This window comes from Streptomyces angustmyceticus, assembly GCF_040701845.1.
Lineage (GTDB): Bacteria > Actinomycetota > Actinomycetes > Streptomycetales > Streptomycetaceae > Streptomyces > Streptomyces angustmyceticus_A.
In genome coordinates this window covers 1-56863 of record NZ_JBFBHQ010000016.1, presented here as the reverse complement: position 1 = coordinate 56863, position 56863 = coordinate 1, and the positions used below count along the sequence as shown (strand labels likewise).

Below are 56863 nucleotides of genomic sequence, written 5' to 3'. Positions count from 1 at the left end.
CCAGCTCAAGCGCGAGCTGCTGGAACTCAAGCGCGCGGTGGCCCCCTTGGACCGGCCGATGCAGGAACTGGCGACCCAGCCGATGGCCCAGGTCGAGCCCCGCATCAAGACGTACTTCCGGGACGTCGCCGACCACCTCGACCGGGTCACCGAGCAGATCACCGCCTTCGACGAACTGCTCAACTCCATACTCCAGGCCCACCTCGCCCAGGTCACCGTCGCCCAGAACGAGGACATGCGCCGGATCAGTGCCTGGGTCGCGATCCTGGCGGTGCCGACCATGATCTGCGGGGTGTACGGCATGAATTTCGACCATATGCCGGAAAAGCACTGGGTGTTCGGCTATCCGCTGGTCATGGCCGTGATAGTGGGCCTCTGCTGGGTGATCCACCGCGGCTTCAAGCGCAACGGCTGGCTCTGACGCCGGTCCGGCGGGGCCGACCGGGGCAGCAGGGCGGACGGGTCCGGGACGCGGACTCCCGGGGCCCCGGGTGCCGGCGCGGGTGACGTAAAGAGAAAGTTGCGGAAGGTCATGGCGTGTTAAAGGCATTGTGCCGACGCGCCGGATAGACATGCCCTGACCAGTTCCCCGGCGGACGGACGGCACGGCGCCGGGCGCTTCCGCGCGCCCCCCGCACCGGCCGCGGTCCCCGCCGGTTCTGTGAGGAGAGCACTTTGCGGTACGGACAAGCACTGCGCGACGAGATCGCCGCCGAGGGGACGACGCCGCTGATCGGCGTGCACGACATGTACTCGGCCTCCCTCGCCGCCCCGCACTACAACGGCTTCTTCGTCTCCGGCTTCGGCTTCGCCGCGTCCCACTACGGGCTACCCGACATCGGGTTCATCGCCTGGCCCGACATGGTCGCCTTCGCGGAGCGGCTGCGCGGCGCGTTCCCGCACCACCATCTGCTGGTGGACATCGACGACGGCTACGGCGACCCCGAGGTCGCCTGCCATGTGGTGCGGCGCCTGGAACGCGCCGGCGCGACCGGGGTGATCCTGGAGGACCAGAAGCGGCCGCGCCGCTGCGGCCACGCGGACGGCAAGCTGCTGCTGCCGCTGGAGGAGTACCTGGAGAAGCTGGAGACGGTGCTGGCCGCCCGCAGCGACCTGCTCGTCGTGGCCCGTACCGACGCCACGGAGGAGGACGACATCCTGCGGCGGGCCACGGCGCTGGCCGCCACCGAAGCGGACGTGGTGCTCGTCGACGGGGTGCGCAGCGTCGAGCGGATCCGCCGGATCCGCACGGTCCTCGGGGACAAGCCGCTGCTGTTCAACCAGATCGCGGGCGGGAAGTCCCCGCGGCTCTCCCTGACCGAACTGACCGCGCTGGGCGTCGACGCGGCCATCTACAGCACCCCCTGCCTGTTCGCCGCGCACCGGGCGATGGAGACCGCGCTGGCCGAGCTGAAGTACGCGGACGGGCGGCTGCCCGCCACCGGGGACGGCGGCGGCGAGATCGGGGTCAAGGAGGCCACCGACCTGCTGGCCAGGAACCTCGGCCGGCACCACCCCGCACGCGAGGCCGTCCCGGTGTGACCCGCGGGGCGGGCACCGGGGTCCGTCCCGGTGCCCGCCGCTCCCCTGCGCGGCGGCGTTCCCCGCGCAGGGTTAGCCTGAGGTCGGCGATGATCTCGGGAGCGTGATGGACGAGCGAGGCCGCGGAGCGGCGCCCTGGCAGGGGCAGGGACCGGTGATCGGCGTGGTGGCCGCGGGCGGCGCGATCGGCGCCACGGCCCGTTACGGCGCCGCGCTCCTGTGGCCCACGGCGAGCGGCGCGTTCCCCTGGACGACCCTCGCCGTCAACGCCGTCGGCTGTGCGCTGATGGGCGTCCTGATGGTGGTGATCACCGAGGTCCGGGCGGCCCACCGGCTGGTGCGCCCCTTCCTCGGCACCGGCGTCCTCGGCGGTTTCACCACCTTCTCCACCTACGCCGTCGACATCCAGCGGCTGGTCGCCGGCGGCCGGGCGGCCGCGGCCCTGGCGTATCTCGCGGGCACTGTGCTCGTCGCGCTCGCGGCCGTATGGGGCGCGGTGACCGGCACCCGAGCACTTCTCGAACTGAGGCGGCGGACGGCATGACGGACGGCACGGCACACCCGGGCGGCTCCCCGGCGCTACGGCTCACGGTCCTCGTCGGCGAAGAGGACGTCTGGCACCACAAACCGCTCTACGCCGAGATCGTGCACCGCGCCTGCCACGCGGGCCTGGCCGGGGCCAGCGTCTTCCGCGGCATCGAGGGCTTCGGCGCCTCGTCCCTCATCCACACCCAGCGCCTGCTGTCGCTGAGCGAGGAGCTGCCGGTGGCGGTCGTCGTCGTCGACACCGAGGAGCGGGTGCGGGCCTTCCTGCCGCGGCTGGCGGAACTCCTCGCGGACGGCGGGCTGGTGACCCTCGACCCGTGCGAGACGGTCTCCTTCCGGCGGACGGACGGGGACGGCCGCGGGGCGGGCGGAGGCGGATGAACTGGCTGCTGGTGGTGGCCGGCGCCATGGTCGGGGCGCCGCTGCGCTTCCTCACCGACCGCTATGTGCAGTCCCGGCACGACACGGTCTTCCCCTGGGGCACCTTCACCGTCAACGTCGCCGGCTCGCTGGTCCTCGGCCTGCTGACCGGCGCCGCCGCTGCCGGGGCCGCCTCCTCGCACCTCCAGTTGCTGATCGGCACGGGGCTGTGCGGCGCCCTGACGACGTATTCGACCTTCTCCTACGAGACGCTGCGGCTGGCCGCCGACCGGGCCCGGGAGGGCGCGGCGGCCAACGTCGTGGTGACCGTGGCGGCCGGACTGGCGGCGGCGTTCGCCGGGGTGGCCGCCGGGCAGGCGCTCTGGGGCTGACCCCGGGCCGGACACACGAAAGCGGTGGGGCTCCGGGAGGAGCCCCACCGCACGGGCGGCGCAGGAGGTGCGAGGGCTGGTGGGGTACGAGTGCCGGCCGCCAGGTCCCGGCTCTCGACAGCCCCGGCCGTCCGGATCCGACCACCGTCAGCACGGTCCGATCCGCCGGCCACCGCCGAACTTCGCTACGTCACGAGGACGCCGGGTCCGTCAGGACGCCTTGCCGAAGTGGACGCCCGCCAGGCCGTTGGCCCAGAGCTGGTCCACCTTGGCGCTCTCGTTCGCGTCCGGCTGGGCGTTCTGGCAGGACGTGCCGGGGCCGCCGCCGGACATCAGCTCGCTGCACGGGCCCTCGTAGTGGTCCGGCAGGCCCAGCACATGGCCGGTCTCGTGCGCGGCCACGCGGGTGGAGTTGTACTCCTGGTTCTGCTGGTAGTCCAGGAAGACGTAGCCCTTCCCGTGACCGTCGGTGCTGGCGTACGAGCCGCGGGCGTCGTTGCCCTCGCGGTACTGGAAGTCGCCGCCGCTGCCCGCCTGCAGCTTCACGTTCGACACGGCGCCGTTCCAGATCGACGCGCTCTGGGCTATCTGGTCCGCGAACGTCGGGGCCGCGCTGGCGTCGTAGGTGATGGTCACCGACGCGGCGTCCGGGTGGGCCTTCATCTTGGCCTTGGCCGACTTCAGCACGGCCTCGAAGAACGCCTTGGTGTCGGCCTTCTCGGCCGCCGAGCCGTTGTAGGCCGCGATGGAGGCGGGGGTGCTGTGGGAGGAGTTGGTGGGGGAGGGGGAAGCTGCCGAAACCGGCGCCGCGGCTGCGAGCGCGGCGACGAGGCCCAGACCGAGCGCCGCCGACAGCGCCGTCTTGGGAGATCTCATGTGGGGGCTCCTTTATGTCCGAGGGCCGTACGGTCGCCGTGTGGGGCGGCGACCGGGGCCCTGCGGATTTCTTGGTGCCGTTGAGTCTGGACGGAGTTCACCCGGAAGACAGAGATGCCAAGTGGCGATAGCACCGGCCAATACCCCGGAAAAAAGAGCCTGTTCCGACGGGTTTGAGAGTCTGGTGTGACGTGTGCCGACGTCGTTATGCTCCGGACGTGGAGCTCGAGGTAAGGCATCTTCGCGCATTGTGCGCCATCGCGGACTCCGGCAGCGTACGCAAGGCGGCCCGGCAGCTCGGCATGACCCAGCCTTCCCTGACGACGCAGCTCCACCGCATCGAGAAAGCCCTGGGCGGCCAGCTCTTCTTCCGCGAACCGACCGGCAGCCGGCCCACGCCCCTGGGGCATACGGTCCTGTGCCGGGCCCGGCCGATAGTGGCCGAAATGCGGGCACTTATTGACGAGGTTGCCGCTGCTCCGCACCGCGACCGGGCCGCGCGGCTGCACATCGGCAGCACCAACAGCCCCGCCGTCGCCGGGTGGCTGCGCCGGCTGCGGGTGCGACTGCCGGACACCGACACCACGATAAGAACCGATGTGTCCGCCAACGCGCTGCTCCACATGGTCGCGACCGGACAGCTCGACGCCGCCTTCGTCCACGAGGTCGAGGGTGCGCCCCTACGGGTCCCCGAGGGCCTCGTCGAGCACGAACTCATCGCCAGGGAGCCGCAGTTCATCGCCGTGGCCGACACCCACCCCGCGGCCGCCCGGACCGTCATCCGGGTGGCCGACCTCGCCGACGACCAGTGGATGGTCGACCCGACCGTGGACGGCGAATGGGCCGGGCTGCGCCGCATCTGGGCCGCCGCCGGCATCAACCCCCGTGTCGTGCACGGCGACTACCTCACCACCGTGGACCTCGTCACGGCCGGCGAGGTGGTCACCCCCTGCCAGCCGACCGCCCGCCCCCGGCACGGCATGGCGATCCGCCCCCTGTACGGCGACCCGCTGGCCGTCCGCCTCCTCATGGCCTGCCGCCAGGAAGGCACCCCCGCGGCCTCCGCCGACGACCTCTTCGCCGACCTGACCGCCTCGTACATGGAGACCGCCTGGGCGAGCGAGGCCTACCGGACCTGGCTCGTCCAGCACAACGGGCCGCTGCCGGTGGGGGGTTGAGTCGAGCGCTCGCTCAGGCGCGCCGAGAGACGGCAGGAGCCGCCGGGAGGCGCCGTCGCCCGGGGCACCCGTTCACCGGCCGGTCCTCTCCACCAACCGTGTGAAAGCCGCCGTCCCGGCTCGTCGGGAGCGGCCGGGCGTGAGGTGATGGCCGAGAGTTGGGGGTGCCCGAGAGCCGGTGCGGCCGAGCCCTGGAGACCCGTGTGGACAGCAGTTACTCCCTGGTCCTGCTTCTGCTGTTCCTGTGGTGCCTGTGCGCGCGGCGGATGGAGCGCTTCGAGCTGACCGCGCCGGCCGCCTTCGTGCTGCTGGGGCTCCTGCTGGGCGAGGGCACCGGTGTGCTCGACCTCGCGCTGCCGCACGAGACGGTCAAGGTGCTCGCGGAGATCACCCTGGTCTGGGTGCTCTTCACCGATGCCGCCCGGCTCTCCTTCCGGGCCCTGCGCCCGGAGCTCGGCCTCTATGTGCGGCTGCTGGGGATCGGGCTGCCGCTGTGCGTGGGCCTGGGGGCGCTGCTGGCGGCCGTCCTGCTCCCCGGTGTCTCGGGGTGGGCCGCGCTCTACGTCGGGGCCGCGCTCGCGCCGACGGACGCCGCGCTCGGCGCCACGATGATGGTCAACCCCGTGGTGCCCGCGAGGATCCGCCGGCTCATCAACGTGGAGAGCGGCCTCAACGACGGCATCGCCACCCCGCTGGTGGTGCTCGCCCTGGCCGGGGTGAGCGCGGCCGAGCACACCGGCCCGCCGGACGCCGCCGGCCACGCCCTGGGACAGCTCGCCCTCGGTGCGGCGTACGGGGCGGTCGTCGGGCTGGCCGCCGGCTGGCTGCTGCGCACCGCGCTCCGCGGCGGCTGGGCGACCGAGGACTTCGCCGGCGCGGGTGTCCTGGCCCTGGCGCTCCTCGGCTACACCTCCGCGCTCGCGCTCGGCGGCAACGGCTTCGTCGCGGCCTTCGTCGCCGGCCTCGCCTTCGGATCGGCGCACGGGGCGCCGCAGCGGGTGCTGCTGTACGTCGAGCAGTCCGCCTCGCTGGTCTCCGTGCTGGTGTGGCTGGTCTTCGGCGCCCTGCTGCTCCCGGAGGCGTTCGACCACCTCACCTGGCAGGCCGGGGTCTACGCGGTGCTGAGCCTCACCGTGATCCGCATGGTGCCGGTGGCGCTGTGCCTGCTCGGGAGCGGTCTGGACGCCAAGACGGTGCTGTTCGTGGGCTGGTTCGGGCCCCGCGGGCTGGCCTCGATCATCTTCGGGCTGCTGGCGGTCGAGGAGCTCACGCCCGCCGACACCCGCCCGCTGGTCCCGGTGGTCGCGCTCACCGTGCTGCTCAGCGTCCTCGCCCACGGCCTGACCTCCCTACCGCTGGCGAACCGCTACGGGAAGGCGGCGGCGGCCCGGGGCATCGGCCCGGCCGGCGCGGCGGCCGGTGAGCTCCCCGTCCGGGGCATGGCCGCCGGCGGCCTGGGCCACGGCCGCCGGCGGGGCGGCCGGACCGCCGCTCCGTGAGGGCCGTCGAGGCGGCGCCGCGGCTCCGGGCCCGATGGTGGCGGGGCGCCCCCACACGGCCAGGGCCGCACCGCGGAGCTGCGCCGTACGACGCCGGGCCGCTTCCGGCCGCACACAGAAGACCGCACCCGCTCCGTCACGGACGCCCTGTGGGGCGGCGTGCGGACCGGGTGCGGACCGTGGGCGAGGCGACCCGTGAAAGTGCGGGTCGGTCCGCCCGGGTAAGGCTCAAGCCTTCTTGGTCTCCCAGAAGATCCGGTCGATCTCGGCGATGAGCTCCAGCGCCTTCTCGCCCGTCTTCGGGTCGTTGGAACCCTTGGCGGCGCTGAGCGCCTTGAGGGTGTCGTTCACCAGCTGGTGGAGCTGGGGGTACTTCTCGAAGTGCGGGGGCTTGAAGTAGTCGCTCCACAGCACCGAGACGTGGTGCTTGGCCAGCTCGGCGCGCTGCTCCTTGATCAGGACGGCGCGAGTGCGGAAGTCCGCGTCCTCGTTGGCCTGGTACTTCTCCTGGACGGCCTTGACCGACTCGGCCTCGATGCGGGCCTGGGCCGGGTCGTACACGCCGCAGGGCAGGTCGCAGTGGGCGCTGACCTTCACCTTGGGGGCGAACAGGCGCGAAAGCATGTTCAGTCCTTCCTCGTGATCGTCTTCTCAGGTGCGAGATTACTCGGTGCGGGAAGGCTTTTCTTGGTCGGCCCGGGGGTCTTAGGGCAAAAGTCCGGTGCCGCGGTGGGGCTGAGGGAGGATGGGCCGGTGAGCGAAGCGAGATGGGGGTGCCCCCGGACGGAGTCTGGGGGAGGGTCGGACCGGGGCTGGGCCGGGAGGTACGGGATGCCGGAGCGGGTGCACGAGCGCGGGCCGGAGCGGGGCGGGGACGCGGAGCCCGGGCCGGGGCGGAGCGGGCTCCTGCGCGCGTTCGGGCTGGCCGAGGTCTACAACCCGTCGATGGTGCCGACGCTGCGGCCCGGCGACCAGCTGGTGGTGCAGTACGGGGCGGCGGTGCGGCCCGGTGACGTCGTCGTGCTGCGGCACCCGTTCCGGCAGGATCTGCTGATCGTCAAGCGGGCCGTGCGGCGGCGCGACGGCGGCTGGTGGGTCCAGGGGGACAATCCGTTCGTCGAGAACGACAGCCGGGAATTCGGGGTGGTTCCCGACGAACTGGTCATCGCCCGCGCCTGGGTGCGGGTGCGGCCGCCGCGGGGGATTCAGCGCTCGGTGGCCGGCGTGCTGTCCTGGGCGGTGTCGGCGGTCCGGCCGGTGCGGGCCGAGCGCTCGCTCTCCAGGCGCTTGCGGGCGCGGTAGGCGGCGACGTTGGCGCGGGTGGCGCAGCGGTCGGAGCAGTAGCGCCGGGAGCGGTTGGTCGAGGTGTCCAGGTAGGCGTTGCGGCAGGGGCGGGCCTCGCAGATGCCCAGCCGGTCCACGCCCAGCTCGGTGAGGTGGAAGGCCAGGCCCATACCGGCGGTCGCGGCGAAGCTCGCGGTGGCGTTGGCGGCGTGGTCGGCGATGTGCATGTGCCAGTCGGGGCGGCCGTCCTCGTCCCGGTACTCGTGGCCGGAGATCTGCGGGCTGACCGGGAACTCCATCATCAGGGCGTTGAGGAGGTCCACGGCCAGCACCTCGTCGCCGCCGTCGGCGGCCTCGAAGACGGCGCGCAGCCGGGTGCGGACCGCGCGCAGCCGGGTGACGTCGCTGTCGGTCGCGCGCCGGGCGACCTGCTGGGCGGGGCCGAAGAGTTCGCGTACCGCCTCGACCGTGGTGAGGCTGTCGCTGCCGCGCTCGGGCTGCTCGGTGTTGACCAGTCGCACGGCATAGTCCGAGTAATAGGCCAGTTCCACTTGTAGTCCTTACGGGCGGGGGCTAAGGTGCGGAGTGCTGAACGAAGTAATGGGTGTTCTTCGTACGAGGGTATTACGTCATGGAGGGGAAGCGATGACCGAGACCGTCGTCGGCGCCGGTTGGCAGGCCTGGCAGGACAGTTGGGACCGCCAGCAGGAGTGGTACCTGCCCGACCGCGAGGAGCGGTTCCGGGTGATGCTGGACATGGTCGAGGCGCTGGTGGGCCCCGCGCCCCGGGTGCTGGACCTCGCCTGCGGCACGGGCAGTATCTCCGACCGGCTGCTCAAGCGGTTCCCCGAGGCCGAGAGTGTGGGCGTCGATCTGGATCCCGCGCTGCTGGCCATCGCGGAAGGGTACTTCGCCGGCGAGCGCCGGGTCCGCTTCGTACGAGCCGATCTCAAGGATCCGCGGTGGACCGACAAGCTGCCGCACGACTCGTACGACGCCGTGCTCACCGCCACCGCGCTCCACTGGCTGCACACCGAGGAGCTCCGCGGGCTGTACGGGCAGCTCGGCACCCTGGTGCGGGACGGCGGGGTCTTCATGAACGCCGACCACATGCCCGAGCCGGCCACCCCGCGGATCAACGCCGCCGAGCGGGCCTTCCGGCACCGGCGGATGGACGAGGCGAAGGCGGCCGGCGCCGTCGACTGGGCCGAGTGGTGGCAGCTGGCGGCCGCCGACCCGCGGCTGGCCGGGCCGACCGCCGAGCGCTTCGAGATCTACGGCGAGCACGCGGACGGCGACACCCCCTCGGCGGCCTGGCACGCGGCGGTCCTGCGCGAATCGGGATTCGGCGAGGCGCGGCCGGTCTGGGCCTCGCCCACGGACGGGCTGGTGCTGGGCCTGAAGTAGTAGGGGCCCGCCGCACCGTCCGGGGACGGCGGAGGACCGCGGCGGGGCCTCCTCCCGGGGGAGCGGGTCCCGCCGCGGTCCACGGATCCGGCCACGGCCACGGCCGCGGGCGCGGCCCGCGGCACCCCGGCAGGCGCCGGGGCCACCGCGTCCGGCGCCCCGGCGCAGCGCCCTACAGCACCTTCGACAGGAACGACTTCGTCCGCTCGTGCTGCGGGTTGCCGAGCACCTCGCGCGGGTGGCCCGATTCGACGACCACGCCGTCGTCCATGAAGACCAGCGAGTCGCCGACCTCACGGGCGAAGCCCATCTCATGGGTCACGACGACCATCGTCATACCGTCCGCCGCCAGGTCCTTCATGACGTCCAGGACGTCACCGACCAGCTCCGGGTCCAGCGCCGAGGTCGGCTCGTCGAAGAGCATCAGCTTGGGCTCCATCGCCAGCGCACGGGCGATGGCGACGCGCTGCTGCTGGCCGCCGGAGAGCTGCGAGGGGTAGTTCCCGGCCTTGTCGGACAGTCCGACGCGGTCCAGGAGCTTGACCGCCCGCGCCCGCGCCGCGGACTTCGACTCGCCCTTGACCTGGATCGGCGCCTCCATGATGTTCTCCACCGCGGTCATGTGCGGGAAGAGGTTGAAGCGCTGGAAGACCATGCCGATGTCGCGGCGGCGGGCGGCGACCTCCCTGTCGCGCAGCTCGTAGAGCTTGCCGTGGTGCTCGCGGTAGCCGACCAGTTCGCCGTCGACGGACAGCCGTCCCGCGTTCACCTTCTCCAGGTGGTTGATGCAGCGCAGGAACGTCGACTTGCCGGAGCCGGACGGGCCGATCAGGCAGAAGACCTCCCGGGGCGCGACCTCCAGGTCGATGCCCTTGAGGATGTGGGCCGCGCCGAAGGACTTGTGGACGCCCTCGGCCAGCACCATCGGGGCGCCGCTGGTGCCCGCGGCCTTGCTCGTCGTCGTCTTGCTGGTCATGCCGCACCTCCGGCGGAGCGGTTGAAGCCGCCGGACAGCCTCGCCTTGGCGCGCTGGAGCGGAGTGAGCGGGAGCTGCCGGCTGGAGCCGCGGGCGTAGTAGCGCTCCAGGTAGTACTGGCCGATGCTCAGCACCGTGGTGGCGATCAGGTACCAGGCGGCGGCGAGGATCAGCATCTCCACGACGACGCCCGAGTCCCGGCCGACGTTCTGGGCGGCCTGGAGGAGGTCGTAGTACTGGACGGCGATGACCAGCGAGGAGGTCTTCAGCATGTTGATGACCTCGTTGCCGGTCGGCGGCACGATCACCCGCATCGCCTGCGGCACGATGATCCGGCGCAGCGTCTTGGCGTGGCTCATGCCCAGCGCGTGCGCCGCCTCGGTCTGGCCCTCGTCGACGGCGTTGAGGCCGGCCCGGCAGATCTCCGCCATGTACGCCGCCTCGTTGAGCCCGAGGCCCAGCAGCGCGCACAGGAACGGGGTCATGAAGTCCGACCACTCGTCCTTGTAGATCGGCATGATGTCGATGTACTGGAAGACCAGGCCCAGGTTGAACCAGAGGAACAGCTGGACGTAGACCGGCGTCCCGCGGAAGAACCAGACGTAGAACCACGCGACCGTCGAGGTGACCGGGTTCTTGGACTGGCGCATCACGGCCAGGATCACGCCGCCCACGATGCCGATGATCATCGAGAGCACGGTGATCAGCAGGGTGTTGCGCAGGCCCTTGAGGATGTCCGCGTTGAACATGTACTGGGGGATGGCGTCCCAGTTGACGTTCCCGGCGGCGAAGGCCCGGCCGAGCAGGGCGATCAGTCCGAGGACGATGATCGCCGCCACCCACCGGCCGTAATGGCGGACCGGGATGGCTTTGATCGGCTCGGGCTGGGGCGGCGGAGCGTCCGCCGGCGGCTGGGCCGACTTGTCGACGTCAACTGACACGGGTGTTGCCTTTCAGCATTCGGCGGGAGGTGCGCGGAGCGGAGGGGCGGGTTCGCGGCGGGTCAGGAGCCGCCGTTGAGCTGCACCTTCTTGACCGCGGCGTCCTTGACGTCCCACTTGTCCAGGACCTTGGCGTACGAGCCGTTCTTGATCGCGAGTTCCACCGCGTCCCGGAGCGCGTCACGCAGCTGCTCCTGGCCCTTGGGGACCGCGATGCCGTACGGGGCCGCCTTGAGCGGCGCGCCGCCGACCATCTGGAAATCCTTGCCGTGACCGGAGACCTTCACCGCGTAGGCCGCGACCGGGTAGTCGCTGGAGACGGCGTCCACGCCGGCGGTGCGCAGCCGGGTCTGGGCCTCGGAGTCGTTGTCGAACGCCTCGATGGAGATCGGCTGCTCGCCGTTCTTCTCACAGGCCTTCGACTTGTCCTTGGCGAGGTCGTGCGAGACCGTGCCGCGCTGCACCGCGAGCTTCTTGCCGCACAGCGTCTCCCAGCCGTCGATGCCCTTGGTCTTGCCCTTCTGGGTGTAGAGCGAGACGCCGACGTTGAGGTAGTCGATGAAGTCGACTCCCTGGCCGATCTTCTTGCCGGTGTTGCTGTCGATGCCCTCCTGGCGCTCCTTGGTGTCCGTCATCGCCGACATCGCGATGTCGTAGCGCTTGGACTTCAGGCCGCCCATGAGGGTGTCGAAGGTGGCGTTGTTGAAGTTGAGCTTGATGCCCAACGCCTTGCTCATCGCCGCCGCGAGATCCGGGTCGATGCCGACGACCGCGCCGTTGGAGCGGAACTCCACCGGCTTGTAGGTGATGTCCGAGCCGACCTGGAGCATGGCCTTCTCCTGGACGTCCTTGGGCAGCTTCTTGAACAGCGGCGCGTTGACGTCGCGGTTCTTCTTCGCCTCGCGCTTGGCGATGGCGGCGTCCGTCTGGTCGCCGCAGGCGCTGAGCAGCAGCAGCGAGGCGGCGACCGCGGCCGCCGCGGCCACGGCTGTGCGAGACCTGCCGACGGCCGTGCGACGGGTGGTGCGTGCGGTCATGCTGATCCTCCTGCGGATGGAGAAGCCGACGTGACGAAGGGCCGGGGGCACACCGCCGAACGTCGCGACCTCGGTTGGTGACGGAATCCTGCCATCCGGGCTCCGGTATTCGGACTGTCGTAATGGTCAAAATCGGATAACGGACGGAGAAGGCGAGGTGGCGCCCTTCTGCGGCAAGGGGAGCCCTCGCTTCCGCCGATCCCGGTGCTTCCCGGCCCGATCCGGGCGTCTCGGAATCCGGACCGTGGGGGGATCGCCCTTCTGAGTCTTTTGTGCATTTCACGGTTATTGTCGGATCTCTGAACTCGAGGGTAAGCAATCTGACTCGTCGGGGCCCGCGCCCGTCGGGTAGAAAGGTGCGTTACACCCCTCATCCGGGGCTCAGGGCGCGTGTGCGGCGCGCCCGGCGTCCGTACCTCCCCGCGCGCGGCGGCCATCCGCCGTGCACGGCGCGGACGCGGTGCCCGCCCACCCCTCAACCAGGGAGTGGCCACCCTCAGCAGATTTACGAATAAAAGGGGTAAGACAAGTGGCAGCGGAGATCGTCAATCCTCGCAGCGACAGCAATACCGGCACGGGCACGGGCAGTGCGCCCGACGATGCCTTCGACCCGGCTTTCGCGCTGCATCGCGGCGGCAAGATGGCCATCGAGGCGACCGTGCCGGTCCGCGACAAGGACGACCTGTCCCTCGCGTACACACCGGGCGTCGCCAAGGTGTGCAGCGCCATCGCCGAGCAGCCCGAGCTCGTTCACGACTACACATGGAAGTCCCAGGTCGTCGCCGTCGTCACGGACGGCACGGCGGTGCTGGGCCTGGGCGACATCGGCCCGGAGGCCTCCCTCCCCGTGATGGAGGGCAAGGCCATTCTCTTCAAGCAGTTCGGCGGCGTCGACGCGGTGCCGATCGCGCTCGCCACCACCGACACCGACGAGATCATCGAGACCGTCGTCCGCCTGGCACCGTCCTTCGGCGGCGTCAATCTGGAGGACATCTCGGCGCCCCGGTGCTTCGAGATCGAGCGCCGGCTCCAGGAGGCCCTGGACATCCCGGTCTTCCACGACGACCAGCACGGCACCGCCGTGGTCACGCTGGCCGCGCTGCGGAACGCCGCCAAGCTCACCGACCGTTCGCTGGGGCAGCTGCGGGCGGTCATCTCGGGCGCCGGTGCGGCCGGTGTCGCGATCGCCAAGATCCTCATCGAGGCGGGCATCGGGGACGTCGCGGTGTGCGACCGCAAGGGCATCGTCTCCACCGACCGCTCCGACCTCACGGACGTCAAGCGCGAGGTGGCCGGCTTCACGAACAAGGGCGGGCTGACCGGTTCGCTTCAGGACGCGCTGGACGGCGCCGATGTCTTCATCGGTGTCTCCGGCGGCACGGTGCCGGAGGAGGCGGTGGCGAAGATGGCGAAGGACTCGCTGATCTTCGCGATGGCCAACCCGACCCCGGAGATCCACCCGGAGATCGCGCACAAGTACGCGGCCGTGGTCGCCACCGGGCGCAGCGACTACCCGAACCAGATCAACAACGTGCTGGCCTTCCCGGGCATCTTCGCCGGTGCCATGCAGGTGCGGGCCAGCCGGATCACGGAGGGCATGAAGCTCGCCGCCGCCGAGGCGCTGGCCGCCGTCGTCGCCGAGGAACTCAGCGCCGACCGGGTCATCCCCTCGCCGTTCGACGAGCGGGTCGCGCCGGCCGTGACCGCCGCCGTCGCGGCCGCCGCCCGCGCCGAGGGCGTGGCGCGCCGCTGACCGCGCCGCCACCGGACACGCACGGGCCGGGCCCGCACCCCACACGGGTGCGGGCCCGGCCCGTTGCGGTGGCGGCGCGGTGCGTGTCACACCCCTGCGCGGTACCGCAGCGCCCGGCCGCGGCCTACGTTTAGATCATGTTTGCTGCCTACGCCGCCCGCATCGACCGTGACCAGCCGCTGAACGGCCTCGAATTGGGGGAGCGCCCGGCCCCCGACGTACGCCCCGGCTGGACGACCGTCCACGTCAAGGCCGCCTCCCTCAACCACCACGACCTGTGGTCGCTGCGCGGGGTGGGCATCACCGACGACAGCCTGCCGATGATCCTCGGCTGCGACGCCGCCGGAGTGGACGCGGACGGCAACGAGGTCGTCCTGCACTCCGTCATCGGGCAGACCGGGCACGGCGTCGGCCCCGGGGAGAAGCCCTCCATCCTCACCGAGCGCTACCAGGGCACCTTCGCCGAGCAGGTCACCGTCCCCGCCTGGAACGTGCTGCCCAAGCCGAAGGAACTGTCCTTCGAGGAGGCGGCCTGCCTGCCGACGGCCTGGCTGACCGCCTACCGGATGCTGTTCACCAACGCGGGCGTACGGCCCGGGGACAGCGTGCTGGTGCAGGGCGCCGGTGGTGGCGTCGCGACCGCCGCCATCGTGCTGGGCGCCGCCGCGGGCCTGCGGGTCTTCGCCACCAGCCGGGACGAGGCCAAGCGCAAGCGTGCGCTGGAGCTGGGCGCCGAGGCGGTGTTCGCGTCCGGCGAGCGGCTGCCGCGGCGGGTGGACGCGGTGATCGAGACGGTCGGCGCCGCCACCTGGTCGCACTCCGTCAAGTCGCTGCGCCCCGGCGGCACTCTGGTCATCTCGGGCGCCACCAGCGGCTACACCCCGAAGAGCGGGGAGCTCAACCGGATCTTCTTCCTGGAGCTGAAGATCGTCGGCTCCACGATGGGCAGCAAGGAGGAGCTGGCGTCGCTGCTCAGCTTCTGCGCGGCCAAGGGCATCCGGCCGGTCATCGATTCGACGCTGCCGCTGGACCGGGCGCGCGAGGGCTTCACGAAGATGGCCGAGGGCGAGCTGTTCGGCAAGATCGTGCTGACGGTGTGACACCTGCCGCGGGGCCGGTGGTGTCCCGTGTGGCGCGGATGAGACGAGGAGGAGCCGGCGCGTGCGGATCCTGCGGGCCCAGGGGCGCCGTGCCGCGCCGTGGAGCAACGGCGGCGGGGTGACCCGGGAGGTCGCCGTCGAGCCGCCGGGCGCCGGCTGGGAGACCTTCGCCTGGCGCGTCAGCCTGGCGGACGTCATCCGGGACGGGCCGTACTCGCCGCTGCCCGGCGTCCGGCGGATCCTCACCGTCGTCGAGGGCGCCGGGCTGGAGCTGACCGTGGACGGCGTCCCGCGGCTCCTCCCGGGGCGCCACCGCCCGTTCGCCTTCCCCGGCGGCGCCGCCACCGGCTCCAGGCTGCTGGACGGCCCCGTCGTCAACCTCAATGTGATGCTCCGGGAGGGGCGGGCGGCGGCGACGGTGGAGGTGGCGCGGGGGAGCCGTGTGGTGTGGCCGGCCGGCGGCGGCGCGGGCGACGGTGGCACCGACGGGCCGGACGAGGTCCTGGTGGTGGCGGTCGAGGGCCCCACCCTGATCACGGCACCCGGCGCGGACGAGGCGCGGTTGGCGCGGTTCGACGCGGCGCTGCTGACGGCGCGGGACGCGGCCGCCGCCGGGCTGCGGACGGACGGCACCGCGGTGGTGATCGCTCTGTTCACGGCCGGTCCCGCGCGTCCTTGACCGGCCCCGCGCGTCCTTGACCGGCCCCGCACGTCCTTGACCGGTCCCGCGCGTCCTTGAGGGCGCCGCCCTGGGGCGGTGCCCGCCTGGCCGGGGAGCCGCGAGTGCTCCACCGCGGGGCGCGAGCCGCATCTCACGAGCCGGAGCACGGGACGGGGCTGCCGGACCTCCATATGTCAATGATGGTTGACGCGCCGTGGGTGTCAACGTAAATTGACACCATGACCGAAGCAACGGACCTCGCCGAGCGGGCCGGTGACCGGGACCCCAGGGTCGGGCTCCGCGCCGTGGCCGCGCTCCGCCGGCTGCTGGAGCAGCTCGAAGCCGTGCAGGTGCGCAGCGCCCGCGCGAAGGGCTGGTCGTGGCAGGAGATCGCGGCGGAGCTGGGTGTCAGCCGGCAGGCGGTGCACAAGAAGCACGGGAGGCGCTGATGTTCGAGAAGTTCACGGCCGGGGCGCGTGCGGTGGTGCGCGGGGCGGTGGAGCAGGCGGAGCGCGCGGGCAGCGGCACGGTCGGCGAACCGGAGCTGCTCCTCGCGCTGTTGGACCGTACGGACACCCCGGCCGCCGCGGTGCTCCGCGCGCTCGGTGTCCACGAGCGGCGGGCGTCGGTGGCGGAAGCCCTCGCGACGGTGCGCCGGCGCGGCGGGGTGTCCACGGCCGACGCGGCGGCGCTGGCCGGGCTCGGGATCGATGTCGACGCGATCGTGGCACGGGTCGAGCGGCAGCACGGGGTGGGTGCGCTGGCCGCCGACGGTCGGGGCGGGCGCCGCAAGCGGCTGCGCCGGCCGTTCTCCGCGGAGGCGAAGTCCGTGCTGGAGCGCGCTCTGCGGATCGCGGTCGGCCGCAAAGAGCGGTACCTCGGCGACGAGCATCTGCTGATGGCGCTGGCCGCCGGGCGCGGACCGGCCTCCGCGGTGCTCGCCGATCACGGGGTGACCCATGGCGCGGTGGTGCGGGTACTGGAGGAGTCCCGGGAGCGGCGCGCCGGTTGAGGCGGCGGGGGCGGTGCGGTGCCGCGGCCGTCGGACGGGTCGGGAGGGCCCGGGGCGGGCCGGTTCGGGAAGGTGCGCCCCCGGGGTCGTCCGGCGGCGCGCGGTCATGGGCGGGACGCGCTACGGGTAGCCGACCTTCACCCTGCCGATGCCCAGGGTGCTGTGCCGGGGCAGGTAGCCGGCCTCGAACACCGCGCCCACGACGGGGTGGAGGAGCTGCGCCAGCCGTTCGGCGCGGGAGTGGCCCAGGGCGCGCCACGGGCCGGCCGCCAGCCGGTCCGTGGTCCGCTCGATCGCCTCGCGTTCCGTGCGGGCGCGTTCGGTCGCGGTGCCGTCCGGGGCGATCCAGCCGCGGGCGGCGAGGCGGTGCCGGGCGTCGCTCCACTCCTGCGGGCTCCAGCCGCGCCCCGCGAAGTCGGCGGCCGGTGCGGCCCCGACCGCGGCGAACGACACCAGGGCCTCGCACGGATCGAGCCCGCAGGTCAGCAGCGCCGCCAGATGGCCGTCGCCGCGGTGTTCGCGGAGCACCGTCGCGGCCTGCCAGAGCACCAGATGCGGGGCGTCCGGCCACGGCAGATCGCGGTTGGCGGCGGCCAGTGGCCGGGCGGCCGGGCCGGCGTTCTCGGCGGCCTGGCGGGCGAGCCGGGCCGCCTCGGCGAGCTGCGCGGCACTCAGCCGGCCGCCGGTCAGGGCGGTCAGCGCACGGTCCATGGCCAGCAGCCGCGCGTCCAGGACCTTGGCCGGGTCCGCGACGGTCCAGATCCGCGGGAGGTGGCGGGCGACCATCCGCGGGCTGAAGCTGTAGTACGTCGCGGCCACCAGCTCAGGGCCCGCGGCACCCAGCGGCGCCGTGCGCCAGGCGAAGTAGCTGGGCCAGCGGGAGGACACGTCATGGCCGAGGTCGGCGGCGACCTGGCGGGCTTCGGGGGCGAAGTACAGCGTGGCGTGCAGCGGCTCCAGCAGGTGCCACATCCGGCGGGCGACCGAAAGGTATTCCGACATCGCTTTACCTCATGGCCTTCACGATGCGTGCGCAGACGAGGAGGGCGGGACCGTGGTCCGGAACACGGCCGTCGGCCCGCGGCGCCGGGCGGCCGGGGCTCCCCGGAGGCCGGTGCCGGGCGAAAAGCCGTGCGAAGTAGTCACTTCCCCGATTACGCCGCGTGAATCCAGGTCGCAGATGGCAACTGTCGGTAACCGTAGGTCGGTGGGGCGGAGGCCGTATCCGGTCGCGGCGGCCGGCACGCACCGGCTCCCCGGTGCACCGGATATTCGATCGAGTCCGGGCGGCCCCCGTGCATAGGGTGACCCGGCCGACGGCCCACGGGGGGTCGATGCGCCTGTGGAGAGGAAGCGCCGCATGTCGTACCACGGATGGGCCGACGAGGGGTTCGGGGCCTTCGCGGACGAGTTCGCCCGCAACTTCGCCGAACGCGGTGAACTCGGCGCCGCGGCCGCCGTGTTCGTGGACGGCCGTCAGGTCGTCGACCTGTGGGGCGGCATCGCGGACGACCGGACCGGGCGGGAGTGGGCGCAGGACACCGTCCTTCCCGTCATGTCCCTCAGCAAGGCCGTCGTCAGCATCCTTGCCCATCTGCTCGCGCAGGAAGGGGAGGTGGACCTCGACGCCCCGGTGGCCGACTGCTGGCCGGAGTTCGGGCGGCACGGCAAGGAGCGGATCACCACCCGGATGGTGCTCGCCCACACCGCCGGAATCCCGCTCGTCGAGCGGCAGTTGGCGTTCGAGGAGCTGACCGCCTGGACACCGGTGATCCGCGCCCTGGAGGAGCAGCGGCCGCTCTGGGAGCCCGGCACCGCGTTCGAGTACCACGCCCATGCCTTCGGCTTCCTCGTCGGCGAGGTGATCCGGCGCCGCACCGGCCGTACGCCCGGCGCCCGCTTCCGTGAGGTCATCGGCGATCCGCTGGGGCTGCGCACCTGGATCGGCGTGCCGCCGCAGGAGGTGCCGGGGATGGCGCGGCTCGTCGAGGCGGCGGACCGGCCGCCGTTGCCGAGCGCCGACCTGCTGCCGATGCGGGCCCTGACGATGAACGGGGTCCTGCCCTTCCCCGGACTGGACGACCCGCACGGCTACCACTCCGCCGCCCTGCTGACCGCCGAATTCCCCGGCGCGGGCGGAGTCTCGTCGGCGCGCGCCCTGGCGGCCCTGTACGCGGCGGTCGCCACCGGTGTGGACGGCCGGCCGCGGCTGCTGTCCCGGGACACCGTCACCGACGCCGTCCGGCAGCTGTCGGGCGGGCCCTCCTGGTCCGGCTTCCCGGACCTCGGCGCGCGCTGGGGCAGCGGCTTCCTCCTCGACTCGGCGTTCCGCCGGCTGCTCGGGCCGCGCTCCTTCGCCCACAGCGGTGCGGGAGGCCAGTTCGCCTTCGGTGACGACGAGTTCGGTGTCGGGTTCGCCTACACCGCCAACCGGATGGGCGGCCGCGGCGACCAGCGGGCCGAGCGGCTCATCGGGGCCCTGCGCACCTGCGTCGGGGCGCCGGAGGTGGCGGGGGCCGGGAGCTGAGCCGGCGGAGGGGCGGGCGCGTCCCCGGGGGCGCGCCCGCCCTGCGCAGCGTGCCGGCGCGGCCGGCGGCCAGGGTGTCGGCACGCCGTGCGCGGCGCCCGCCCGGCCCTTCCGTCCGCCGCGCGCGGCCGCCCCCTCAGCCCTCCCGGCCCCCGTCGGCCCCGTACTGCTCCGGGTGGCGCAGCAGGGCGCCGATGTGGGCGGAGGCCGTGGACAGCCGCCGGCGGGACTCCGCCAGTTGTTCGGCCGTGACGCCGTGATCGCGGGCGGCGTCCCTCAGGTCGTCGCGGAAGCGGTCCAGCAGCCGGTCGAAGTCACGGGCCGGATCGTCGCCCGCCGCATCCCGTGCCCACTCCGGGGCCGGTGGAGCCGCGGCCGCCGGGCCCGCCCCGGGGCTCTCCCCGCCACCCTCCTCGGCCGGGTCGACGCGCTCGACCGTCACCCGGGTCCCGTCGTCTTCCCGGTCCCGCCCGGTACCTTCCGCAGTGCCGCCCCGCCCGGCGGCGGACGGGCCGCCGGTGAAGCGCCCGACCTCGCGGGACACCTCGGACAGCGCCTCGCGCACCGCCCCCGACCAGTCGCCGGCCCGCACCGCCCCCTGGGTCTGCTCCTGTACGCGCCTGATGACCCGCTGGACCTCCTCGCGCGCGAACACCTGGGCGTCCCTGGCCTGCTTACGGGCCCGCTGGGCGTCCTGCCGGGCACGGCGGCTCTCCTCCTTGGCCCGCCGGGCCTGCTCCTTCCACTCCTCCCTGGCGCGGCGGAACTCCTCCTTCGTCTGCCGCCAGGACTCCTTGTCGCCGAACGCGGCGTCGAGGTAGTCGGCGGCCTCCGTGAAGGGCCGCCCGGCCGCGTCCGGTGCCCCGGCGTCCTGCCACCCGGCCTTCCCCGCCCTTCCCGCGTCCTTGCGGGCCTGCTGGGCGGCCTCCCGGATCTCGCGGCGCAGATCGCGCGCCGAACCGCTGACGTCCTCCCGGATGTCGGAGGCCAGCGCGGCGACCGACTCGCGGATCTCCAGTTCCAGGTCGGCCAGCTCGCCGCCGCGGTCGGCGAGTTCGGCGCGTCCGGCGTCGGTGATCGAGTAGACCTTGCGGCCGCCCTCGGTCGCGTGGGTGACCAGGCCCTCGGCCTCCAGCTTGGCCAGCCGGGGGTAGACCGTGCCGGCCGAGGGGGCGTAGAGGCCCTGGAAGCGCTCCTCCAGGAGGCGGATGATCTCGTAGCCGTGCCGCGGCGCCTCGTCCAGCAGCTTGAGGAGGTAGAGGCGCAGGCGGCCGTGGGCGAAGACGGGGGGCATGCTCAGAGCACCTTCTTCCCGGTGGGCGGGCCGGCGGGGGAGTCGTCGTGCGGGCCGGGGGCGGGGCCGTTCCCGGGGGCGCCGGGCCGGCCGCCCTCGTCCTCGGCGGCGGGGCGGCGCAGCAGGGCCAGGCCGCCGGAGACGGTGGTGACCTTGAGGGTGCCGTTGCCCGCGCCCAAGGAACCGGTGATCCGCTTCGCGCCCCACTGCCCGCTGACCCGCAGGTCGTCGAAGGCGTTGGAGACCGTGCCGCTCGCGGTGTTGGCCTCGACGGTGGCGTCGGCGGGGTCGGGCAGCCGGATGGCGACCTCCCCGGAGACCGTCGTCAGCGAGATGTCGGCGTCCTGTCCGGGGTCCAGGTCGAGGACCATGTCGCCGCTGACGGAGTCGGCGTGCACCGCGCCGCCCGCGCCGTCGACGACCGTCAGATCGCCCGAGACGGAGTGGAAGCGCAGGGCGCCCTTGACCGACTGGACCTCGACGTCGCCGGAGACGGTGTCGGCCTGCACCTCGCCGGTCAGCCCGACGAGCGTGCTGTCGCCGGAGACGCCGCGGACGTCCGTGCGCCCCGCGATGCCGGAGACCATCGCGCCGGCGCCGACCACCCCGACCTCGACGCGGGTGGTGGCGGGCACGGTCACCGACACCACCGCGCTGCGGTTCCACCCCTTGCGGTCGAAGAACTTCAAGAAGCCCTTCCACGGGAGGTCGTCATAGGCGACCGACAGGGTGCCGTGCGTGCACGAGACGGTCAGTGGCGGGCCGTGCAGCTCGCTGATCTCGACGCGGGCCGGGCCGTCGTCCGTGGTGCCGACGACATTGACGGTGCCGTTGACCACGCGCACGGTCACGGCGTCGAAGGATTCGGTGATCTCCAGCGTGCGTGGTGAGTTCACCTGTGTCGGTCGGTGCGACCACTCGGTCCCCGTGGACATGCCTGCCTCCCCTGGACGGCTGCAACGCAACATATCGCGTTCACTTCACACACGATATATCGCGGATGGGGGAAGTCAAGCGCCGTGTTCGGGGGAGTGTGTCCGGAGTGCGCCTTTTATCGCGCCCTTTGCCGCACCCCCTTGATCGTTTCGGCTGCGGCCGGTGCAACCGTCCGGTGCGGCGCCGGCGTCCTCGGGGGTGTCCATCGATGTCGTGGCGCATGCCATGAAGGAGTCGAACACGTGCGTAGAACAACGGGGTTGCTCTCGGTTCTGGTGCTCGGTGCCGCGGTGGCCGGGCCGGTCGCGTCGGCACATGCCGCGCCCGCTCCGGTCTCCGCCGCCGCCAGTTGTCACAGCCTGGTCGCCAAGACGAACTCGGCGAACAACAAGGCGCTGTCGGCCGACCGCTCCCGCGGCTACAAGAAGGCCATCGGCCACAACAGGTCGACCCAGAAGTACGCCGTCCAGGCGGAGGCGGCCTGCCGGCACAAGCATCACGCCGACCGGATCCGGCGGGCGCTCGACGGCGCCCGGAACGGGGCGGAAGCCGCCGAACTGCACAACAAGCGGGCCTATGTCGAGCACGACGCGCGGGCCGGGCGGGCGGCGTTCCACGAGGAGGAAGACGTGAAGATGCGGCTGCGCGAGGCGCTCCACTACGCCTGACGGCGCGCCGGGCCGCGACGGATCCCGGCCCGGTGATCCGGGCCGGCGCGCGACCGGTGCCCGGACCGGGCGCACCCGCCGTGCAGGGCCGGTCCCGCCCCGTACACCGGGGCGGGGCCGGCCCGCTACTCGTCCTCGTCCTCGTCCTCGTCGTCCAGCCGGGCCAGCCAGGTGGCCAGCCGCTCCACCGGCACCTCGAAGTCCGGGTTCAGGTCGACGAACGTCCGCAGCTGATCGGCCACCCAGCCAAGGGTGACCTCCTCCTCGCCGCGCCGGTTCTCCAGCTCCTCGATGCCACGGTCAGTGAAATACACGCGCTCTCCACCAGGGGTCATGGGTCATTCCCGGCCAGGATAGGCAGGCTCACGGACCTCTCGCGCCACAGGCGGCCGGGGGCTAGCCTGATCACCTGTCAACGGTCGGGCGGCAAGGGGGGAATTGCGGCCCACGGGGAGCAGGAGGCCGTGATGCACGAGCGCCCGCAGCGGATCGAGCTGCCCGACGGCACGGAGGTCTGGGCCCGGGTCTCCCGGCTCGACGCCCCCGGGCTCGCCGGGCCCGACGACGCGGACGAGGCCGACGGCGAATTCGAGGACGTCGGTGCCTGGGACGCGCTCGGCGCCCGGGTCGAGGGGCTCCGCGAGGTGATCGGCGGGGTCGCCGCCAGCGTCCGCCAGGCCACCGAGCGGGTCGCGCCGCACGAGACCAGCGTGACCTTCGGCGTGGAGCTCTCGGCCAAGCCCGGCAAGGCCGTCGCCCTGCTCGCGGACGGCGAGGCGAAGGCCAACCTCTCGGTCACGCTCACCTGGCGGCGCGAGGACGCGGTGCCGCCGGCGGCACCGCACCGGCGGGCTGCGGCCGGCCGCCGGGAGCCGGACGACGCGAGCCGCTGATGACGACCTCCCAGCCCGCCGGCCGCGCTGACCGCACCCACTACGCACAGCTCCTCGACCACGCCGGACGCACCACCGTCGGACTGCGTGCCCGGCCGGGCACCACCGCGGGCCGCCCGTGGGGCAGCGGCGTTCTGATCGCCCCGGGATGGGTGCTGACCTGCGCACATGTGCTGGCGGCGAGCGACGGGCGACGCCGCGACACCGGGCCGGACGGCGTCTTCGGGGTCGCGTTCGGCGGCCGGGTGGTGCCCGCGCGACTGGCGTACGACCTCAGCCGGCCCGACCCGGACGCCGGCCCCGCCGCCCGCGCCGATCTCGCGCTGGTCCGGCTGCTCGACCCGGAGACCGAGCATCCCTGCGCCTGGCTCAGCGACCAGCCGGCGACGCTCCTGGAGGACGCCTACATCTTCCGCGGGCACGACCAGCCGGGCCCGCCGGCGGACGGGGAGGCCCACGGGCACGGCGGGCCGCGCGGGGGTGCGGCCGCGGGCCGGCCGGGGGGACGCGCCGGGCGCGCGGCACGGGAGACGCCCGCCGCCCCGCGGGCCCCCGTCGACCCCTTCATCGCGGTCCGCTTCGGCGCCCGCGACGCCCGGGGGCTGCAGTTCGGCAGCGATGTGCGGGTCACCCCCGGCGCCTCCGGCGGACCGCTGATCGACTGCGACCGCGGCGAGGTGGTCGGCATCGTCAAGGGCCGCCACCAACAGGACCACGTCGGGCTCGCGGTGCCGGTGACCGCGCTGCGCGGGCTGGGCCCCGAACACCTGGTGCCGGGCGCCGAGGGCCTGGGGCCCGACCCGTACCACGCGCTGATGAGCCTGCACGACCGCTGGCACTGGGCCGGCCAGGAGCTCGGCCGGGCCGCGGGGCCGACCTGGTTCGACGCCCAGCACGCGATCATGTCGGGCCGGGGCCGCCTGTGGGGCGTACAGGAGCGGCTCCAGGCGCTGGACCTGCTCGCCCGCCTGCCCGCACCCCGCGACCCGCTGGTCGTGGAGGCCGCGGTCGGCGAGGTGCTGGAGCGCGGGGACCGGCCCGGGGCCTGGTCGCTGCGTACCTGGCGGGACGGCCACGGCGCGCTCTACCAGGGCAGCGACCCGTACACGGAGCTGCGCGCCTTCGTGCACTACCTGCGGATCGTGGCGCAGCTGACCGCCGACGAGGCGCGCGACGTACCGGGCGAACAGGCCGCCGCGGTCCGCGGACAGGCCGCCCGCCTCGCGGAGTTCGTGCAGGCCAAGGCGGTGGTGCTGCAACCGCAGGACCGCCGCAGGATAGGACCGGTGCGCCGCCGCCCGCGCTCGGTGCTCGTCGAGTTCGAGCCGCTGTTCTACGACGAGGGCGGACCGGAGCTCTTCAACTGGTCGGTCAGCGAGGGCTACGGCCGCGGGCAGTGGCTGCGGGTGGACGTCCAGGAGTCGGCCGGCGGGGTGCCGTTCGAGCAGGCGCGCGAGCAGGTGCTGCGCCGGCTCGGCGGGCGGTTGCTGCGGGCCGACGGCGACGCCGGGCCGGGCGCCCGGGTGCGCCTGGAGGTCGCCGTCCCCGAAGGGCACTGGCACACCGCCGCCGGCCGGTGGGAGGTGGCGGCCTCCACCCGGCGCACCGCCCGGCTGCGGCCGGTGGGCTCCGGGCGCGCGGTGATCCTGCGCGACCAGGGGCGGCGCGAGCAGGTCGACCCGGCCTGGCTGCGCCGCTGGCAGGGCCTGGCCGCCGCCCGGGAACTGCAGGCGCTGCGCATCGCGCCGCAGGCGGGCGACGGCGCCGGGCCCGGCTCGGCGGAGGCGGTCTGGCGGCTGCTGGAGACGGCCGGCGAGGGCGTGCTGCCCGCGCTGTGCCACACCGTCGCCGACGGGTTCGGGCGGGACGCGGTCGGCGCCGTTTTGGACACCGGCTTCCCCGCCGGGCTGTGGCCGGCCGGCGGCCACGGCGAGGAGCGGGACTGCGACGCCCGGTGCGAGGAGTTCCACCGCGGGGTGCGGGAGCTGCTCCAGGGCTCGGGCGGGCTGGTCCGGCTCCCCGAGCTGGTCCGGCAGTTGCGTGCCAAGGCCGCCGAGGCCGCCGGGGAGGGCACGCACTGGGCCCGCGATCTGGTGCTCCTCTACGACGACCCGGAGGACCCGATTCCGCCCCTGTTCACCGACCGTCCCCAGCTGTCCCCGCGCTGAGCGGAGCCCGGAGCCGCCCCTCGGCGATCCGGGCGCCGCGCACGCCCCTCAGCGCCTCGCACGCGCCCGGTGCCCGCTCCGGCCGCCTCCGCCCCTCGTGCCGCAAGTGGCGCCCTGCACATGGCACTTGGCCGCCCGCGATGCCCCTGCGGGAGACCGGAAACCGCCCCGTGCGCTTCCGTCCGGCTGGGTACTGGCATAGCGTCGTGGAAGACGAGCCCGTGATGGCGTACAGCGTGATTACGGGGGGCGGACGCGGGGGAGGCCGGGGTGGACGGTGCCGACGTCTCCGGCGGCCCGCCATGATCATCGCTCCTGACCGAGGCCTGGCCGGCGACGAGGAGTTCCGACGTGAGCGACTGGCTCATCTACCGCGGCGCGGGGGCACCGCACGACGGAATCGAGCACCTTCCGCCGCCTCCCCCGTGGCGTGATTTCGACGGCGGCCCCCTCGTGGCGCCGCCGGCCGCCCTCGACCCCTCCTCCGAGCGCAGGCTCGGCGTGCAGCACCGGGAGGCCAGCCACCACCGCCCCGGCGAGACCGAGCGCGAGCTGGTCAACGCCGCCCTCTACCTGCGCCGCCCGCTGCTGGTCACCGGCGCCCCGGGCAGCGGCAAGAGCACCCTGGCGCACTCCGTCGCCTACGAACTCGGCCTCGGCCGGGTCCTCGGCTGGCCGGTCGTCAGCCGCAGCACGCTCCGCGACGGCCTGTACGACTACGACGCCATCGGCCGCCTCCAGGACCTCCAGATCGCCCGCGCCGCACCGGGCGCCGCGGACAGCGGGGAGGCCGCGGCCGGCGCGGACCCCACCGACGAACCCGGCGGCGGCATCGGCCGCTACATCCGCCTCGGCCCGCTGGGCACGGCCCTGCTGCCCGCCGCCCGGCCCCGCGTCCTGCTCGTCGACGAGCTCGACAAGAGCGACATCGACCTGCCCAACGACCTCCTCAATGTGCTGGAGGAGGGGGAGTTCCGGATTCCGGAGCTGGAGCGGCTGGCCGGATCCGCCCCCGAGGTGGAGGTGCTCAGCGACGACGGCGCCCAGGTGACGGTGCGCGACGGCCGGGTCCGCTGCCATGCCTTCCCCTTCATCGTCCTCACCAGCAACGGCGAACGCGACTTCCCCGCGCCCCTGCTGCGCCGCTGCATCCACCTCCACATCCCGGCGCCCGACAAGGAGCGGCTCGCCGCCATGGTGCGGGCGCACTTCGGCGAGGGCGCGGCCGAGCGCTACGAAGCGGTGATCGACCGCTTCCTGGACCGCGAGCCCGGCGATGTCCGCGCCGTCGACCAGCTCTTCAACGCCATCCACCTGACGCAGAAGGCCGGCTGGACGGACGAGGACGAGGAGGAGACCCGACGGCGTCTGACGGCGGAGCTGATGCGGCCTCTTGATCGGACGAGGTGAGTGCGGTGCCCCTCGGGGAGCCCGGCCCAGGCCCCCTCGACGAACTCGTCGCCCGGCTGACCGCGGCGGGGGTGCCGGCCGACGCCCGCGGGATGGCCGACGCCCTCTGGCTCGCCCAGTGGATCACCCCGGACGCGTCCCGGGCCGGTGAGCCGGCGGACGACGGGTCCGCCCGCGGGCAGGAACCCCACGGTCCAGATCCGGCCACATTCCGGGTGGGACCTGCCGTGTCCGCCCATCCCCCGGGCGCCCGCGGGACCTCACCGGACGACGCCCGCGGCCCCGGCTCCCCGGACACGGACCCCTCCTCGTCCGCGCTCCGCGACGGCGCCCGGCGCCGGGTCGCGGAGCTGCTGCCCACCGGGGACGAGCGGCTCCCCGACCCCGACCGGCAGCGCCTGGGCGAGGTCGCGGTCCCGATCGCCTCCGCGTTCCCCGGGCTGCTGCCCCTGCAGCGCGCGCTGCGGCCCATCCAGCGCTACCGCCCGCCGGTCGCCCCGGCCCGCCGGAAGCTGGACGAGCCCGCCACCGCCGAACTCTCCGCCCACGCCGAAATGATCATCCCGGTGCTGCGCGGGGTGCACCGCAGGGCGGCCGCGCTGCGGCTGCTGATGGACGGCTCGTCGTCGATGGCCGTCTGGGAGCAGATGCTGCACGACCTGCGCCAGGTCTGCGAACGGGTCGGCGCCTTCCGCGATGTGACGGTGCACTACCTCCACCCGCACGGCCCGGACATCGGCGTCGCGGCGGCCCCGGGCCCCGGCCGCCCGCTGCGCCCCGCCGACCAGCTGCACGACCCGACGGGCCACCACCTCACCCTCGTCGTCAGCGACTGCGCGGGCCCGCTGTGGCGCGACGGCCGGATGCAGCGGCTGCTCTACCGCTGGTCGGCCGACGCCCCGCTCGCCGTGGTCCAGCCGCTGCCGCAGCGGATGTGGGCGCGCACCCTCCTGCCCGCCGTCGCCGGCACCCTCGTGCGCCGCCAGGGCCCCTACCAAGCCCTCGGCTTCCGGCCCGCCCGCCGCCGGCGCCGGCCCGCCGGGGCACCGGGCGGCCCGCCCGAAGCGCCCCGCGAACGCGCCGTCCCGGTCCTGTCCGCCACCCCCTCCGCCCTCGGCTCCTGGGCCCGGCTGGCCGCCGCCGACGCCGGTCTCTCGCTGCGCGGCGCGGCCTGCGTGGTCCGGGCCGACCACGGCGCCGGGCCGCCGGCCGGGCCGCCGCCGGTGACCGAGCGCGCCACCCCCGCCCAGATGGTCCGCGGATTCGACCAGCAGGCCTCGCCCGCCGCCCGGCTGCTCGCCGTCCACCTCTCGGCCGTCCCGCTCGCCCTGCCCGTCATCCAGCTGGTCCAGCGCGCGATGCTGCCGCAGACCGGCCCGGCCGAGCTGGCGGAGGTGCTGCTCAGCGGCCTGGTCACCCAGCTTCCCGCGGACGAGCGGCCGCCGGCGGAACAGGCCGGCGGCGGCCCGTGGTACGAGTTCGTGCCGGGCGTGCGCGACGAACTCCTCGGCCGGCTCAGCGCCGGCGAGGCCGCCCTGGTCCTCAAGCACTGCTCGCTCTACATCGAGCGCACCTTCGGCCGCAGCGCCCGCAACTTCCCGGCCGTCGCGGTCGCCATGCTCTCCGGCAGCGGCCGGGAGCCCGAGACCGGCCAGCGCGCCGTCCCCGAACCCTTCGCCCGGGTCTCGGAGCGGGTGCTGCGCCGCTTCGAACCGGCCCTGCGCCCGCCCGACCGGCGGCCGTACGCCTCCGACGGTCCGGCGGCCGAGGGCGCGGCCCTCCTGGAGCGCTACGAACAGGGCCGGGCCGTAAGGGACCTGATCGAGGCCGTCCGGCTGCTGCGCGCCGCCACCGCCCGCCTGCCCGTCGCCGGCACCGACCTCGCGCGCGCCCTGCTGCACGCCTGGGCGACCTGGCGCCAGCCCGACGCCCTGGAGGAGGCGGAGCGCGCCGCCCGCGCCGCGGAACGGGCCACCGCGCAGGGCGCGCCCGACGACCAGGAGGCGGCCGCCGCGGGCCGGGAGGCCGAGCGCACCCGGGCGCTGATCGTGCTCGGCCGGGTCGCCCACGCCCGGGCACAGGAACGGCGGAGCGCCGGGACACCGGCCGAGGAGCGCGCCGCGCTCGCCGACGCCGCCCGACGGCTGCACGCCGCCTGCGGGCTGATGAGCCTGCTCGACCCGCGCGTCCTGGAGAGCATGGTGCTCCGCACCGAGGTCCTGCGCCGCCTCGCCGCCCTGCCCGCCGCCGGCCCGCCCGGCACCGGCGACGGGCAGGAGCGGGACGACACGGCCGCCGACGACCCCCTCGACGAGGCGGAACGCTCCCTGACCACCCTCCTCGACCAGTGGCCCAGCGGCGAGCAGGTGCCCGGCGAGGTCTACGCCGCCCGGGGCGGCGTCCTGCTCGACCGGGCCCGCCGGGCCGCCCGCCACCCCGCGGAAGGCCGCCCCGCCGCGGCGCTCGCGCTGCGCGCCGCCGACGACCTCGACACCGCCGTCGTCCTGCTGCGCCGCCGCGGCAGCGCCGCCGACCGGCTGGTCTGCCGTGCGCTGCTCGACCTGGCGGCCGCCCGCCAGCTCCACGACGACCCCGGGCTGACGTCCGTGCTGCCCACCCTCGAACGCGCCCGGGCGATGGCCCGCGCCCTCGGCGACCCGGCCCTGGAAGTGGCCGGTCTGCGCCGTACGGCCGCCGTGCAGCGGGCCCTGCACACCCGCACCGGCGACCTGGCCGCGCTCGACGCCGCCATCGCCGCGCTGGCCGCCGCGCTCCGCCTGGCCGCCCCCGATTCGCCCGAGCACAGCGCGCTGCTCGCCGAGCGCGGCGCCGCGCTGCTGCTGCGCGCCCGGTTGGAACCGGCCGACGGGCCGGGCAGACGGCTGGCCAACGAGGCGGTGCACGTCCTGCGCGAGGCGCTGGGCCGGGCCGGGCCGCAGGACCCCGACCTCGGCCGGCACCGCCTGCTGTTCGGCCGCGCCCTGCGGCTGCGCTACGAACGCCAGCCCTCCCTCGCCGACCTGCACGAGGCCGACTGGATCCTGGAGCTGGCCGCCCGCGGGGTGGACGTACCGGACGCGGTGGCGGCCGAGGCCTGGCTCGAAGTGGGCGACGTCCAGCTGCTGCTGGACCGCCGCTTCGACTCCCGCGAGCGCCACGACCGGGCCGCCGCCTGCTTCCGCCGCGCCGCCGCGGCGGCCCGGCGGGCCGACAGCCCCGTGCTGGCCGCCCGGGCCCACCACCGCCGCGGCGAGGTCCTGGAGGTCACCGCCGGTCCCCGTTCGGCGCTGCACGCCTACCGCGAGAGCTGGGAACAGTGGCAGCGCGCGGCCGAGGAGACCGGCACCGAGGCCCAGCGCACCCGCGCCCGTATGCGCGCCCTCGACGCCACCGCCTGACCGCCCCGCGCGCCCGGCCGGCTGCCTGGCCGTCCGCCCCGGATCGTGTTTCTGTGGACGGGAGTTCGGGAACACACCCGTCCAGCCGGCCTGAGGAGAGCAGCGTGGCGACTACCCCCCGCACCGAACCGGCGGTGGCCGCCCCGCCGGGACCGTCGGCCGAGCGGCTGCCGGACTTCGCCGGGGTCGACGTGGGCGTTCTCGCGGCGCGGACGGACCATGCGGTGCTGGGAGAGGTGGCGGCGCTGCTGCTGCGCAACTGGCCGTCGGCGGACGACGCCGTGGCGTATTACGAGGACGGCCCGGAAAAAGCCTTGCATTGACAGGCAAGAACGACGGTTTTTGGGCAAACGTGCAAGGGAACCGGCCAGTTGCCGGAGGGATCTGGTTCCTCGATCGAGGGCCGAGCCATGTACCAGTCAGCGGGCGGGAGCTGTCGATCCCGCACCTCGACGCAGGCAGACGAATGCAGGGGGCGACGCCGTGGCGGGGGAGAAGACCGGCCGGACCCCGGTGGTGCCCTTCCGGCAGTTCGTCCTGAAGGTCCACAGCCGCTGCAACCTCGCCTGCACCTACTGCTACATCTACACCGGCCCCGACCGCAGCTGGCGCGCCCGCCCGCCGGCCGTCCCGGCCGCCACCGTCCGGCAGACCGCGCTGCGCATCGCCGAACACGCCCGCACCCACGGGCTGCGCGAGGTCCGGATCGACCTGCACGGCGGCGAGCCGCTGCTCACCGGCCCCGGACCGCTCCTGGAGCAGGCCGCCGCGATCCGCGCCGCGCTGCCCGCCGGCTGCACCGCCGAGTTCGGCGTCCAGACCAACGGGACGCTCCTCACCCGGGAGACGATCGACACCCTCGCCGCCGCGGGGTTCCGGCTCGGCCTCAGCCTGGACGGCGGCACCCCCGGCCTCAACCGCCGCCGCGTCGACCACGCGGGGCGGTCCTCCTGGCCCGCGGTCTCCCGCGCCGTACGCCTGCTCCGCGACCGGCCCGACGTGTTCGCCGGCATCCTGTGCACCGTCGACATCACCGCCGACCCCGCCGAGGTCCACGACTCGCTGCGCGCCCTGGACCCCCCGATGGTCGACTTCCTCCTCCCGCACGCCAACTGGACCAGCCCGCCGCCGGCCACCGCCGCCGGGGGCTCCCGTCCCGCCGCCCTCGGGCAGGCCGGCCGCACCCCGTACGGCGACTGGCTGTGCACCGTCTTCGACCTGTGGTGGGACGGCGGCCCCGGACCCCGGGTGCGGGTGTTCACCGAGATCCTCGGCCTCCTGCTGGGCCGCCCCAGCTCCAGCGAGGCGGTCGGGCTCTCGCCCGTCGTCGCCCTGGTCGTCGACACCGACGGCGCCATCGAACAGGTGGACTCGCTCAAGTCCGCCTACGAGGGCGCCGCCGCCACCGGCCTCGACGTCTTCCGCCACACCTTCGACGAGGCCCTGGCCCACCCCGGCATGGCCGCCCGCCGCAGCGGCCGGGACGGCCTCGCCGCGCAGTGCCGCAGCTGCCCCCTGGTGGAGGTGTGCGGCGGCGGCAACTATGCCCACCGCTACCGCGCGGACGCCGGCGGATTCACCAATCCGTCCGTCTACTGCGCCGACCTGGAGCGCCTGATACGGCACATCGCGGCCCGGCTGGACGCCGCCGTCGCGCTCAACTGAGGTGCCGCCAACATGACCTGACGCACTGTCGTCATATGGAGGGACACTTGGGCTATCGTGCCGAAGAGCCAGGGCGTGCCCGATGAGCCAGCCTCCGCACGCGCGCACCATCGCATCCCAGGGAGACGGTCGCATGGTCGATCAGGCCACCTTTTCCGGTCCCACCGGCTCCAACGAACACATCACCATCAGCTACGCGGGCTTCACCCGGCCCTGGGCGGCGTGGATCTCCCACCAGCTGGAAGCGCAGGGGCACGGCACGACCCTGCTGCGCTGGGACCCCCAGGTGGACACCGCCCTGGTGGAGGAGCTCTCGGGGCTGCTGGAGGCCGAGGGCCGGCTGCTGATCGTGCTGGACGACTGGTACTTCCGGCTGGGCCCCAAGACGCAGGAGGAGTGGACGGCCGCCCTGCGCGAGGTGGTCTCCCCGCACGCCGACCGGTTCGCCGCCGTGAGCGTGGCCACCCAGTCCCTGCCCGCCACGGCCTCCCTGCTGCGGCCCGCCGACCTGCGCGACCTGGACGCCCAGGAGGCCAACCGCCGGGTGCTGCAACGGCTCGGCATCGCGGGGCAGGGCCGGGCCGTCGACGAGGAGGCGCCCGGCGCGCCCCGCTTCCCGAACAACCCGCCCGAGGTGTGGAACATCCCGCGCCGCAACAACCGCTTCACCGGCCGCGACAACGTCCTCGAAGAGCTGCACGGCAAGCTGGCCGGCTCCGGGGCGGGCGCCGGCCCGCCGCTGGAGACCCGTATCGCGCTGTACGGCACCTCCGGCGTCGGCAAGAGCCAGATCGCCGCCGAGTACGCCCACCGCTTCGGCAACGACTACGACGTGGTGTGGTGGATCAGCGCCACCAACCGCGGCGCCGCCCGCGAACAGCTCGCCGAACTCGCCACCCGGCTCGGCCTGCCCGTCGGCCGGGAGCTGGGCGACCGCATCCGCGCCGTCCACGAAGCGCTCCGCGTCGGCCGCCCCTACCGCCGCTGGCTGCTGATCTTCGACAGCGCCGACGACATGGAGCAGATCGAGGACCTGGTGCCGGACGGCCGCGGCCACGTCCTGATCACCACCCTCACCCGCGACTGGTCGGGCTCCGGCAGCGCCCAGGAGATCGAGGTGCTGCCCTTCGACCGCGTCGAGAGCGTCGCCTACGCCCGGCGGCGGGCCCCGCGGCTGACGCCGATGGAGGCCGACCTGCTCTCCGACGCCGTCCAGGACCTGCCGCTGCTGCTCGCCCAGACCGCCGCCTGGCTGGACGCCAACCCGATGTCGCCCAAGGAGTACATCGAGCTGATCCGCCGCGGCGAGCCCAGCCTGGTCGGCATCCGCATCTCCTCCGACTACCCCATGGCCTTCCAGACCAGTTGGGCCATAACCCTCAACACCCTGCGCGAACGCAGCCCCGCCGCGGTCGAACTCCTCAAGCTGTTCGCGTTCTTCGCCCCGGACGCCATCCCCGTCCCGATGCTCGCCCAGGCCCGCCGCGGCGACCTGCCCGAACACCTCGCCGACCTGGCCGCCGAACCGATCAGCTGGAACACCGCACTGCGCCGGCTGACCGAGTCCACCGCCGTACGCCTCGACTACCAGGTCTCCCAGGACGCCGAACCGGCCGTGGAGACCGCGCTGATGCACCGGCTCTACCACCGGTTCCTGCGCAGCGACATGACCGAGGACGAGCGCGACCTGATGGCGGCGACGGCCTGCCGGGTGCTGGTCACCGCCGACCCGCAGAACCCCGCCGACACCCGCTACTGGGAGCGCTACGCCGCGCTGATCCCGCACCTGGAGCCGGCCGGCGTCCTCGACAGCCCCGAGCCCGCGGTCCAGCAGCTGCTGCTCAACTGCGTCGAGTACCTGCGGGTCCGCGGCGAGTACCGCATGGGCCTGCGGCTGTGCGAACAGTTCATGTCGCGCTGGCGCACCCGGCTCGCGGCCACCCAGCGCACCATGCTCGTCCTCACCCACCAGCACGCCAACATGCTGCGCAGGCTCGGCCGCTACCGCGAGGCCGAGGCGGTCGGCAGCGCCGTCGTCGACCAGCTCACCGCCGAGCGGGACGCGGCCGACGCCGACCTGCTGCGGGCCCAGGACGGCCTGGCCGGCACCCTGATCGCCCTGGGCGCGTACGAGCAGGCCTACGACCTCTTCGACGCCGTCTGGCGGGCCTACGCCGACCTGCTCGGCCCGGAGGCGCCCCGCACCCTCTCCTCGCGGCACAACCTCGGCACCGTCCTGGCGCTGCTCGGGCGCTACGAGGAAGCACTGGTCACCCACCGCGAGGTGCTGGCGTTCCGGGAGCGCGAACTGCGCGCCCGCCACCACCTCACCCTCAACGCGGGCACCGCCTACGCCCGTACGCTGCGCCTGCTCGGCCGCTACCGCGACGCCACCTCCGGCCAGGAGCTCAACGCCCGGCTGCATCTGCAGGTGATGGGCGCGCACACCCCGCAGACCCTGCGCGCCGAGCACAACCTCGCGCTGTGCCTGCGCCGCTCCGGCGACACCGCCCGCGCCGCCGTGCTGCTCGCCGACCTCGTCGAGCGCTCCCGCCGGGTGCAGGGGCCCCGCCACCCCGAGACGCTGATGGTGCGCGCCGACCAGGCCACCTTCCTGCGCGAGCACGGCGACCTCGGGCACGCCCGCGACCTCGCCGAGGAGGTCGCCGAGCGCTACCGCGCCCTGGCCGGCGAACATCACCCCTACACCGTCGGCACCCTCGGCAACGTCGGGCTGGTCCGCGCCGAGTTCGGGGACTCCGCCGAGGCGCTGGCCCTCGCGGACCGGGCGCTCGGCGGGATGACCGAGGCCATGGGCCCCGACCACCCCTGGACGCTGGGCTGTGCGCTGAACGCCGGTGCCGCCCGCAACCGGGTGGACGACGAGGAGGGGGCGGTGGAGCTGGGCCGGGCCACACTCGCGCGCGCCAAGACGGCGCTCGGCGACGCCCACCCGCTGACCCTCTCCGCGAAGACGGCGCTCGCCGAGGACCTGCGGGCGCTGCGCCGCGGCCAGGAAGCCGCCAAGCTGGAGCAGGAGGCGATCGGGCAGCTCTCCGAGACGCTGGGCCCCGAGCACCCGCACACCCTCTCCGCCCGGCGCCGCCGCCGCCCGTACTGGGACTTCGAACCGCAGCCCGTCTAGGGCCGGAGCCCGACGACGGCGCGCGGCGGGCGCCGCCACGGCGTCCGGCCCCCGGCATGCGGAAGGGCCCGCCCCCACCGGGGACGGGCCCATCCGCTGTGCTCCACCGGTCACCCCGGCACCTCGGCGCCTCAGGCGTCGAAGGCCTCCGCGACCAGCTGTGCCTGCTCCGCCTGGTGGCGCTTGGCGGAGCCGACGGCCGGCGACGAGGAGTGCGGCCGCGAGATGCGGCGCAGGCGCTCGCCGTGCGGGACATCGGCGCCGACGGCCAGGTCGAGGTGGTCGATCAGGTTGAGGCCGAGGAACGGCCACGCACCCTGGTTCGCCGGCTCCTCCTGCGTCCACAGGTACTTCTCGGCGTTCGGGAACTTGGCGATCTCCGCCTGGAGCTCCTTGCCGGGAAGCGGGTAGAGGCGCTCGATGCGGACGATCGCGGTGTCGTTCGCGCCGCGCTTCTCGCGCTCGGCCTCCAGGTCGTAGTAGACCTTGCCGGAGCAGAAGATGACCTTGCGGACGTCCTCGGCCTTGACCGTGGAGTCGCCGATGACGGGGCGGAAGCCGCCCGTCGTGAACTCTTCCGTGCTCGACGCCGCGGCCTTCAGACGCAGCATCGACTTCGGGGTGAAGACGACCAGCGGCTTGTGGTGCGGGTTGTGGACCTGCCAGCGCAGCAGGTGGAAGTAGTTCGACGGCAGGGTCGGCGCGGCGACCGTCATGTTGTTCTGCGCGCACAGCTGCAGGAAGCGCTCGATCCGGGCCGAGGAGTGGTCCGGGCCCTGGCCCTCGTAGCCGTGCGGCAGCAGCAGGGTGACGCCGGACGTCTGGCCCCACTTCTGCTCCGCCGAGGAGATGAACTCGTCGACGACGGTCTGTGCGCCGTTGACGAAGTCACCGAACTGCGCCTCCCACATGACCAGCGCCTCCGGGCGGGCCAGGGAGTAGCCGTACTCGAAGCCCATCGCCGCGTACTCGCTCAGCAGCGAGTCGTAGACGTTGAAGCGGGCCTGGTCCTCGGAGAGGTAGAGCAGCGGGGTGTAGTCGTCGCCGGTCTCGCGGTCGATCAGCACCGCGTGGCGCTGGCCGAAGGTGCCGCGGCGGGAGTCCTGGCCGGCGAGCCGGACCGGGGTGCCCTCCATCAGCAGCGAGCCGATGGCGAGGGTCTCGCCCATGCCCCAGTCGATGGTGTTGTCCTCGACCTGGGCCGCGCGGCGCTGCAGCTGGGGCAGCAGACGCGGGTGGACGGTGACCCGCTCGGGGATGTTGACCTGCGACTCGGCGATCCGCTTGACGACCTCCTGGGAGATCGCGGTGTCGACGTAGACCGGGAACTCGGCCTTGGGCTGCGGCACCTCGGGGGCGGCCGGCGCCGTCGTGGCGTCGCGGACCTCGGTGAAGACCTTCTCCAGCTGGCCCTGGAAGTCCTGCAGCGCCTGCTCGGCCTCCTCCAGCGTGATGTCGCCGCGACCGATGAGGGACTCGGTGTAGAGCTTGCGCACCGAGCGCTTCTTGTCGATCAGGTCGTACATCAGCGGCTGGGTGAAGGCCGGGTTGTCGGACTCGTTGTGGCCGCGGCGGCGGTAGCAGATCAGGTCGATGACGACGTCCTTGTTGAACGCCTGGCGGAACTCGAAGGCCAGACGGGCAACGCGGACGACGGCCTCGGGGTCGTCGCCGTTCACGTGGAAGATCGGCGCCTCGATCATGCGGGCCACGTCGGTGGCGTACATGGACGAGCGCGACGACTCCGGGGCGGCGGTGAAGCCGACCTGGTTGTTGATGACGACGTGGACCGTGCCGCCGGTGCGGTAGCCGCGCAGCTGCGACATGTTCAGCGTCTCGGCGACCACGCCCTGGCCGGCGAACGCCGCGTCACCGTGCAGCTGGATCGGCAGGACCGTGAAGTCCGTGCCGCCCTTGTTGATGATGTCCTGCTTGGCGCGCGAGACACCCTCGACGACCGGGTCCACGGCCTCCAGGTGGGAGGGGTTGGCGGTGAGCGAGACCTTGATCTGCTCGCCGTCGAGACCGGTGAAGGTGCCCTCGGCGCCCAGGTGGTACTTCACGTCGCCGGAGCCGTGCATCGACTTCGGGTCGAGGTTGCCCTCGAACTCGCGGAAGATCTGCGCGTAGGACTTGCCGACGATGTTGGCGAGGACGTTGAGGCGGCCGCGGTGGGCCATGCCGATGACGACCTCGTCCAGGCGCGACTCGGCCGCGGAGTCGATGACCGCGTCCAGCAGCGGGATGACGGACTCGCCGCCCTCCAGCGAGAAGCGCTTCTGGCCGACGTACTTCGTCTGCAGGAACGTCTCGAACGCCTCGGCGGAGTTCAGCCGGCGCAGGATGCGCAGCTGCTCCTCGCGCTCGGGCGACTTGTGCGAGCGCTCGACCCGGTCCTGGATCCACTTGCGCTGCTGCGGGTCCTGGATGTGCATGAACTCGATGCCGGTGGTGCGGCAGTACGAGTCGCGCAGCACGCCGAGGATGTCGCGCAGCTTCATCATGGACTTGCCGGAGAAGCCGCCGACCGCGAACTCGCGCTCCAGGTCCCACAGGGTGAGGCCGTGCTCGGTGATGTCGAGGTCGGGGTGCTTGCGCTGGTGGTACTCCAGCGGGTCGGTGTCGGCCATGACGTGGCCGCGGACCCGGTAGGAGTGGATCAGCTCGAAGACCCGGGCGGCCTTGGTGACGTCGTCGTCGTGCGACGCGTCGATGTCGCGCATCCAGCGGATCGGCTCGTACGGGATCCGCAGCGACTTGAAGATGTCGTCGAAGAAGTCCTTCTCGCCGAGCAGCAGCTGGCTCATGACCCGCAGGAACTCGCCGGAGGCGGCGCCCTGGATCACCCGGTGGTCATAGGTGCTGGTCAGCGTCATGACCTTGGAGACACCCAGCTTGTTCAGGGCGTCCTGCGAGGTGCCCTGGAACTCCGCGGGGTAGTCCATCGCGCCGACGCCCATGATCATGGACTGGCCCGGCATCAGGCGCGGCACGGAGTGGACGGTGCCGATGCCGCCCGGGTTCGTCAGCGACGCGGTGACTCCGGTGAAGTCGTCCATCGTCAGCTTGTTGTCGCGGGCCCGGCGGACGATGTCCTCGTAGGCCTGCCAGAACTCGAAGAAGGTCAGCGTCTCGGCCTTCTTGATGGCGGCGACGACGAGCTGGCGCTCGCCGTTCGGCTTCACCAGGTCGATGGCCAGACCGAGGTTCACGTGGTCGGGCTTGACCAGGGTCGGCTTGCCGTCCTTCTGGGCGAAGGAGTAGTTCATCGCCGGCATGGCCTTGAGGGCCTGCACCATCGCGTACCCGATGAGGTGGGTGAAGGAGACCTTCCCGCCCCGGGCGCGCTTGAGGTGGTTGTTGATCACGATGCGGTTGTCGAAGAGCAGCTTCACCGGGACCGCGCGGACGGACGTGGCCGTCGGCAGCTCCAGGGAGGCGTTCATGTTCTTCGCAACGGCGGCCGACGGGCCACGCAGGGTGACGAACTCGGGACCGGCAGTGACCTCGCCGTCGGCCTTCTGGGTGGCGGCCTTGGCGGCCGGCTTGGCCGGGGCGGCCTTCGCCGGAGCGGCCTTGGCCGGGGCCGGTGCGCTCGCGGCCGGCTTCGCCGGGGTGGCCGGCGCGGCGGCCGCGGGCTTGGGCTCGGCGGCGGCGGGCGCCGCCGGGGCCGACTGCGCCGGAGCGGCCGGAGCGGGGGCGGAGCCCTCCGCCGGCTGGCCCGGCGCGGTGGCACCGCCCGGCTTGTAGTCGGCGAAGAAGTCCCACCAGGCTCGGTCTACCGAGTTCGGGTCCTGGAGGTACTGCTGGTAGATCTCGTCGACGAGCCACTCATTGGGACCGAACGCGGCAGCAGGGTTCTTCCCCTGCCCCTCTTGGTCGGTCGAGATGCTCGAGCTGTTGGGGGACTGTAGCGACACGGCGGCAACCGCCCTCTTCCGCTTCCTAAGGTGGTGGACAGCGGGAATAAAGGCTACGCCTGTTGTGACCCTCGATGCAGGCTGGGAGGGGTACTCGTCGCGTACGTCACATTCCCGGACGTGTTTCGGGGCACGATCAGACGGGAAACACGCAAGGTTTGCCTGTATCCGGGTAGGCGTGATCGCCGCAGGAGTGCTCCCACCACCGACCCTACGTCAGCGGCCGTCAGCTTCGAGCTGACTCCAGCCCCGGAAGAGTGACCCGGATCCGGCAACCACGTGGGGATTCGGCCACGCCGATGCGTCCGCCGTGCAGGTCCACGGCCCAGCGCGCGATGGCCAGGCCCAGGCCGGTGCCCCCGTCGGAGCCGGGGCCCGAGGGCGCCGGGCCGCCGCGGTTGAACCGCTCGAAGACCCGGTAGCGCTCCGACTCCGGAATGCCGGGCCCCTCGTCCTGTACCTCCACCACCAGGCTCTCGGGGCCCTCGCCGCGCCGCGCGTGCACCGTGACCCGGCCGTGCCGGGGACTGTGCTTGATCGCGTTGTCGATGAGATTGGCCACGACCTGGTGCAGCCGCTCGGCGTCCGCGTGTGCGGTCAGCTCCGGCGGCGAGACGTCGAGGTGGAGGTGGACGTCCGTACGGGTGTGGGTGCCGGAGCCGGCCACCCCGGCGAGGGTGGAGGCGCCCCGGCTCATGTTGGCCTCCTTGAGCACCCCGGACAGGTACGGCCAGACCTCGAAGCGCCGGGCGTGCAGCGGCACCACCCCGTTGTCCAGCCGGGACAGGTCCAGCAGGTGCTCGACGAGGCGGCCCAGCCGCTCGGTCTGCTGCAGCGCCGTCCGCATCGTCTCCGGGTCCGGCTCGCTGACCCCGTCGACCACGTTCTCCAGGACGGCGCGGAGCGCGGCGATCGGGGTGCGCAGCTCGTGCGAGACGTTGGCCACCAGCTCCTTGCGGTGGGTGTCCACCGCCTCCAGGTCGGCCGCCATCCGGTTGAAGGCGTTCGCCAGGTCGCCGAACTCGTCACGGCGCTCCGAGCGGACCCGGCGGCTGTAGTTGCCGTGCGCCATCGAACGGGTGACGTCCGTCATCTCGTCGAGCGGGGCGGTCAGGCTGTTGGCCACGAACTGGGTGATCAGCAGCGAGGCGATGATCGAGAAGATCGTGATCACCCGCAGCTCGGTCGCCGAGTGCATCGCGACGAAGACCAGCAGCGTGGTGATGATCACCGAGACGCTGACCAGCGCGCCGAGCGCGGCCTTGACCGAGCGGTAGGGGTCGAGCGGGCGCAGGCCCTCCCAGACCCGCCGCCCCAGCTCGCTCACGGGCGTGTGCCACCGCCGCCGCGTCATGCGGCGGGGGTCTCCAGGGCGTAGCCGACACCGTGGACCGTACGGATGCGCTCGGCGCCGATCTTGCGGCGCAGGGCCTTGATGTGGCTGTCGACCGTACGGGTCCCGGAGGCGTCCGCCCAGTCCCACACCTCGGCCAGCAGCTGCTCACGGGAGAGCACCGCGCGCGGGGTGTTGGCCAGGCAGACCAGCAGGTCGAACTCGGTGGGCGTCAGATGGACGTCCGAGCCGCGCACCCGCACCCGGCGCTGGGCGTGGTCGATCTCCAGCTCGCCCAGCCGCAGGATGCCGCTGCGCGGGGTGTGCGCGGCCAGCGCGGCGCGCTCGACCCGGCGCAGCAGGACGTGCACCCGGGCGGCCAGTTCCCGCATGGAGAACGGCTTGGTCATGTAGTCGTCGGCGCCGACGCCGAGGCCGACCAGCATGTCGGTCTCGTCGTCCCGTGCGGTGAGCATCATCACCGGCACCGGGCGCTGGGCCTGGACCCGGCGGCACACCTCCAGGCCGTCGAAGCCCGGCAGCATCACGTCGAGCACCAGCAGATCCGGCTGCCAGGCCTCCGCGGTCTCCACCGCGGCCGGCCCGTCGGTCGCCGTCTGCACCTGGAAGCCCTCGGCGCGCAGCCGGGCCGCGATGGCGTCGACGATCGTCGGGTCGTCCTCCACGACCAGCACCCGGCGCTGGGCGCCCGGCGTGGCAGCGGCGCCGCCCTGCGTTGTCTGAGTCTGGTCCATCGCCCGCCCCTGCATGTCCCCTGCGTGGTCGCGTATTGCTGGGCAGCAGCGTACGGGCATGGCGCGAGTGTCGGCTACGCGCCCTTCCGCGCGAGATGGACCACGTCAGGGACGCCTCGGACAACGGGGATCTCTTCCGTATGTACCCCGTGGAAACCGGCATTTCGCAAGGCTTCCTCGAAGGCCGGGGACGGCTGCGCGGACCAGACGGCGAGCACGCCGCCGGGTGTCAGGCGGTCGCGGCAGGCGGCGAGTCCGGCGGGGGAGTAGAGGCTGTCGTTGCCCTCGGTGACGGTCCAGTCGGGGCCGTTGTCGATGTCCAGGCACAGGGCGTCGTAGGTGTCCTGGGCGGTTTCCGACCGCAGGTGGGCGACCAGGTCGGTGTGCAGGATCTCGCTGCGCGGATCGGCCAGCGCGGCCGCCGAGACCGCCGACAGCGGGCCCGTGCGGTGCCAGTCGATGACCGCCTCCTCGCGCTCGACGACGACGATCCGCCCCCAGCGCGGCTGGGCGGCCGCGCGGGCCAGGGAGAACCCGACGCCCAGGCCGCCGATCAGCACGGAGGGCCGGGCCCGGCCGGCCGGCAGTGCGTCCAGCGCGGCGTCGATCAGCAGCCGCTCGGACCGGCCGTCGGAGGTGTCCATCAGGAAGCAGCCGTTGGCGATGATCTCGTAGACGGCGGGGGCGCCGGAGTCGTCAACTCCGGGCTCTGCGGGGGATCCGCCCCGCCGGCGCAGCACCACCTCGCCGTACGGGCCCTCGCGGCGGTCGAGCGTGCGCGGGGCCTCGGGGAGGCCGGTCGTTGCCTGGGTCGGAGTCACGGGAGCCATGGCGCCCATGGTGGCCAATACGGACCGTGCCGGTCCAACGGAATGAGCCGGGGGGCGCCCCCGGCGGCGCGGACGTGAGGCCCCTCACGAGGGTTGCTCCATGTGAGGGATATCACTCACACAGGTTCCTCATGGGTTGAGCGTGCAGGCTGGTCCGGAACGTAGGGCGGGGCAGGGGAATCACGGCCGAGGAACACGGACGTGGCTGACCGGATGCGCCAGGGACGGAAGGGGCCTCGGACAAGTGAGCTGGCTGGGATCCGCCGAGAGGGCACGGGCCGATCGTGCGCCGTCCGCCATACCGGCGCCGGACCACGGTCCCGACGCGTCACCGGCCCTCGCGCCGGGCCTGCTGCCGGGCATCCCCCGCCAGCGTGCGCCCCGGCCGGTCCGCGTGCAGGAGGCGGCGCCCGCCGCGGTGCCGCCGCCTCCGCGGCGGCGGGCCGGGCGGCTGCTGCCCACGCCCCTCGGCACCCCCTTCACCTTCGGCTACGCCCTCCTCCTCGTGGCCACCTCGCTCTTCGCCGAGTACGCCGACCCGGCGCTCGTCTCCGACCTGCTCCAGGGCTCCAGTACGGACGTCGTCCATCTGGCGCAGGCCCCGCTGCTGGTGCTGGTCGCCAGCGCGCTGTGGATAGCGGGCGGGATGACCTCCGCGTACGCCCTCGGCTTCCTCTTCGTCCTGACGGCCCTGGAGCGGCGGATCGGGGGACTGCGCACGGCCGCCGTCTTCTTCGGCGGACATGCGCTGGCCACCCTCGCCACCGAACTGCCCGTCGCCTTCTCCGTCGCCGCCGGCCGGCTGCCGGAGAGCTCGCTGCACCGCCTCGACTACGGCATCAGCTTCGGCGTGATGACCAGCATCGGAGCCCTCGCCGGCCTGCTGCCGGCCTGGCTGCGCTGGCCGCTGCTGGCCGGTGTCGGCTACCTGGCCGTGACCGATCTGCTCGCCTACGCCGACCCGATGACCGAATGGGGCCATCTGCTCTCGCTCGCCCTGGGCGTCGCGAGCTGGCCGCTGCTCCGACGCTGGCGCACCGCCCTCGCCCGGCCCGCGCCGCTCCTGGGCGACCTGGGCCATCCGGCGCTGCGGGGCATGCGGACCTACTGAGCGTCCGGGAGCCGCGGGCCGGAGCGGACCGCCGAGAGGTAGGTGTGCGCGATGGCGTAGGCGCAGCCGCCCAGCAGCACCACACCGGAGAGCACCCCGCTGACGAACGGCACCCACGCCACCGCCGAGGTGCCCGCCATGCCCAGCCCCGTCACGCCCAGTGCGGTCAGCGCGACACCGGGAACGGCGATGCTGCGCCGCTTCCAGACCGCCATCAGCGCGACGAAGTGCAGACCGACGATCAGCGCGATCCAGGCCACGGCGGTCTCCGGGGGAGCACCCGCGGCCCGCAGCGCGAGATTGCCGCCGACCAGCAGCACCGCCTCGGCCCCCACGACGAACGCGAACCGCCCCCGGAACCAGTCGGCGCGGGCGGGCTCGGCGTCCTCCGCCACGGGCCCTTCGAGCCGCCCGGCCCGCAGCGCGAGCGCCACCAGCCCGGCCAAGGTGAGCACCGCGAGCACCCGCAGGGCGAGGCCGATCGCGGGATCCAGCGGGTCGTGTGCGTTCGCGACCACGAAGATCGTCCCGAAGAGTGCGCCGATGAAAATCCCGGACATCCGCTGCAACATGCGGTGAAGGTAGCAGTCCTGACGCGGTGTGAGGTCGTCATCGAAGGGCTTTTCGGCGCGGCCCGCCGGGCCCCGGCCGCGCCGCTATCCGAGCCACATCAGCATGCCGTCCCCCTCGTCCGCCGCCGCGCGGAAGAACGGCCGCAGCAGCTCGTAGTGCTCGCTCACGAAGTCCAGGGGCACGCCCCGCTCCCAGACGATCGCCGGGTACACCTCCGCCTCGGCGAGGTCCTCGGGACCGACCCCGGCCGTCAGGCGCTCGCCCGATATCTCCGCCAGGGCCCCGGCGGCGGTCCGCACCCGCTCGGGGGTGAGGTAGCGGGGCGGGCCGTAGCCCCAGTCGTCGGCGCCGGGGACGGCCTCCTCGCCGTGGACGATGTCCACCGGGAAGGCCGCCCGGCGCAGCAGGAACCCGAGGGCGTCCCAGGCCTTGTCGACATCCAGGCAGCGTGCCAGCGCGGGCCGCGGACACTCCTGCGCCTCCGCCTCCATCCGCCCGCCGACCAGCTCCAGCGCCCACTCGGGATCGTCCAGGGTGCGGTGGAGTTCGGCGGGCGTGACGCGTGCATACGCTCCGATCATGCTCATGGTTCTGAGGCTAGGGGCGACCACTGACAACGCCCGGCGGCGGAGGGGGCGTTGCCGCCCGCGGCGTACGCAGCCGGCCGGGCGCGGCGCCCCGCCCGGCGCCTGGGAGAATGGCGGCCCCTTCCGAGCGCGGGCCCCGCGGGCGCCCGCCGGCCGCAGGAGTGCGCCCACCGTGTCCCCAGACCACCAGCAAGCAGTTCCGGACACCGCCGCTCCCGGTCTGCGGTCCGACTGCGGCAGTTGCTTCGGGCTCTGCTGTGTCGCGCTGCCGTTCGCGGCCTCGGCGGACTTCGCGTTCGACAAGGACGCCGGCCGCCCCTGCCCGAACCTGCGCACGGACTTCCGCTGCGGCATCCACGCCGAGCTCCGTCCGCGCGGCTTCTCCGGCTGCACCGTCTTCGACTGCTTCGGCGCCGGACAGAAGGTCTCCCAGGTCACCTTCGGCGGACAGGACTGGCGGCGGGCCCCGGGGACCGCCCGGCAGATGTTCGAGGTCTTCCCCGTCATGCGGCAGCTGCACGAACTCCTGTGGTACCTGGCCGAGGCGCTGGCCCTGCCCGCCGCCCGCCCGGTGCACGCCGGTCTGCGCGCCGCACTGGAGAGGACCGAGGCCCTCACCCGCGGCAGCGCCGAGGAGCTCACGGCCCTCGACGTGCCGGCCCACCGGGGCGAGGTCAACGCCCTGCTGCTGCGTGCCAGCGAGCTCGTACGGGCCGAGGTCCCGGGCCCCAAGAAGGAGCGGCGCGGCGCCGATCTCCTGGGGGCCCGCCTCAAGGGCGCCCGCCTGCGGGGCGCCAACCTCCGCGGGGCCTGCCTGGTCGCGGCCGACCTCACGGGCGCCGATCTGCGCACGGCGGACCTGATCGGCGCCGACCTGCGGGACGCGGACCTCTCCGGCGCCGACCTCACCGGTGCCCTCTTCCTCACCCAGGCGCAGCTCGACGCGGCCCGGGGCGACGCGGCGACCGGGCTGCCGGAGGCCCTGTCCCGCCCCGCCCACTGGCAGCGCGGGTGATCGCTCACAGCGAACGACTCCGGGGGAACATCTCCCACCCCCGCCGCATTGAGTGAGTACAGCTCAACTTGTTTGCCGAAGGGGAGATCATGGCTTCGACGTCCACATCGCTCACTCTGCCCGTGCTGCCCCTCGATGACGAGGTCGTGCTCCCCGGCATGGTGGTGCCCCTGGACCTGTCCGACCCGGACGTCCGGGCGGCGGTGGAGGCCGCGCAGGCCGCCGCCACCTCGGGCAACAAACCGCGGGTGCTGCTCGTTCCCCGGGTCGACGGGACCTACGCCGGCATCGGCACGCTCGGGCGGATCGAGCAGGTCGGGCGGCTGTCCGACGGCGACCCCGGGGCGCTGATCCGGGGCCTGGGCCGGGTGCGGATCGGCTCCGGCACGACCGGGCCCGGCGCCGCGCTCTGGGTGGAGGGCACGACCGTCGAGGAGACGGTCCCCGCCCCCCTGCCCGGTGCGGTGACCGAACTCGTCACCGAGTACAAGGCGCTGGCCACCAGCTGGCTGCGCAAGCGCGGCGCCTGGCAGGTCGTCGACCGCGTCCAGCAGATCGAGGACGTCCCGACGCTGGCCGACAACTCCGGCTACTCGCCGTTCCTGACCACCGAACAGAAGGTCCGGCTGCTGGAGACCACCGATCCGGTCGCGCGCCTGAAGTACGCCACCGAGACGCTGCGCGAGCACCTCGCCGAGCAGGACGTCGCCGAATCCATCGCCAAGGACGTCCAGGAGGGCGTCGACAAGCAGCAGCGGGAGTTCCTGCTGCGCCGGCAGCTGGAGGCGGTCCGCAAGGAACTCGCCGGGCTCAACGGCGACCCCGAGGACGAGGGGGACGACTACCGTGCCCGGGTCGAGGCCGCCGACCTGCCCGTGGACGTCCGCAAGGCCGCCCTCAAGGAGGTCGACAAGCTGGAGCGGTCCAGCGACCAGAGCCCCGAGGGCTCCTGGATCCGCACCTGGCTGGACACCGTCCTGGAGCTGCCGTGGAACGAACGCACCGAGGACGCCTACGACATCGCCGGCGCCAAGGAGATCCTCGACGCCGACCACGCGGGCCTGGAGGACGTCAAGGAGCGGATCACCGAATACCTGGCCGTCCGCAAGCGCCGGGCCGAGCGCGGTCTCGGCCTGATCGGGGGGCGCCGTGGCGGCGCGGTGCTGGCGCTCGTCGGCCCGCCCGGTGTCGGCAAGACCTCGCTCGGTGAGTCCGTCGCGCGGGCCATGGGCCGCAAGTTCGTCCGGGTCGCGCTCGGCGGCGTCCGGGACGAGGCGGAGATCCGCGGCCACCGGCGCACCTACGTCGGCGCGCTGCCCGGCCGGATCGTCCGTGCGATCAAGGAGGCCGGGTCGATGAACCCGGTGGTGCTGCTCGACGAGATCGACAAGGTGGGCTCCGACTTCCGCGGCGACCCCGCCGCCGCCCTCCTGGAGGTCCTGGACCCGGCGCAGAACCACACCTTCCGCGACCACTACCTAGAGGTCGAACTCGACCTCAGCGACGTGGTCTTCCTGGCCACCGCCAATGTCCTCGAAGCCATCCCCGAGCCGCTGCTCGACCGGATGGAGCTGGTCCGCCTGGACGGCTACACCGAGGACGAGAAGGTCGTCATCGCCCGGGACCACCTGCTGCCGCGCCAGCTGGAGCGGGCCGGTCTGGAGAGCGGTGAGGTGACGCTGGAGGACGCCGCGCTGCGCAAGCTGGCGGGCGAGTACACCCGCGAGGCGGGCGTACGGAATCTGGAGCGCGCGGTCGCCAGGCTGCTGCGCAAGGTCGCCGCCCAGCACGAACTGGGGCAGCAGGAGCTGCCCTTCACGGTCGGCACGGACCAGCTGCGCCCGCTGATCGGGCGGCCGCACCACACCCCCGAGTCGGCGCAGGACCCGGCCGAGCGGCGCACCGCGGTGCCCGGTGTGGTCACCGGCCTCGCGGTCACCGGCGCCGGCGGCGACGTGCTCTATGTGGAGGCCTCGCTCGCCGATCCGGAGACCGGGGCGTCCGGGCTCCAGCTGACCGGCCAGCTCGGCGACGTGATGAAGGAGTCCGCGCACATCGCGCTGTCCTTCCTGCGCTCCCACGGCGCGGAACTGGAGCTCCCGGTCGCCGATCTGAAGGAGCGCGGTGTGCATCTGCACGTACCGGCGGGCGCCGTTCCCAAGGACGGGCCGAGCGCGGGCGTGACGATGACGACGGCGCTGGCCTCGCTGCTGTCGGGCCGGCAGGTGAGGCCGGATGTGGCGATGACCGGTGAGGTCTCGCTGACCGGGCGGGTGCTGCCGATCGGCGGCGTCAAGCAGAAGCTGCTGGCGGCGCACCGTGCCGGGATCACCACCGTGGTGATCCCCAAGCGCAACGAACCCGACCTGGACGAGGTGCCGGCCGAGGTCCTCGACGCCCTGGAGGTGCACGCCGTGGCGGACGTCCGCCAGGTGCTGGAGCTGGCGCTGACCCCGGCCTCGAACGGGGCCGCTCCCAAGGTGCCGGTCGCGGCCTGACAGGCAACGGCGGCCGGTCCGGTTCCCGCAGAGGGGCCGGACCGGCCGCCGCCGTGTGCCCGGGGGCGCGCCTCGCGCGCAGGTGTCCCGGGGGAGTCCCTAGCCGTTGGCGAGGGCCCGGAGGCGGTCCAGCGCGCCGTTGAAGCGGTTGTGGTCCCCGACCGTCGGGCCGGACGAGGTGTACTGCCAGACGGTGTGGAAGCCCCAGCCGGCCGGGAGTTCGCCGACCGAGGAGCCGTAGCGCGGTATCCACAGGGGGTTGACGGCGCCGAAGGTGGTGGAGTTGCCGGTGCACTGCTTCCACCAGCTGGTGGAGGTGTAGATGACGGCGTCCCGGCCGGTCCGCGCCTTGTAGGTGGCGAACCAGTCCTTCATCCAGTTGACCAGGCCGGCCGCGCTCAGCCCGTAACAGGTGGCGCCGTAGGGGTTGTACTCCATGTCGAGCGCGCCGGGCAGCGTCCTGCCGTCCCGGGACCAGCCGCCGCCGTGGTTGAGGAAGTAGGTGGCCTGGGCGGCGCCGCTGGAGGTGTCGGGGGTGGCGAAGTGGTACGCGCCCCGGATCATGCCGGTGTTGTAGGAGCCGTTGTACTGCTGCGCGAAGGAGGGGTTGGTGTAGCTGGTGGACTCGGTCGCCTTCACATAGGCGAAGCGGACACCGCTGTTCCAGAGCGTCGACCAGGCGACGCTGCCGTTGTGGCTGCTGACGTCCACGCCCTCGACGGACGCGGCGAGGGACGGTGCGGCCGGCGCGGGGCCGGCCGCGGTGCCCTCGTGCCGGGCGATCTGGGAACCGGCCCAGTCCTGGCCGGGGTGGCTGGGTTCGGGCGCGTGCCGGGTGGCCGCGGCGCCGGCGGTGCCCGGCAGCCCGAGGAGGAGGGAGAGGACCGCGAGAAGGACCCCGGCCACGGCCGTGAGGGACCGTGCGGGTCGGTGGGGAGAGCCGGATCTGAGCACGGACATACGTGCCTCCGAAGATCTCGGGGGGATGACCTGAGGGGGGGAGGAGCTGACGGCATGGCGCAGGCGTGCGGACGCGGCGGTGCGACGTGCGAGGCGCGCGGCGGGACCGCGGACACCCGGAGGCCATTTGGTATGGCCATGCCAGAAATGACGATACGCGCGTAGAACGAGGGGGCAGAAGAGGGGCCGTGGGCTGCCGTTGGTCTAATCCTGCGAAATACTGGCCGAGCTGCGGCTTCGGCCGCCGAGGGCGGAAACTTTCAGGTGAGGGAAAGCGGGCATGGGCGCTGACGTGCACAACACCGGAGCCGACGGGACGACGGCGGACGGCGAACCGATGGGTGTGGACCACGTATTTCTGGCCCTGGAGCGCGAATTGGCGGTATTCCTCCGCCGGGCCCGTGCCTCGTCGGGCGAATTGGCACGAGAGGTGCATCCCGACCTTGAGCCCTCCGCGTACGGCCTGCTCGTCCGGCTGGCCGACGCCGGTGCCCAGCGGGCCACCGACCTCGCCGGCTTCTTCGGCGTCGGGAAGGCCACGATGAGCCGCCAGTTGCACGCCCTGGAGAAGCTCGGACTCGTCGCCCGCGAGCCGGACCCGGCCGACGGCCGCGCGGTCCTGGTGCGTCTGACCGACGAGGGCAGCGACCGCTTCACCCGCGTCCGCACCGGCCGCCGCGCCCAGTACGCCCGCCGCCTCGCCTCCTGGGACCGCGCCGAGGTCGCCGAACTGGCCCGCCTGCTGCACCGACTGAACGCGGAGCAGGAGAGCGACGAGGTCTAGGGGTGTCCGCACCCTCCCGTCGTCCGACGGGAGGGCAGGACTGCGCGGACACCCCCTGGGGAGCGCTGTGCGTGCCGGGGGCGTCCGGCGCCGCCGCACCCCCGGACCTGCGCCGCCGCCGCGGCGTTCCCCCGCGCCGGCGGAAATTCCGCCGCCCGCCGGTGATTGTCACGGGACCACAAAAATCACGGCGCCACGAAAATCACCGCCGCGTCGTCCCGCGCCTTGCCGCGCGGATACGCCGTGCCCTGCGGGTCCGCCGCCTCCGCCGCCCTGACCCGGTCGATCAGCGACTGCGGGCCGTGCCCGGTCACCTGGGCCACGCAGTCGGCCCAGGAGCCCTCCTGGAAGACCTCCGTCCAGCGGCTCGCGCCGTCGCTGAGCGCGGTCAGCGAGCGCAGGCCGGCGCGCGGCACGCTGCCGGACACCGCACGGGCGGCCACCGCCGGATCGGCGGCCGCGGTGAAGAAGCCGCCCTCCGCGTTGCGCAGCGCCTCGACCGCGCGGACGTACTTCCGGGCCGCCGCGGCCCGTTCCGCCGAACCGCGCGGCAGGGCCCGTACGGCGGCGCGCCGGTCGCGGACCGCGGGCGGCAGTTCGTCCAGCCGCCGGTCGCGCACCGGGTGCACCGAGCCGTCCGCCAGCTCCAGGAGCAGCACCGAGTCGGACAGGACGAGGTACTCGACGGCGGCCCCGGACCACCGTGCGGCGACGACGGTTGCCTGGGGAGTGCGGGCGTGAGAAAGGTCACACGTGTCCCGATGGATATCGGCCGTCCGGGAGATGGCCGTGGAGAGAAGCTCAGGGAGCGTCATATCCCGGTGTGAAACCGACAGTTCGAGCATTGCGCCACCGAGCCGCGCGGTGAACCACGGCACGGTGTGGACGCAGCCGTAGTCCTCCGCGGGTGGCGTCACGCCGTCCAGCAGGACGAAGGCTCCGCCCTCGCCGGAGGCCGGCAGGGCTACCGATGCGTAGTCCTCGTTTGGGTGTTGGGCGTCGCCCGGCTCGGTGGCGAGTTCGATGCGCATGGCGGCAAGTCTGCCGGAGGCCTCGGTTCCGCCCCCGGTCGCAGGGGCGCGCGGCGGTGCCGGAGTGCGGCCGGGGCGGTGGCGTACCGGAGGTAAGGACCGCGGACCCGGCGGCGTGCGGGCGCGCATCCTTCCAGGAGCGGGACACATCTCCAAACCCGTTCCGGGGTGGGGCGGGCCGGCGGCCGAAAACCTTGGCGCACGGAAGTTGATGGTCAAACTCCGATTGATGTTCACTCGTTCAGGTGGCCGGGCATGTGTTGCCGAGCCACTGCGCGGCGCCGGTGGAAGGGTCGTTGCCCGGTCAAGGGGCGGGGCCAGGACGTTCGTCGCGACGCGCAGAGCCGGGCTGTTTCCCCTCGCGGAAGTGTGTGCTGCTGCGTTCTTCGCGCAGGTCCGCCCCCGTGAGCGGAGAGCGAGCCGGGTCCGCGACGCCATATGGCGTGGACAGGCGAGACAGGAATGCGAGCAGCGGTGCGGAAGATGCGGCTTCGAGGCGGCGCAAGGAAGCCGGGTTCACCGGCCGGTTCGGTCTCGGGACCGAGCACGGGCTCGGGTCCTGGTAAGGGTCCGGACGGGACGGAGGGCGGTGCGGGACGGCGTCCCGCGCGCGTGCGCAACCGGCTCGTCGGGGCGGTCGCCGTGGTGGCCGCAGCCGTCCTCGGCGCCGGCGCCCCCGGGCTGTCGGCCACGGCCGACCACGCCACCCACAGCCAGCAACTGGTCGACCTCGCCCAGGTCAACGCGCATGCCGTCGCGCTGGCGCACTCCCTGTCCGACGAACGCGACGGGATGACCGCCTACGCCGCCAAGGGGCGCGGCAGCCGTACGGCCCAGGGGCTGGGCAACACCGCGGCCAACGCCGCCGGCACCGCCGCGACGGACGCCACCGCCTCCCGCGCCCAGCGCGCCCGTGTGGACCGGCAGATCGGCGAGCTGCGCTCCGCGGCCCAGGGCACCGCCGACGACAGCGCCGTGTACAAGACCGCCGCCAAACTCCTGGCCGCCCTGCCGCAAACCCGTCAAAAAGCGCTGTCCGGGGCCGGATCGGCCGAGCAGGTCTACAACGCCTACACCCAGGCGATCCAGGCACTCGGTGCGATCAGTGACGACATCGCCCGCGGCCTGCCCGCCCGGGCGGACTCCGCCGACGCCGACACCCGCGCGCTGCCCGACCTCGGCCGCGCCGCCGAACAGGCCGCCGGCACCCGGGCCCTGCTGCTCGCCGCCCTCGGCGCGGGCGGCAGCCAGCCCCGGCTGACGACCCTCGCCCAGGTCGCGCACCTGCGCGAACAGGGCGCGCTGGGCGACTTCCAGCAGACCGCGAGCCAGAGCGCCCGGGACCGCTACGTCCGCACCGTCAACGGCGCCGACGTCAACACCGCCGAGCGCTACCTGGCCCGGCTGACCGACCAGCCCCGCCTGGACGCCACGGATCTGCGGCTCAACCGCCGGCGCGTCCAGGAGACGCTGACCAGCCGCATCGGCCTGATGCGCGGCGTCGAATCCGCCATGGCCACCGGCGACATCCAGCGCCTGGGCGTCCTGCGCGACGACGACGTCACCGAGCTGGAGATCCGCATCGGCCTGGAAGGGCTGTGCCTGCTGCTGGCCGTCGGCGCCGGCATCTGGGCCGCCCGCTCGATGACCCAGCCGCTCGCCGCGCTGCGGATCGGCGCCACGCGCCTGGCCGCCGACCCGGCGCACGAGGAGCCCATCAGCTACAAGGGCCGCAACGACGAGTTCGCCACCGCCGTCCGCTCCGTCAACGCGCTGCACGCCCAGGTCGGCGAGCTGGCGCGGCGCACCTCCGAACTGGAGGGCGAGCGCAAGCGGCTGGTCGGCGGCCGGCAGCGGCTGGTCGCCGAGCGCGAGGTGCTCCAGGAGCAGGGCGAGTCCCTCAGGGAGGAGATCGCCGAGCTCACCGAGCGGCTGGCGGCCCTGCACTCCGGTGTGCACGGCCGGTTCGTCAACCTCTCGCTGCGCACCCTCGGCCTCGTGGAGCGCCAGCTCGGCGTCATCGAGTCGCTGGAGGAGAGCGAGCAGGACCCGGAGCGGCTGGAGACCCTCTTCAAGCTGGACCACTTCGCCGCGCGGATGCGCCGCAACAGCGAGAACCTCCTCGTCCTGGCGGGCGCGGAGCAGTACAGCAACAACCACCAGGGGCCGGTGCCGCTGCTGGACGTGATGCGCGCCGCGATCAGCGAGATCGAGCGCTACGAGCGGGTGAGCATCCAGTCGCTGCCGCCGCACTCCCAGGTCGCCGGGTTCGCCGCGGACGACGTCAGCCACCTGGTCGCCGAACTCCTGGAGAACGCCACCGCGTTCTCGCCGCCGGACGCCCATGTCGAGCTCTCCGGCTGGCTGCTGGAGAGCGGCGAGGTCATGCTCTCCGTCCAGGACGAGGGCATAGGGATGACCTCGGAGCGGATGGCCGAACTCAACGAGCGGCTGACCGACGTCGAGGCCGCCTCGTCCTCCGAGACCGTCGACGAGGCCCTGGGCCTGGGCCTGTACGTGGTCGTGCGGCTGGCCGCCCGGCACGGTGTCCGGGTCCAGCTGCGGGACGCCAAGCAGGGCGGCGTCACCGCCGTCATCGTGCTGCCCGGCTCGATCCTGCCCACCCGCCCGGCCCCGGCGGCCTCGCCGGCGAGCACGCCCCGGGACGTGGCGCACACCCCGTCCCTGCCCGGCTCGGTCGCCGAGGCGAACTCCAACGCGCTGCCGACCCGGATGGCGCGGCGGGACCCGGCAGCCGTGACCGGACCTGCCGCCGCGGCCGCCCCGTCCCCGGCGCCCGGAGCGGCCCCGTCCCCGGCCGCACCCGCGGCCGCCGGGCAGCCCGACGGCCCGGCGGCGCCGGCGCCCGGCCACGACGGCACCCCGGCAGCGGACCCCGCCGCCGACCCGTTCGTCGCCGCCGCGGAGCGCGCGATCGACGCGGCCGGTCTCGGCGCTCCGGCCGAACCGGCACCCGCCGGGGAGCAGCCGGCCGGCCCCACCACCCACGCGGCGTCCGAACCGAGCCCGTACGGCCCGCAGTCGCCCGGCCCCTACGCCGCCACCACCGGCGGCGCCGGCGAGCACCTGCGGCCCGCGGACGACGGCGCCCCGGGCAACGAGCCCGCCGCGGCGGGCGCGGCCCCGGCCGACCCGTACGCCATCGGCCCGGACCAGCACGCGCGCCCCGCGGCCGGCGCCACCCCCACGGACGCAGCCGGCGGCGCGTCCCCGGCCGAGGCACCGGCCGACCCACAGACCGCCGCCGCCCCGCCCGCGGGGGAGCGGCGGACGACCTCCATGGGGCTGCCCAAGCGCACCCCCAAGGTCGTGGCGCAGAACCAGGCGCCGACCGCCCCGCGCAAGAGCGGTGCGGCCAACGCCGAGGCGCTGCGGCGCCGGCTCGGCGGATTTCAGGCGGGAGCGCGAGACGGCCGGCGTGAGGTCGAAGCCGAGATCGCGGAACGTACAGCGGAGCTGACCATCCCACAGACGGACACCGACGGAGCGGGGGCCCCGGGAGAGAGCCACGTTGTCGAGGAGGCACGCGATTGAAGGCGCAAGCGCCCACTGCTTACGGACAGGGTCTGAGCAGTCAGGCAAGGAATCTGCATTGGCTGCTGACCAATCTGGTCGACGAAGTACCGGGAATCCGCTCGGTCGCGGTGGTCTCCTCCGACGGCCTGCTGCTGCTGTCCTCCGACCCGGACCGGGCGGAGGAGACGGCACGGCCGGGGGGTGACGGTCCGCGGGGATCCAGCGCGGACCTGGCCACCATCGTGTCCGGGCTGGGCAGCCTCACCCAGGGTGCCGCGAAGCTGATGGACGGCGGGGCGGTCAAGCAGACGATGATCACGATGGACGAGGGCAGCCTGTTCGTCATGTCGATCAGCGACGGCTCGCTGCTCGGGGTGCACGCCACCCCGGACTGCGACATGAGCGTCATCGCCTACCACATGGCGCTGTTCGTCGGCCGGGCCGGTCATGTCCTCACCCCCGAACTCCGCACCGAATTGCGCAAGTCGATGGAGAACGCCCAGTGAGCGAACGTAGTGAGCGGACCGTGGAGAGGTGCGCGCCGAGCGAGTGCGAGGGCGGACGAAGCGAGGTTTCGGCATGAGCAGCAGTCGCAAACTCCCCGTGCGCGGCGGGGAGCGCAAACCCTCGCGCGTGCGGCCGTACTCGCTCACCGGAGGCCGGACGCGATTCGGCCACGTCCTGCTCGTCGAGACGTTCGTGGCCGCGCTGGAGGCGCCCGAGGAGCGCCGCGAGCTGACGTCCGGCGGCTGGGGCGACCGGGTGATGCCGGAGATGCGCGCCATCGTCGAGCTGTGCCGCCGGATGCGCTCGGTCGCGGAGATCTCCGCACTCCTCAAGATGCCGCTGGGCGTGGTCCGCGTACTGCTCAGCGACCTCGCCGACCAGGGAAAGATTCGCGTCTACGGCACCGGGCACGGCTCCGGCCGGCCCGACCGCGCGCTGCTCGAAAGGGTGCTGAGTGGACTTCACAGGCTCTGACACGATATCGGCCGGGCCGACGGCGACCCCCGGTTCCGTGAGCCCGTCCGACCCGGCGGCCCAGGCCGCCGACGCGGGGCTGCAGAGCTGGCAGACGGACCGTTCGCGGGCGCCGATCGCCACCAAGATCGTGGTGGCGGGCGGCTTCGGCGTCGGAAAGACCACCTTCGTCGGATCGGTCTCGGAGATCACCCCGCTCCAGACCGAGGCGGTGATGACCCAGGCCAGCGCGGAGACGGACGATCTGACCGCCACCCCGGAGAAGTCCACGACCACGGTCGCGATGGACTTCGGGCGGATCACCCTCGACCAGGAGCTGGTGCTGTACCTGTTCGGCACGCCCGGGCAGCAGCGCTTCTGGTTCATGTGGGACGACCTGGTGCGCGGCGCGATCGGCGCGATCGTGATGGCCGACACCCGGCGTCTGGAGGACTGTTTCCCGGCACTGGACTACTTCGAGAGCTGCGGACTGCCGTACGTCGTCGCGGTCAACCACTTCGAGGGGACCGAGGCCTTCGCCGTCGAGCATGTGCGCGACGCGCTGACCGTGCCGCCGCACGTGCCCGTTGTGATCATGGACGCGCGGAAGCGGGTCACGGTGATCGAGTCGCTGCTCGCGCTGGTCGGCCACGCCTTGGAGACCGCGCCCGAGTAACCGGCCCCCGTACGGGGCCACGGCCCCGTACGGGCCACCGCACCCCCCTTCCCCTCCCCCGAACACCAGCAGTAGCAGAGAAGAGTGCCGCCATGCGGAAGATACTCATCGTCGGAGCCGGCCAGTCCGGGCTCCAGCTCGCCCTCGGTCTCCAGTCCCAGGGCTACGAGGTCACCCTCATGTCCAACCGCACCGCCGACGAGATCCGCGCCGGCCGGGTCATGTCGACGCAGTGCATGTTCGACACCGCGCTGCAGAACGAGCGCGACCTCCAGATCAACTTCTGGGAGAACCAGGCCCCGCGCATCGAGGGTCTCGGCGTCTCCGTCGCCGCCCCCGGCAGCCACGAGTCGCCCGAGGGCTCGCAGCGCGCCATCGACTGGGTCGGCAAGCTGGACGGCTACGCCCAGTCCGTCGACCAGCGGGTGAAGATGGCCGGCTGGATGGAGACCTTCGCGCAGCGCGGCGGCCAGCTCGTCATCCACGGCGCGGCCGTCTCCGACCTGGACTTCTTCGTGAGCCGCTACGACCTGACGCTGGTCTCGGCCGGCAAGGGCGAGCTGGTGTCCATGTTCGGCCGGGACGCCTCCCGCTCCCCGTACGACACCCCGCAGCGCGCGCTCGCCGTCGCCTACGTCCACGGCATGGGCCCGCGCCCCGAACACCCCGAGTTCGACGCGGTGCGCTGCAACCTCGTGCCCGGCGTCGGCGAGCTGTTCGTCATGCCGACGCTCACCACCTCCGGCCGCGCCGACATCCTCTTCTGGGAGGGCATCCCCGGCGGCCCGCTGGACGTCTTCCAGGGCGTCAAGGACCCCAACGAGCACCTCGCCCTGACCCTGGAGCTGATGGAGAAGTTCCTGCCCTGGGAGTACGCCCGCGCCACCAAGGTCGAACTGACCGACGCCAACGGCACGCTGGCCGGCCGCTACGCCCCCACCGTGCGCAACCCCATCGGCCGGCTGCCCTCCGGCGGTCTGGTGCTCGGTGTCGCCGACGTCGTGGTCGCCAACGACCCGATCACCGGCCAGGGCTCGAACTCGGCCTCCAAGTGCGCCGCCTCCTACCTGGCCTCCATCGTCGAGCACGGCGACCGGCCCTTCGACGCGGAGTGGATGCAGACCGCCTTCGACCGCTACTGGAACACCGCCCAGCACGTCACCAAGTGGACGAACGCGATGCTGGCCCCGCCGCCGGAGCACATCCTGAACCTCATCGGCGCGGCCGGCCAGCTGCAGCCCGTCGCCGACCGCTTCGCCAACGGGTTCAACGACCCGTCCGACTTCGAGAACTTCTTCTACGAGCCGGAGAAGACGAATGCGTACCTGGGGTCGTTGACGGGCTGAAAACCGCCTGCGGCGGGGGCCGGCCTCCCACAAACCGCCTGCGGCGGGGGCCGGCCTCCCACAAACCGCATGCGGCGGGGGCCGGCCTCCCACGTGGGCGGGTGGCACCGCCGTGCTTTCCCCTCCCCACCTTCGGTGGGGAGGGGTGTTTTTTTGCGGGCTGCCGCCGCGGCGCGTGGTGTGGTGCGGTGACGGGCCTCCGGGGGTGGGTTGCGGGACTGCTTCGCTTTACGTCCCGCAACCCACCCCCCAAACCCAAAAAAAAAACAAAAAAAACAA

Annotated in this window: 50 protein-coding genes (1 of these 50 cut by a window edge); 32 read left to right on the top strand and 18 right to left on the bottom strand. The window is 73.4% G+C overall.

Going from position 1 to position 56863, the window contains the following annotated elements; genetic code table 11:
* The 5 genes from AB0411_RS26570 to crcB all read left to right on the top strand — a co-directional run.
* Window positions 1–421, top strand: partial view of a magnesium and cobalt transport protein CorA gene (locus tag AB0411_RS26570; protein WP_366419852.1) — the 3' end only. The gene continues 665 nt to the left of window position 1, outside the view; the window shows 421 of its 1086 coding nt (coding positions 666–1086); its start codon lies off the left edge, out of view; it ends in the stop codon at window positions 419–421.
* Window positions 422–675: 254 nt separating this feature from the next.
* Window positions 676–1542 (top strand): isocitrate lyase/PEP mutase family protein, encoded by an 867-nt coding sequence (locus tag AB0411_RS26565; RefSeq protein WP_366419791.1) that lies wholly within the window; start codon window positions 676–678, stop codon window positions 1540–1542.
* A gap of 106 nt (window positions 1543–1648) precedes the next feature.
* The gene (locus AB0411_RS26560; protein ID WP_366419790.1) at window positions 1649–2086 is read left to right on the top strand and encodes a FluC/FEX family fluoride channel; all 438 of its coding nucleotides are present in this window, start codon (window positions 1649–1651) and stop codon (window positions 2084–2086) included.
* Window positions 2083–2469, top strand: coding sequence for a DUF190 domain-containing protein (locus AB0411_RS26555; protein WP_366419789.1), 387 nt, complete (start codon window positions 2083–2085; stop codon window positions 2467–2469). The genes AB0411_RS26560 and AB0411_RS26555 overlap by 4 nt, the downstream gene beginning before the upstream one ends.
* Window positions 2466–2840 (top strand): fluoride efflux transporter CrcB, encoded by a 375-nt coding sequence (gene crcB / locus AB0411_RS26550; protein WP_366419788.1) that lies wholly within the window; start codon window positions 2466–2468, stop codon window positions 2838–2840. The genes AB0411_RS26555 and crcB overlap by 4 nt, the downstream gene beginning before the upstream one ends.
* A 210-nt stretch (window positions 2841–3050) precedes the next feature.
* Here the strand turns inward: crcB and snpA are convergent, their stop codons facing one another.
* Complete coding sequence (snpA, locus tag AB0411_RS26545) at window positions 3051–3716, bottom strand: snapalysin (protein ID WP_366419787.1); 666 nt, start codon at window positions 3714–3716, stop codon at window positions 3051–3053.
* A gap of 218 nt (window positions 3717–3934) precedes the next feature.
* On the opposite strand from snpA, the gene AB0411_RS26540 reads away from it, so the two are divergent.
* Window positions 3935–4894, top strand: a complete 960-nt coding sequence (locus tag AB0411_RS26540) for a LysR family transcriptional regulator (RefSeq protein WP_366419786.1) — start codon at window positions 3935–3937, stop codon at window positions 4892–4894.
* Window positions 4895–5097: 203 nt separating this feature from the next.
* The gene (locus AB0411_RS26535; protein WP_366419785.1) at window positions 5098–6393 is read left to right on the top strand and encodes a cation:proton antiporter; all 1296 of its coding nucleotides are present in this window, start codon (window positions 5098–5100) and stop codon (window positions 6391–6393) included.
* 228 nt (window positions 6394–6621) lie between these two features.
* Here the strand turns inward: AB0411_RS26535 and sodN are convergent, their stop codons facing one another.
* Window positions 6622–7017: a superoxide dismutase, Ni gene (sodN, locus tag AB0411_RS26530; RefSeq protein WP_129244482.1), complete on the bottom strand. Its 396-nt coding sequence runs from the start codon at window positions 7015–7017 to the stop codon at window positions 6622–6624.
* Window positions 7018–7224: 207 nt separating this feature from the next.
* Here sodN and sodX point away from each other — a divergent pair, with 207 nt between their 5' ends.
* Window positions 7225–7695: a nickel-type superoxide dismutase maturation protease gene (sodX, locus tag AB0411_RS26525; protein WP_366419784.1), complete on the top strand. Its 471-nt coding sequence runs from the start codon at window positions 7225–7227 to the stop codon at window positions 7693–7695.
* Here the strand turns inward: sodX and AB0411_RS26520 are convergent.
* Complete coding sequence (locus AB0411_RS26520) at window positions 7599–8228, bottom strand: CGNR zinc finger domain-containing protein (protein WP_366419783.1); 630 nt, start codon at window positions 8226–8228, stop codon at window positions 7599–7601. The two genes, sodX and AB0411_RS26520, sit on opposite strands and share 97 nt — an antisense overlap.
* 94 nt (window positions 8229–8322) lie before the next feature.
* On the opposite strand from AB0411_RS26520, the gene AB0411_RS26515 reads away from it, so the two are divergent.
* On the top strand, window positions 8323–9084 hold the full coding sequence (locus tag AB0411_RS26515) for a class I SAM-dependent methyltransferase (protein ID WP_366419782.1): 762 nt from the start codon (window positions 8323–8325) through the stop codon (window positions 9082–9084).
* A gap of 172 nt (window positions 9085–9256) precedes the next feature.
* Here the strand turns inward: AB0411_RS26515 and AB0411_RS26510 are convergent, their stop codons facing one another.
* The 3 genes from AB0411_RS26510 to AB0411_RS26500 form a co-directional block, all read right to left on the bottom strand.
* Window positions 9257–10009 carry an amino acid ABC transporter ATP-binding protein gene (locus tag AB0411_RS26510; protein WP_366419851.1) on the bottom strand — a complete coding sequence of 251 codons (753 nt, stop codon included), beginning with the start codon at window positions 10007–10009 and terminating at the stop codon, window positions 9257–9259.
* A 47-nt stretch (window positions 10010–10056) separates the two neighbouring features.
* Window positions 10057–11001, bottom strand: coding sequence for an amino acid ABC transporter permease (locus AB0411_RS26505; RefSeq protein ID WP_366419781.1), 945 nt, complete (start codon window positions 10999–11001; stop codon window positions 10057–10059).
* Window positions 11002–11063: 62 nt separating this feature from the next.
* Window positions 11064–12038: an ABC transporter substrate-binding protein gene (locus AB0411_RS26500; protein WP_366419780.1), complete on the bottom strand. Its 975-nt coding sequence runs from the start codon at window positions 12036–12038 to the stop codon at window positions 11064–11066.
* A gap of 529 nt (window positions 12039–12567) precedes the next feature.
* Between AB0411_RS26500 and AB0411_RS26495 the strand changes: the two genes are divergently transcribed.
* From AB0411_RS26495 to AB0411_RS26475, 5 genes are all read left to right on the top strand, one after another.
* Window positions 12568–13791, top strand: coding sequence for an NAD(P)-dependent malic enzyme (locus AB0411_RS26495; RefSeq protein ID WP_366419779.1), 1224 nt, complete (start codon window positions 12568–12570; stop codon window positions 13789–13791).
* Between the two features lie 137 nt (window positions 13792–13928).
* The gene (locus AB0411_RS26490; RefSeq protein WP_366419778.1) at window positions 13929–14891 is read left to right on the top strand and encodes a zinc-binding dehydrogenase; all 963 of its coding nucleotides are present in this window, start codon (window positions 13929–13931) and stop codon (window positions 14889–14891) included.
* Between the two features lie 61 nt (window positions 14892–14952).
* A complete protein-coding gene (locus AB0411_RS26485; RefSeq protein ID WP_366419777.1) occupies window positions 14953–15570 on the top strand; it encodes a HutD/Ves family protein in 618 nt (205 codons plus the stop codon).
* 221 nt (window positions 15571–15791) lie between these two features.
* Window positions 15792–16001 (top strand): helix-turn-helix domain-containing protein, encoded by a 210-nt coding sequence (locus AB0411_RS26480; RefSeq protein ID WP_009718008.1) that lies wholly within the window; start codon window positions 15792–15794, stop codon window positions 15999–16001.
* Window positions 16001–16564 carry a Clp protease N-terminal domain-containing protein gene (locus AB0411_RS26475; RefSeq protein WP_366419776.1) on the top strand — a complete coding sequence of 188 codons (564 nt, stop codon included), beginning with the start codon at window positions 16001–16003 and terminating at the stop codon, window positions 16562–16564. The genes AB0411_RS26480 and AB0411_RS26475 overlap by 1 nt, the downstream gene beginning before the upstream one ends.
* A gap of 120 nt (window positions 16565–16684) precedes the next feature.
* On the opposite strand, the gene AB0411_RS26470 is transcribed toward AB0411_RS26475, so the two are convergent.
* The gene (locus AB0411_RS26470) at window positions 16685–17566 is read right to left on the bottom strand and encodes an SCO6745 family protein (protein ID WP_366419775.1); all 882 of its coding nucleotides are present in this window, start codon (window positions 17564–17566) and stop codon (window positions 16685–16687) included.
* A gap of 358 nt (window positions 17567–17924) precedes the next feature.
* Between AB0411_RS26470 and AB0411_RS26465 the strand changes: the two genes are divergently transcribed.
* Window positions 17925–19091: a serine hydrolase domain-containing protein gene (locus AB0411_RS26465; RefSeq protein WP_366419774.1), complete on the top strand. Its 1167-nt coding sequence runs from the start codon at window positions 17925–17927 to the stop codon at window positions 19089–19091.
* A 136-nt stretch (window positions 19092–19227) separates the two neighbouring features.
* Here the strand turns inward: AB0411_RS26465 and AB0411_RS26460 are convergent, their stop codons facing one another.
* Complete coding sequence (locus AB0411_RS26460) at window positions 19228–20385, bottom strand: helix-turn-helix transcriptional regulator (RefSeq protein ID WP_366419773.1); 1158 nt, start codon at window positions 20383–20385, stop codon at window positions 19228–19230.
* A 2-nt stretch (window positions 20386–20387) separates the two neighbouring features.
* Window positions 20388–21320, bottom strand: a complete 933-nt coding sequence (locus tag AB0411_RS26455) for a DUF4097 family beta strand repeat-containing protein (RefSeq protein WP_366419772.1) — start codon at window positions 21318–21320, stop codon at window positions 20388–20390.
* Between the two features lie 243 nt (window positions 21321–21563).
* On the opposite strand from AB0411_RS26455, the gene AB0411_RS26450 reads away from it, so the two are divergent.
* A complete protein-coding gene (locus tag AB0411_RS26450) occupies window positions 21564–21989 on the top strand; it encodes a hypothetical protein (protein ID WP_366419771.1) in 426 nt (141 codons plus the stop codon).
* Window positions 21990–22114: 125 nt separating this feature from the next.
* Here AB0411_RS26450 and AB0411_RS26445 read toward each other — a convergent pair whose 3' ends face one another.
* The gene (locus AB0411_RS26445; protein ID WP_366419770.1) at window positions 22115–22303 is read right to left on the bottom strand and encodes a DUF6104 family protein; all 189 of its coding nucleotides are present in this window, start codon (window positions 22301–22303) and stop codon (window positions 22115–22117) included.
* Window positions 22304–22456: 153 nt separating this feature from the next.
* Here AB0411_RS26445 and AB0411_RS26440 point away from each other — a divergent pair, with 153 nt between their 5' ends.
* The 7 genes from AB0411_RS26440 (at window position 22457) to fxsT (ending at window position 34668) form a co-directional block, all read left to right on the top strand.
* The gene (locus tag AB0411_RS26440) at window positions 22457–22882 is read left to right on the top strand and encodes a CU044_2847 family protein (RefSeq protein ID WP_366419769.1); all 426 of its coding nucleotides are present in this window, start codon (window positions 22457–22459) and stop codon (window positions 22880–22882) included.
* Complete coding sequence (locus tag AB0411_RS26435) at window positions 22882–25050, top strand: trypsin-like peptidase domain-containing protein (RefSeq protein WP_366419768.1); 2169 nt, start codon at window positions 22882–22884, stop codon at window positions 25048–25050. Before AB0411_RS26440 ends, AB0411_RS26435 begins: the two co-directional genes overlap by 1 nt.
* 351 nt (window positions 25051–25401) lie before the next feature.
* Window positions 25402–26460, top strand: coding sequence for an AAA family ATPase (locus AB0411_RS26430; RefSeq protein ID WP_366419767.1), 1059 nt, complete (start codon window positions 25402–25404; stop codon window positions 26458–26460).
* Window positions 26461–26465: 5 nt separating this feature from the next.
* Window positions 26466–29858, top strand: coding sequence for an SAV_2336 N-terminal domain-related protein (locus AB0411_RS26425; RefSeq protein WP_366419766.1), 3393 nt, complete (start codon window positions 26466–26468; stop codon window positions 29856–29858).
* Window positions 29859–29962: 104 nt separating this feature from the next.
* Window positions 29963–30181, top strand: coding sequence for a YxD-tail cyclophane-containing RiPP peptide (locus AB0411_RS26420; RefSeq protein ID WP_086718600.1), 219 nt, complete (start codon window positions 29963–29965; stop codon window positions 30179–30181).
* A gap of 160 nt (window positions 30182–30341) precedes the next feature.
* Window positions 30342–31523: an FxsB family cyclophane-forming radical SAM/SPASM peptide maturase gene (locus AB0411_RS26415; RefSeq protein ID WP_366419765.1), complete on the top strand. Its 1182-nt coding sequence runs from the start codon at window positions 30342–30344 to the stop codon at window positions 31521–31523.
* Window positions 31524–31656: 133 nt separating this feature from the next.
* The gene (gene fxsT / locus AB0411_RS26410) at window positions 31657–34668 is read left to right on the top strand and encodes an FxSxx-COOH system tetratricopeptide repeat protein (protein WP_366419764.1); all 3012 of its coding nucleotides are present in this window, start codon (window positions 31657–31659) and stop codon (window positions 34666–34668) included.
* Between the two features lie 131 nt (window positions 34669–34799).
* On the opposite strand, the gene AB0411_RS26405 is transcribed toward fxsT, so the two are convergent.
* The 4 genes from AB0411_RS26405 to AB0411_RS26390 form a co-directional block, all read right to left on the bottom strand.
* A complete protein-coding gene (locus tag AB0411_RS26405) occupies window positions 34800–38588 on the bottom strand; it encodes a multifunctional oxoglutarate decarboxylase/oxoglutarate dehydrogenase thiamine pyrophosphate-binding subunit/dihydrolipoyllysine-residue succinyltransferase subunit (RefSeq protein WP_366419763.1) in 3789 nt (1262 codons plus the stop codon).
* A 226-nt stretch (window positions 38589–38814) separates the two neighbouring features.
* On the bottom strand, window positions 38815–39942 hold the full coding sequence (locus AB0411_RS26400) for a HAMP domain-containing sensor histidine kinase (RefSeq protein WP_366419762.1): 1128 nt from the start codon (window positions 39940–39942) through the stop codon (window positions 38815–38817).
* Entirely contained in the window at window positions 39939–40676 is a 738-nt protein-coding gene (locus AB0411_RS26395) for a response regulator transcription factor (RefSeq protein ID WP_086718595.1), read from the bottom strand. Before AB0411_RS26395 ends, AB0411_RS26400 begins: the two co-directional genes overlap by 4 nt.
* Before the next feature lie 74 nt (window positions 40677–40750).
* Window positions 40751–41506 carry a spermidine synthase gene (locus AB0411_RS26390; RefSeq protein WP_366419761.1) on the bottom strand — a complete coding sequence of 252 codons (756 nt, stop codon included), beginning with the start codon at window positions 41504–41506 and terminating at the stop codon, window positions 40751–40753.
* A 244-nt stretch (window positions 41507–41750) separates the two neighbouring features.
* On the opposite strand from AB0411_RS26390, the gene AB0411_RS26385 reads away from it, so the two are divergent.
* Window positions 41751–42617, top strand: a complete 867-nt coding sequence (locus AB0411_RS26385) for a rhomboid-like protein (RefSeq protein WP_366419760.1) — start codon at window positions 41751–41753, stop codon at window positions 42615–42617.
* Here AB0411_RS26385 and AB0411_RS26380 read toward each other — a convergent pair.
* Together AB0411_RS26380 and AB0411_RS26375 are read right to left on the bottom strand one after the other, a co-directional pair.
* Window positions 42611–43189, bottom strand: coding sequence for a hypothetical protein (locus AB0411_RS26380; protein WP_366419759.1), 579 nt, complete (start codon window positions 43187–43189; stop codon window positions 42611–42613). The genes AB0411_RS26385 and AB0411_RS26380 overlap by 7 nt on opposite strands.
* 84 nt (window positions 43190–43273) lie before the next feature.
* On the bottom strand, window positions 43274–43771 hold the full coding sequence (locus AB0411_RS26375) for a YfbM family protein (RefSeq protein ID WP_403147242.1): 498 nt from the start codon (window positions 43769–43771) through the stop codon (window positions 43274–43276).
* A 178-nt stretch (window positions 43772–43949) separates the two neighbouring features.
* On the opposite strand from AB0411_RS26375, the gene AB0411_RS26370 reads away from it, so the two are divergent.
* On the top strand, window positions 43950–44792 hold the full coding sequence (locus tag AB0411_RS26370) for a pentapeptide repeat-containing protein (protein ID WP_366419757.1): 843 nt from the start codon (window positions 43950–43952) through the stop codon (window positions 44790–44792).
* 89 nt (window positions 44793–44881) lie between these two features.
* Window positions 44882–47290: an endopeptidase La gene (gene lon / locus AB0411_RS26365; protein ID WP_366419756.1), complete on the top strand. Its 2409-nt coding sequence runs from the start codon at window positions 44882–44884 to the stop codon at window positions 47288–47290.
* A 99-nt stretch (window positions 47291–47389) separates the two neighbouring features.
* Here the strand turns inward: lon and AB0411_RS26360 are convergent, their stop codons facing one another.
* The gene (locus AB0411_RS26360) at window positions 47390–48250 is read right to left on the bottom strand and encodes a lysozyme (protein ID WP_366419755.1); all 861 of its coding nucleotides are present in this window, start codon (window positions 48248–48250) and stop codon (window positions 47390–47392) included.
* 280 nt (window positions 48251–48530) lie between these two features.
* Here AB0411_RS26360 and AB0411_RS26355 point away from each other — a divergent pair, with 280 nt between their 5' ends.
* Window positions 48531–49034: a MarR family winged helix-turn-helix transcriptional regulator gene (locus tag AB0411_RS26355; protein ID WP_366419754.1), complete on the top strand. Its 504-nt coding sequence runs from the start codon at window positions 48531–48533 to the stop codon at window positions 49032–49034.
* A gap of 185 nt (window positions 49035–49219) precedes the next feature.
* On the opposite strand, the gene AB0411_RS26350 is transcribed toward AB0411_RS26355, so the two are convergent.
* Window positions 49220–50065 carry a hypothetical protein gene (locus tag AB0411_RS26350; protein ID WP_366419753.1) on the bottom strand — a complete coding sequence of 282 codons (846 nt, stop codon included), beginning with the start codon at window positions 50063–50065 and terminating at the stop codon, window positions 49220–49222.
* Between the two features lie 612 nt (window positions 50066–50677).
* Here AB0411_RS26350 and AB0411_RS26345 point away from each other — a divergent pair.
* The 5 genes from AB0411_RS26345 (at window position 50678) to AB0411_RS26325 (ending at window position 56584) form a co-directional block, all read left to right on the top strand.
* Entirely contained in the window at window positions 50678–53620 is a 2943-nt protein-coding gene (locus AB0411_RS26345) for a sensor histidine kinase (protein WP_366419752.1), read from the top strand.
* Window positions 53617–54108, top strand: a complete 492-nt coding sequence (locus tag AB0411_RS26340) for a roadblock/LC7 domain-containing protein (protein WP_366419751.1) — start codon at window positions 53617–53619, stop codon at window positions 54106–54108. Before AB0411_RS26345 ends, AB0411_RS26340 begins: the two co-directional genes overlap by 4 nt.
* Window positions 54109–54181: 73 nt before the next feature.
* Complete coding sequence (locus AB0411_RS26335) at window positions 54182–54583, top strand: DUF742 domain-containing protein (protein ID WP_086720132.1); 402 nt, start codon at window positions 54182–54184, stop codon at window positions 54581–54583.
* Between the two features lie 37 nt (window positions 54584–54620).
* Window positions 54621–55238 (top strand): GTP-binding protein, encoded by a 618-nt coding sequence (locus AB0411_RS26330; protein WP_366419750.1) that lies wholly within the window; start codon window positions 54621–54623, stop codon window positions 55236–55238.
* A 92-nt stretch (window positions 55239–55330) separates the two neighbouring features.
* Entirely contained in the window at window positions 55331–56584 is a 1254-nt protein-coding gene (locus tag AB0411_RS26325) for a styrene monooxygenase/indole monooxygenase family protein (RefSeq protein WP_366419749.1), read from the top strand.
* The last annotated feature ends 279 nt before the right edge of the window (window positions 56585–56863 follow it).

What these genes read in the sequence shown, in the direction of transcription:
- AB0411_RS26560 (WP_366419790.1), top strand. Translation starts at nt 1,649, where the DNA reads ATGGACGAGCGAGGCCGCGGAGCGGCGCCCTGGCAGGGGCAGGGACCG.
- AB0411_RS26555 (WP_366419789.1), top strand. Translation starts at nt 2,083, where the DNA reads ATGACGGACGGCACGGCACACCCGGGCGGCTCCCCGGCGCTACGGCTC.
- crcB (WP_366419788.1), top strand. Translation starts at nt 2,466, where the DNA reads ATGAACTGGCTGCTGGTGGTGGCCGGCGCCATGGTCGGGGCGCCGCTG.
- snpA (WP_366419787.1), bottom strand. Translation starts at nt 3,716, where the DNA reads ATGAGATCTCCCAAGACGGCGCTGTCGGCGGCGCTCGGTCTGGGCCTC.
- sodN (WP_129244482.1), bottom strand. Translation starts at nt 7,017, where the DNA reads ATGCTTTCGCGCCTGTTCGCCCCCAAGGTGAAGGTCAGCGCCCACTGC.
- sodX (WP_366419784.1), top strand. Translation starts at nt 7,225, where the DNA reads ATGCCGGAGCGGGTGCACGAGCGCGGGCCGGAGCGGGGCGGGGACGCG.
- AB0411_RS26515 (WP_366419782.1), top strand. Translation starts at nt 8,323, where the DNA reads ATGACCGAGACCGTCGTCGGCGCCGGTTGGCAGGCCTGGCAGGACAGT.
- AB0411_RS26510 (WP_366419851.1), bottom strand. Translation starts at nt 10,009, where the DNA reads ATGGTGCTGGCCGAGGGCGTCCACAAGTCCTTCGGCGCGGCCCACATC.
- AB0411_RS26500 (WP_366419780.1), bottom strand. Translation starts at nt 12,038, where the DNA reads ATGACCGCACGCACCACCCGTCGCACGGCCGTCGGCAGGTCTCGCACA.
- AB0411_RS26490 (WP_366419778.1), top strand. Translation starts at nt 13,929, where the DNA reads ATGTTTGCTGCCTACGCCGCCCGCATCGACCGTGACCAGCCGCTGAAC.
- AB0411_RS26480 (WP_009718008.1), top strand. Translation starts at nt 15,792, where the DNA reads ATGACCGAAGCAACGGACCTCGCCGAGCGGGCCGGTGACCGGGACCCC.
- AB0411_RS26475 (WP_366419776.1), top strand. Translation starts at nt 16,001, where the DNA reads ATGTTCGAGAAGTTCACGGCCGGGGCGCGTGCGGTGGTGCGCGGGGCG.
- AB0411_RS26470 (WP_366419775.1), bottom strand. Translation starts at nt 17,566, where the DNA reads ATGTCGGAATACCTTTCGGTCGCCCGCCGGATGTGGCACCTGCTGGAG.
- AB0411_RS26465 (WP_366419774.1), top strand. Translation starts at nt 17,925, where the DNA reads ATGTCGTACCACGGATGGGCCGACGAGGGGTTCGGGGCCTTCGCGGAC.
- AB0411_RS26460 (WP_366419773.1), bottom strand. Translation starts at nt 20,385, where the DNA reads ATGCCCCCCGTCTTCGCCCACGGCCGCCTGCGCCTCTACCTCCTCAAG.
- AB0411_RS26455 (WP_366419772.1), bottom strand. Translation starts at nt 21,320, where the DNA reads ATGTCCACGGGGACCGAGTGGTCGCACCGACCGACACAGGTGAACTCA.
- AB0411_RS26440 (WP_366419769.1), top strand. Translation starts at nt 22,457, where the DNA reads ATGCACGAGCGCCCGCAGCGGATCGAGCTGCCCGACGGCACGGAGGTC.
- AB0411_RS26435 (WP_366419768.1), top strand. Translation starts at nt 22,882, where the DNA reads ATGACGACCTCCCAGCCCGCCGGCCGCGCTGACCGCACCCACTACGCA.
- fxsT (WP_366419764.1), top strand. Translation starts at nt 31,657, where the DNA reads ATGGTCGATCAGGCCACCTTTTCCGGTCCCACCGGCTCCAACGAACAC.
- AB0411_RS26400 (WP_366419762.1), bottom strand. Translation starts at nt 39,942, where the DNA reads ATGACGCGGCGGCGGTGGCACACGCCCGTGAGCGAGCTGGGGCGGCGG.
- AB0411_RS26395 (WP_086718595.1), bottom strand. Translation starts at nt 40,676, where the DNA reads ATGGACCAGACTCAGACAACGCAGGGCGGCGCCGCTGCCACGCCGGGC.
- AB0411_RS26390 (WP_366419761.1), bottom strand. Translation starts at nt 41,506, where the DNA reads ATGGCTCCCGTGACTCCGACCCAGGCAACGACCGGCCTCCCCGAGGCC.
- AB0411_RS26380 (WP_366419759.1), bottom strand. Translation starts at nt 43,189, where the DNA reads ATGTTGCAGCGGATGTCCGGGATTTTCATCGGCGCACTCTTCGGGACG.
- AB0411_RS26375 (WP_403147242.1), bottom strand. Translation starts at nt 43,771, where the DNA reads ATGATCGGAGCGTATGCACGCGTCACGCCCGCCGAACTCCACCGCACC.
- lon (WP_366419756.1), top strand. Translation starts at nt 44,882, where the DNA reads ATGGCTTCGACGTCCACATCGCTCACTCTGCCCGTGCTGCCCCTCGAT.
- AB0411_RS26360 (WP_366419755.1), bottom strand. Translation starts at nt 48,250, where the DNA reads ATGTCCGTGCTCAGATCCGGCTCTCCCCACCGACCCGCACGGTCCCTC.
- AB0411_RS26355 (WP_366419754.1), top strand. Translation starts at nt 48,531, where the DNA reads ATGGGCGCTGACGTGCACAACACCGGAGCCGACGGGACGACGGCGGAC.
- AB0411_RS26350 (WP_366419753.1), bottom strand. Translation starts at nt 50,065, where the DNA reads ATGCGCATCGAACTCGCCACCGAGCCGGGCGACGCCCAACACCCAAAC.
- AB0411_RS26335 (WP_086720132.1), top strand. Translation starts at nt 54,182, where the DNA reads ATGAGCAGCAGTCGCAAACTCCCCGTGCGCGGCGGGGAGCGCAAACCC.
- AB0411_RS26325 (WP_366419749.1), top strand. Translation starts at nt 55,331, where the DNA reads ATGCGGAAGATACTCATCGTCGGAGCCGGCCAGTCCGGGCTCCAGCTC.